Origin of the sequence: Flavobacterium sp. HBTb2-11-1 (genome assembly GCF_009826975.1) — a bacterium.
GTDB lineage: Bacteria > Bacteroidota > Bacteroidia > Flavobacteriales > Flavobacteriaceae > Flavobacterium.
Genome location: NZ_WUMO01000004.1, coordinates 115,343 through 173,013, shown reverse-complemented (window position 1 = coordinate 173,013; position 57,671 = coordinate 115,343). Strand labels below are relative to the sequence as shown.

Annotated in this window: 44 protein-coding genes and 2 tRNA genes (1 of these 46 cut by a window edge); 25 read left to right on the top strand and 21 right to left on the bottom strand. The window is 34.8% G+C overall.

The window, feature by feature from the left end:
* The first annotated feature begins 32 nt into the window (after positions 1-32).
* From GR162_RS10185 to GR162_RS10150, 8 genes are all read left to right on the top strand, one after another.
* The gene (locus GR162_RS10185; protein ID WP_160782058.1) at positions 33-491 is read left to right on the top strand and encodes a YciI family protein; all 459 of its coding nucleotides are present in this window, start codon (positions 33-35) and stop codon (positions 489-491) included.
* A gap of 3 nt (positions 492-494) precedes the next feature.
* Positions 495-1,070: a sugar O-acetyltransferase gene (locus GR162_RS10180; protein ID WP_160782057.1), complete on the top strand. Its 576-nt coding sequence runs from the start codon at positions 495-497 to the stop codon at positions 1,068-1,070.
* Positions 1,070-1,459, top strand: a complete 390-nt coding sequence (locus GR162_RS10175) for a VOC family protein (RefSeq protein WP_160782056.1) — start codon at positions 1,070-1,072, stop codon at positions 1,457-1,459. The genes GR162_RS10180 and GR162_RS10175 overlap by 1 nt, the downstream gene beginning before the upstream one ends.
* A 342-nt stretch (positions 1,460-1,801) precedes the next feature.
* A complete protein-coding gene (locus GR162_RS10170; RefSeq protein ID WP_160782055.1) occupies positions 1,802-3,082 on the top strand; it encodes a chloride channel protein in 1,281 nt (426 codons plus the stop codon).
* An 84-nt stretch (positions 3,083-3,166) separates the two neighbouring features.
* Positions 3,167-3,766, top strand: a complete 600-nt coding sequence (locus GR162_RS10165; protein ID WP_160782054.1) for an HPP family protein — start codon at positions 3,167-3,169, stop codon at positions 3,764-3,766.
* A gap of 192 nt (positions 3,767-3,958) precedes the next feature.
* On the top strand, positions 3,959-4,501 hold the full coding sequence (locus tag GR162_RS10160; RefSeq protein WP_008468204.1) for a hypothetical protein: 543 nt from the start codon (positions 3,959-3,961) through the stop codon (positions 4,499-4,501).
* Between the two features lie 95 nt (positions 4,502-4,596).
* Positions 4,597-4,956, top strand: a complete 360-nt coding sequence (locus GR162_RS10155) for a four helix bundle protein (RefSeq protein ID WP_160782053.1) — start codon at positions 4,597-4,599, stop codon at positions 4,954-4,956.
* Between the two features lie 47 nt (positions 4,957-5,003).
* Entirely contained in the window at positions 5,004-6,062 is a 1,059-nt protein-coding gene (locus GR162_RS10150; protein ID WP_035647713.1) for a nucleoid-associated protein, read from the top strand.
* A gap of 83 nt (positions 6,063-6,145) precedes the next feature.
* Here GR162_RS10150 and GR162_RS10145 read toward each other — a convergent pair whose 3' ends face one another.
* Positions 6,146-6,727, bottom strand: a complete 582-nt coding sequence (locus tag GR162_RS10145; protein WP_160782052.1) for a TetR/AcrR family transcriptional regulator — start codon at positions 6,725-6,727, stop codon at positions 6,146-6,148.
* A 70-nt stretch (positions 6,728-6,797) separates the two neighbouring features.
* Entirely contained in the window at positions 6,798-7,550 is a 753-nt protein-coding gene (locus GR162_RS10140; protein WP_160782051.1) for an SDR family oxidoreductase, read from the bottom strand.
* Positions 7,551-7,777: 227 nt separating this feature from the next.
* Here GR162_RS10140 and GR162_RS10135 point away from each other — a divergent pair, with 227 nt between their 5' ends.
* On the top strand, positions 7,778-10,147 hold the full coding sequence (locus tag GR162_RS10135; protein WP_160782050.1) for a GAF domain-containing protein: 2,370 nt from the start codon (positions 7,778-7,780) through the stop codon (positions 10,145-10,147).
* Positions 10,148-10,374: 227 nt separating this feature from the next.
* On the opposite strand, the gene GR162_RS10130 is transcribed toward GR162_RS10135, so the two are convergent.
* Positions 10,375-11,562, bottom strand: coding sequence for a Pycsar system effector family protein (locus GR162_RS10130; RefSeq protein ID WP_066033828.1), 1,188 nt, complete (start codon positions 11,560-11,562; stop codon positions 10,375-10,377).
* 26 nt (positions 11,563-11,588) lie between these two features.
* Between GR162_RS10130 and GR162_RS10125 the strand changes: the two genes are divergently transcribed.
* Positions 11,589-15,320 (top strand): metallophosphoesterase, encoded by a 3,732-nt coding sequence (locus GR162_RS10125; RefSeq protein ID WP_160782049.1) that lies wholly within the window; start codon positions 11,589-11,591, stop codon positions 15,318-15,320.
* A gap of 155 nt (positions 15,321-15,475) precedes the next feature.
* Here the strand turns inward: GR162_RS10125 and GR162_RS10120 are convergent, their stop codons facing one another.
* Positions 15,476-16,333 (bottom strand): SdiA-regulated domain-containing protein, encoded by an 858-nt coding sequence (locus GR162_RS10120; protein WP_160782048.1) that lies wholly within the window; start codon positions 16,331-16,333, stop codon positions 15,476-15,478.
* Between the two features lie 75 nt (positions 16,334-16,408).
* On the bottom strand, positions 16,409-17,461 hold the full coding sequence (locus GR162_RS10115) for a hypothetical protein (RefSeq protein WP_160782047.1): 1,053 nt from the start codon (positions 17,459-17,461) through the stop codon (positions 16,409-16,411).
* Positions 17,462-17,567: 106 nt separating this feature from the next.
* On the opposite strand from GR162_RS10115, the gene GR162_RS10110 reads away from it, so the two are divergent.
* Genes GR162_RS10110 through GR162_RS10100 form a run of 3 tightly spaced genes read left to right on the top strand, consistent with a single transcriptional unit; the run spans position 17,568 to position 21,684 of the window.
* A complete protein-coding gene (locus GR162_RS10110) occupies positions 17,568-18,479 on the top strand; it encodes an ABC transporter ATP-binding protein (protein ID WP_160782046.1) in 912 nt (303 codons plus the stop codon).
* A gap of 3 nt (positions 18,480-18,482) precedes the next feature.
* Complete coding sequence (locus tag GR162_RS10105) at positions 18,483-19,319, top strand: ABC transporter permease (RefSeq protein ID WP_160782045.1); 837 nt, start codon at positions 18,483-18,485, stop codon at positions 19,317-19,319.
* Positions 19,320-19,332: 13 nt separating this feature from the next.
* Positions 19,333-21,684, top strand: a complete 2,352-nt coding sequence (locus GR162_RS10100) for a T9SS type B sorting domain-containing protein (protein WP_237421346.1) — start codon at positions 19,333-19,335, stop codon at positions 21,682-21,684.
* Positions 21,685-21,794: 110 nt separating this feature from the next.
* On the opposite strand, the gene typA is transcribed toward GR162_RS10100, so the two are convergent.
* Positions 21,795-23,591, bottom strand: a complete 1,797-nt coding sequence (gene typA / locus GR162_RS10095) for a translational GTPase TypA (RefSeq protein ID WP_008468169.1) — start codon at positions 23,589-23,591, stop codon at positions 21,795-21,797.
* Between the two features lie 169 nt (positions 23,592-23,760).
* Between typA and GR162_RS10090 the strand changes: the two genes are divergently transcribed.
* Entirely contained in the window at positions 23,761-25,470 is a 1,710-nt protein-coding gene (locus tag GR162_RS10090) for a PAS domain-containing protein (RefSeq protein WP_008468168.1), read from the top strand.
* 5 nt (positions 25,471-25,475) lie between these two features.
* Entirely contained in the window at positions 25,476-25,883 is a 408-nt protein-coding gene (locus GR162_RS10085) for a response regulator (protein ID WP_008468167.1), read from the top strand.
* A 188-nt stretch (positions 25,884-26,071) separates the two neighbouring features.
* On the opposite strand, the gene rpsT is transcribed toward GR162_RS10085, so the two are convergent.
* The 4 genes from rpsT to proS form a co-directional block, all read right to left on the bottom strand.
* Positions 26,072-26,323, bottom strand: a complete 252-nt coding sequence (rpsT, locus tag GR162_RS10080; protein ID WP_012026903.1) for a 30S ribosomal protein S20 — start codon at positions 26,321-26,323, stop codon at positions 26,072-26,074.
* A 154-nt stretch (positions 26,324-26,477) separates the two neighbouring features.
* Positions 26,478-26,549: transfer RNA gene (locus GR162_RS10075), tRNA-Glu, on the bottom strand.
* Between the two features lie 45 nt (positions 26,550-26,594).
* Positions 26,595-26,666, bottom strand: a tRNA-Glu gene (locus tag GR162_RS10070).
* Between the two features lie 78 nt (positions 26,667-26,744).
* Positions 26,745-28,223 carry a proline--tRNA ligase gene (gene proS / locus GR162_RS10065; RefSeq protein ID WP_066033823.1) on the bottom strand — a complete coding sequence of 493 codons (1,479 nt, stop codon included), beginning with the start codon at positions 28,221-28,223 and terminating at the stop codon, positions 26,745-26,747.
* Positions 28,224-28,325: 102 nt separating this feature from the next.
* Here proS and GR162_RS22155 point away from each other — a divergent pair, with 102 nt between their 5' ends.
* The 5 genes from GR162_RS22155 (at position 28,326) to GR162_RS10040 (ending at position 33,934) form a co-directional block, all read left to right on the top strand.
* Positions 28,326-29,336, top strand: coding sequence for a hypothetical protein (locus GR162_RS22155; protein WP_202393926.1), 1,011 nt, complete (start codon positions 28,326-28,328; stop codon positions 29,334-29,336).
* A 43-nt stretch (positions 29,337-29,379) separates the two neighbouring features.
* The gene (locus tag GR162_RS10055) at positions 29,380-30,882 is read left to right on the top strand and encodes an OmpP1/FadL family transporter (protein ID WP_160782044.1); all 1,503 of its coding nucleotides are present in this window, start codon (positions 29,380-29,382) and stop codon (positions 30,880-30,882) included.
* Positions 30,883-31,090: 208 nt separating this feature from the next.
* Positions 31,091-32,404, top strand: a complete 1,314-nt coding sequence (gene rimO, locus GR162_RS10050) for a 30S ribosomal protein S12 methylthiotransferase RimO (RefSeq protein WP_066033820.1) — start codon at positions 31,091-31,093, stop codon at positions 32,402-32,404.
* Positions 32,405-32,445: 41 nt separating this feature from the next.
* The gene (locus tag GR162_RS10045) at positions 32,446-33,000 is read left to right on the top strand and encodes a hypothetical protein (RefSeq protein WP_160782043.1); all 555 of its coding nucleotides are present in this window, start codon (positions 32,446-32,448) and stop codon (positions 32,998-33,000) included.
* A 28-nt stretch (positions 33,001-33,028) separates the two neighbouring features.
* On the top strand, positions 33,029-33,934 hold the full coding sequence (locus GR162_RS10040) for an N-acetylmuramoyl-L-alanine amidase (RefSeq protein ID WP_160782042.1): 906 nt from the start codon (positions 33,029-33,031) through the stop codon (positions 33,932-33,934).
* Between the two features lie 313 nt (positions 33,935-34,247).
* Here the strand turns inward: GR162_RS10040 and GR162_RS10035 are convergent, their stop codons facing one another.
* The 7 genes from GR162_RS10035 to GR162_RS10005 form a co-directional block, all read right to left on the bottom strand.
* Positions 34,248-35,339, bottom strand: coding sequence for an outer membrane beta-barrel protein (locus GR162_RS10035; protein ID WP_160782041.1), 1,092 nt, complete (start codon positions 35,337-35,339; stop codon positions 34,248-34,250).
* A 595-nt stretch (positions 35,340-35,934) separates the two neighbouring features.
* Positions 35,935-36,900 carry a glycoside hydrolase family 5 protein gene (locus GR162_RS10030; protein ID WP_160782040.1) on the bottom strand — a complete coding sequence of 322 codons (966 nt, stop codon included), beginning with the start codon at positions 36,898-36,900 and terminating at the stop codon, positions 35,935-35,937.
* Positions 36,901-36,911: 11 nt separating this feature from the next.
* Complete coding sequence (locus GR162_RS10025; protein WP_160782039.1) at positions 36,912-38,144, bottom strand: glycoside hydrolase family 27 protein; 1,233 nt, start codon at positions 38,142-38,144, stop codon at positions 36,912-36,914.
* A gap of 92 nt (positions 38,145-38,236) precedes the next feature.
* The gene (locus GR162_RS10020; RefSeq protein WP_160782038.1) at positions 38,237-39,274 is read right to left on the bottom strand and encodes an IPT/TIG domain-containing protein; all 1,038 of its coding nucleotides are present in this window, start codon (positions 39,272-39,274) and stop codon (positions 38,237-38,239) included.
* Between the two features lie 20 nt (positions 39,275-39,294).
* Positions 39,295-40,893, bottom strand: coding sequence for a RagB/SusD family nutrient uptake outer membrane protein (locus GR162_RS10015; RefSeq protein ID WP_160782037.1), 1,599 nt, complete (start codon positions 40,891-40,893; stop codon positions 39,295-39,297).
* Positions 40,894-40,904: 11 nt separating this feature from the next.
* Positions 40,905-44,096, bottom strand: a complete 3,192-nt coding sequence (locus GR162_RS10010; RefSeq protein WP_160782036.1) for a TonB-dependent receptor — start codon at positions 44,094-44,096, stop codon at positions 40,905-40,907.
* A 315-nt stretch (positions 44,097-44,411) separates the two neighbouring features.
* Positions 44,412-45,290 (bottom strand): AraC family transcriptional regulator, encoded by an 879-nt coding sequence (locus GR162_RS10005; RefSeq protein WP_160782035.1) that lies wholly within the window; start codon positions 45,288-45,290, stop codon positions 44,412-44,414.
* A gap of 304 nt (positions 45,291-45,594) precedes the next feature.
* Between GR162_RS10005 and GR162_RS10000 the strand changes: the two genes are divergently transcribed.
* Genes GR162_RS10000 through GR162_RS09980 form a run of 5 tightly spaced genes read left to right on the top strand, consistent with a single transcriptional unit; the run spans position 45,595 to position 51,919 of the window.
* Positions 45,595-46,731, top strand: a complete 1,137-nt coding sequence (locus tag GR162_RS10000) for a glycoside hydrolase family 26 protein (protein WP_237421345.1) — start codon at positions 45,595-45,597, stop codon at positions 46,729-46,731.
* 36 nt (positions 46,732-46,767) lie between these two features.
* A complete protein-coding gene (locus GR162_RS09995; protein ID WP_160782034.1) occupies positions 46,768-48,159 on the top strand; it encodes an MFS transporter in 1,392 nt (463 codons plus the stop codon).
* 27 nt (positions 48,160-48,186) lie between these two features.
* Entirely contained in the window at positions 48,187-49,377 is a 1,191-nt protein-coding gene (locus GR162_RS09990) for a glycosidase (RefSeq protein ID WP_160782033.1), read from the top strand.
* 6 nt (positions 49,378-49,383) lie between these two features.
* Positions 49,384-50,574: an AGE family epimerase/isomerase gene (locus GR162_RS09985; RefSeq protein ID WP_160782032.1), complete on the top strand. Its 1,191-nt coding sequence runs from the start codon at positions 49,384-49,386 to the stop codon at positions 50,572-50,574.
* Between the two features lie 58 nt (positions 50,575-50,632).
* Positions 50,633-51,919: a cellulase family glycosylhydrolase gene (locus GR162_RS09980; RefSeq protein ID WP_160782031.1), complete on the top strand. Its 1,287-nt coding sequence runs from the start codon at positions 50,633-50,635 to the stop codon at positions 51,917-51,919.
* A gap of 50 nt (positions 51,920-51,969) precedes the next feature.
* On the opposite strand, the gene mgrA is transcribed toward GR162_RS09980, so the two are convergent.
* The 4 genes from mgrA to GR162_RS09960 form a co-directional block, all read right to left on the bottom strand.
* Complete coding sequence (gene mgrA / locus GR162_RS09975) at positions 51,970-52,926, bottom strand: L-glyceraldehyde 3-phosphate reductase (protein ID WP_160782030.1); 957 nt, start codon at positions 52,924-52,926, stop codon at positions 51,970-51,972.
* Between the two features lie 381 nt (positions 52,927-53,307).
* A complete protein-coding gene (gene bglX, locus GR162_RS09970) occupies positions 53,308-55,605 on the bottom strand; it encodes a beta-glucosidase BglX (RefSeq protein WP_160782029.1) in 2,298 nt (765 codons plus the stop codon).
* A 391-nt stretch (positions 55,606-55,996) separates the two neighbouring features.
* A complete protein-coding gene (locus tag GR162_RS09965; protein WP_160782028.1) occupies positions 55,997-57,376 on the bottom strand; it encodes a sialate O-acetylesterase in 1,380 nt (459 codons plus the stop codon).
* On the bottom strand, positions 57,366-57,671 hold the 3' portion of the coding sequence (locus GR162_RS09960; protein WP_160782027.1) for an SGNH/GDSL hydrolase family protein. Its footprint extends 795 nt past the window's final position; the window shows 306 of its 1,101 coding nt (coding positions 796-1,101); its start codon lies beyond the right edge, outside the window; the stop codon is at positions 57,366-57,368. The genes GR162_RS09965 and GR162_RS09960 overlap by 11 nt, the downstream gene beginning before the upstream one ends.

The following is a 57,671-nucleotide window of genomic DNA, read 5'->3' as shown; positions in this document are numbered from 1 at the left end:
AATTGAGACTAATTCTAAAATTAATTGATCAAATGAAGACCTCAATTTTTATTCTAGCATTTTTATTTTTTAATGCAATCGGTTTTTCACAAGAAAGTGAAGCAAAATATGATGAAGCCTTAGCCACATCACTTCATGCTGACGAATACGGAATGAAGAAATATGTTTTTTGTCTTCTAAAATCTGGAAGCAATACAACAGCGTCAAAAGAAGAAACGAAAAAATTGTTTGAAGGTCACATGGCCAACATTGGAAAATTAGCAAAAGAAGGAAAACTGGCTGTGGCTGGGCCTTTCATGAAAAACGACAGAAATTATCGTGGCATTTATATCTTTAATGTAGAAACTATAGAAGAAGCTAAAGCTCTTGTTGCCACCGATCCGGCTATAAAAGCCAATTTACTCGAAGCCGAATTAACGCCTTGGTATTGTACCGCATCATTACAGGAAATTCCGAAAATGCATGAAAAAATCGCCAAGACGAAAATGTAAAATATGAAAACCGAAAAAGAAAAAATGATCTCTGGCGAATACTATAACGCTTTTGATCCTGAATTAGTAAAAGGACGCCGTGCGGCAAAAAACCTTTTACACAGCTTAAATGTAAAAGAATACCGAGTTACCAAAAAAGCAAAAGAAATTTTAAAGGAACTTATTCCAAACGCTGGAGCTGGTTTTTATATCGAACCTCCTTTTCACTGTGATTACGGATACAATATTTTTGCTGGCGAAAATGTTTATTTTAATGTGAATTGTGTGGTTTTAGACTGCGCGCCTGTAACAATCGGGGCGAATGTATTTATTGCGCCAAATGTTCAGATTTATACTGCTTCTCATCCGCTTGACGCTGAATTGAGAAAAACATTAGAAAATGCATATCCAGTAACCATTGGAGACGATTGCTGGATTGGGGGAAACTCTGTTATCTGCCCTGGCGTAACAATCGGAAAAGGTTGTGTTATTGGTGCTGGATCTGTTGTCACAAAAGATATTCCTGACAATTCGCTCGCAGTTGGAAATCCAGCAAAAGTTATTCGAAAATTAAATCAAGAACCTGAATCCACAAAATAATGCTTACCCTTAATAAAGTTCACCACATTGCCATTTTATGCTCCGATTACGAAAAATCGAAATATTTCTACACTCAAATTTTAGGTTTAACTATAATTAGAGAAATCTATCGCGAAGAACGCCAATCGTATAAATTAGATTTGGCTCTAAATGGTTCTTACGTTATTGAATTATTTTCATTTCCAAATCCGCCGCAAAGACCTTCAAGACCAGAAGCGGTTGGTTTGCGCCATTTAGCTTTTGAAGTAATTAATCTAGAAGAAACGATTGCTTTTTTAACTTCAAAAAACATAGAATCAGAACCGATAAGAATTGATGAAACAACTGAAAAACGTTTCACTTTTATTGCAGATCCTGATTTATTGCCGATTGAGTTTTATGAAAGATAGTTTTTTGCCACAAAGGCGCTAAGACGCAAAGATATTTCGCATTTTTTACAATTTCGACGAAGGAGAAATCTCCGCGAGAAGCTCTACAAAGATTGGCGATTTTGATTGCGGAGTTACTTGTGAAGATTTCTTCTTCGTCGAAATGACAAACTACCTGTTTAGTCTTTGCCTTAAATAAAAAACTTTGCGTCTTAACGCCTTTGTGGCAAAACCCTAACACGAAAGCTTTTCTTACTAATACCCATTTTAACACACTAAATTCAAGATTTCCTATAAAAAACCGAATTTGATGCTTAATTTTGTAACCCGCACAAAAAAAGTGCGATTTCAAATTTACTTCTGATGAACAAAACGGCGCAAATCAAAAAAAATCATCAATTAATTAAACTCCGAAAATTAGTTATTGTTTCTATTTTAATTGGCTTTCTTTCGGCTTTTCTCGGAATATCTTTAAAACGAATAACAGAGTATTACGAAGAGATTTTCTTTCACGAAGTTTCAGTTCATCCCATATTTTATATCGTATTTCCAGTTTTCGGTCTGTCGGTAATTTATTTCTTAAGGCAATACCTTTTCAAGAAAAAAGAAAACAAAGGAATCAAGGAAGTTTTTGAAAGCACGGCATCAAAATCTAAAAATCTCCCATCTTATAAAATTCCATCACATTTCATAAACGGATTATTAACCGTTATTTTTGGAGGTTCAACAGGAATTGAAGTTTCTACAGTTGTAGCAACGGCAACTATTGGTTCTGTTGCTCACGAAAAAGAAAATGTTTTCCGTCAATACAAAACCGAATTAATCTGTGCGGGTGTTGCGGCGGGCGTTACGGCACTTTTCAGCAGTCCGATCGCTGGCGTTTTATTTGCTTTCGAAGTAATTTCCAGAAAAGTAACACGAGCATTTGTAATTTCGAATTTAATCGCTGTTTCAATTGCTTTTGGTTTGCTAACGATTTTAAAAGAAGAACCATTATTTGCCGTTTCAATTACAACATGGCATTTAAAAGCGATTCCGTACTTCATTCTTTTAGGAATTTTAGCGGGAATGAATTCAGTTTACTTAACAAAATGTGTTTTATTCTTCAAATCGCAATTTGCTAAAATCAATACGCATTATTACAAAATCATTTTAGGTTCTATTGTTTTAAGCGCATCGTTATTCTTTTTCCCTCAATTATATGGAGAAGGTTACCATGCTATAAAAGGAATTTTCAGTAACGCACCTCAAATGCAATTGACGATAACTTTAGCTTTAACATTTATTGGAATTTTAATTCTAAAACCAATTGTTACTTCAATCACATTGGCTTCTGGCGGTGACGGCGGTGTTTTTGCGCCAAGTTTATTTATTGGAGCATTTTTAGGATTATTACTGGCTTCCATCTTAAACAGCTTTTTCCATGTAAATGTAATTCCTATTAACTTTATGATTATCGGAATGGCTGCAGTTTTAAGTGCCAGTATTCATGCACCTTTCACAGCAATTTTCTTAGTTTGTGGTTTAACAAACGATTATACTTTGTTTTTCCCAATTCTTGCCGTTTGCCTGATTTCAAAATACACTGCAAAAACAATTTATCCGTACACCGTTTACAGTTATTCTCCAAGTTTAGTTAAATAATTTCAGAATATTATAATCTGAAGATTAAGAACATACAGCAAAGTATATTTAAAAACATAACGAGCAAAATATAATACCACAATAATGCCAACAGAAAAAATAAAAAGAAGCTATCGCAAAACACGTTACATTCTTTACAAGGAAACTTTAATTGATTATAAAGAGCACTTTTGGTCGTTTTTAGGTTCGTTTGTCGGAATCGGAATTTTAGCCTATCTTGAATCTTCACAATTTACAGGCAGTGATGTAGTTTATTTAATCGGCTCTTTTGGCGCATCTAGTGTTTTGATTTACGGAATTATACAAAGTCCGTTTTCACAACCACGAAATTTAATTGGAGGACATCTTATTTCAGCTTTTATTGGTGTCACTGTAAACAAACTAGTGCCAGATATTGTCTGGATAACTGCTCCTCTCGCGGTATCGCTTTCCATTATTTTCATGCAGATTACAAAAACATTGCATCCGCCTGGAGGTGCAACAGCTCTAATTGCAGTTACAGGTTCAGCACAAATAAAAAGTTTAGGCTATATGTATGTGATTTCGCCAGTTCTAGTTGGTGTTTTAATTTTATTTGTAATCGCTTTGATTTTTAATAATATTACTCCAAGCAGAAGTTATCCGAGTCATAGTACTTATCACAAACATTATCATAAAATTAGAAAAAGATTGGCGAGAAAGTAAAAGTTTTCGAGTCTCGTTTGTCTCCCTGAGCGGAGTCGAAGGGCACTCCTATTGGAAAAAGGCTTCGATTCCCCTCAGCCAGACAAACTAATTGAAAATCAACTTTCTAAAATCTTTTCAACAAATCGCAATTCGAGATTCGAATTTCGTTTTTTATATTTTACCTTTGACCTCTCAATAAAAACAAAGATTATGGTTTATAAATTTAGAGTTATTCTAGACGCCGAAGAAGATATTTTTAGAGACATTGCAATTCTTGAAGATGATACTCTTGAGGATTTACACAATGCAATCTTCAATGCTTTTGGCTTTGACGGATCAGAAGTGGCTTCATTTTATACTTGTGATGATACATGGAATCAAGAAGATGAAATTCCGCTTTTTGATACAGGAGATGTTCCTGGCGAAATAAGAACCATGAACGATTATCCGTTATCTAGTATTTTAGACAAAGAAAATACAAAGATTATCTACGTTTATGATTTTATCAGCATGTGGACTTTCTTAGTTGAATTGGCTGCTATTGAAGATGAAGCTGTTGGAGCAACTTACCCAGAAACTTTATTCTCTCACGGTGAAATGCCAGACGAAGCTCTTGAAAAAAACTTCGAAGCCGATGACATGCACAATGATATCTACGGAGAATTTGAAGACGATCTAGACGAAGACGATCTTGACATGTTCGAAGGCGATGACAGCTTCGAAGATTATGGATTTGAGGAGAATTGGAACTAACGTAAGTTGCTAAGATGCTGAGACTCTAAGATTCTGAGTTTTTTAAATTTTGACGGTTTTTTCTTATTTTTATATTTAATTTAAAAGATAAGTTAATGAGTCATTTTAGAAAGATCTTGGTCTGGCAGAAATCAATTTCCTTAGTTACAAAAGTTTATAAAGCAACAAGAACTTTCCCAAAAGAAGAAACTTTTGGATTAACTTCACAAATACGTCGAAGTTCAATATCAATTCCAAGTAACATTGCAGAAGGATCTGGAAGAGAAAGTAATAAAGATTTTTTACGATTTTTATATATTTCTCTAGGTTCTTTATTTGAAATGCAGACCCAACTTGAAATTGCAAAAAATATAATTTACATAAGCGAAGAAGAATTTAACCTTTTATATGAGGATAGTCGAGAGATCGAGAGAATGTTAGCGTCGTTAATTAAAAAAGTAAAGGACACTATCTAAAAAAACTTAGTATCTTAGAAACTTAGAATCTCAGCAACTCAAAAAAAATGATCAACTTATTCAACACCCACATCGACACGCTGTCAATACACCGCGTAGGAAACAAAAGCCGTAACGAAGCTATTTTTTTATCGGAACAGCCGTTTAATTTAAATGACGAAATTGTGCCGCTAATAAAAGAATTCTTTTTTAAGCCTTTTAGAGAAAAAGAAGAAAACTATTATCAGTTTGCGCACGAAGTGGACTTGGACTACAACGACATGTTTAAATATGCAACTGAGATTTTTGCTAACCCTTCAAATGTGCATGAGGTTTCTAAAAACATCACAAAGCATTTATTTGAGCAATCCAATCACCCGCATATTAAAAACGGAGAGGTTTATGTGACTTATTTGACCAACTTAAGCATTGATAATAATGTTGTGGATGCAATTGGTATTTTTAAAAGCGAACTGCAAGCCGACTTTTTACAGTTTGAAGAAAACGGAAGCAATCTTGAAATGATTTTACAGCAAGGAATTAACTTGAGTAAATTAGATAAAGGATGTTTGATTTTCAACTACAAAAAAGAAGAAGGATATAAAATCCTAACAGTTGACAGCAACCGTTATGACGCGCGTTACTGGTTGGAGCACTTTTTATCTGTTGATGCTTTTGAAGATGAAAATTTCATCACTAAAAAATATTTAAAGTTCTGTCAAAACTTCGCAAAAGACGTCGTTTTGCCGGCAGAAGACAAGAAAGAGGAAGTAATGTTTATGAATCGATCTGTGAATTATTTCGCTAAAAATGATCAGTTTGAAGAGCAGAATTTCTTGAATGAAGTACTAGACAATCCTGATTTGATTCCTGAATTTAAAAACTATAAAGTTGATAAAGGAGAAAAATACAGCATCGAAGATGTTACCTCATTCCCTATTGCCAACGCAGCAGTTTCTGACGCTAGAAAATCGATTAAAAATGTAATTAATCTGGACACTCATATTCAGATTAAAATGGATTTTATCAATCCTGAAAGTGCAGAAAAATTTGTTGAAAAAGGCTGGGATGAAGAAAAACAAATGTATTACTACTTAGTTTACTTCAACAAAGAAGAAAAAAGCTAAGAAGTTTTCATTTTCTATTACTTACTTAATACAAAAAAAGGCAGTTACATTTGTAATTGCCTTTTTTTATTGAAACTGATTTTCTAAAACAAAACGAAAATCGATTTTAAAATATCATCATAAACTTGCTTATCTCTTTCTCCTGCACGAGCCAAAACTCTAATTCCAGAATAATTATTGAAAATAAATCTTGCAAGTGATCTTGCATCTTGTTTCTCTGAAATCTGGCCTAACTCCTGTCCTTTTCTTACAGCATTGCAAAAAATGTCTTCTACCACTTTCTGATTATCGTGAACGATTTTTGCAATCTCAGGATCATGCATCGCCAATTCGACTGCAGAATTTACCATAAAACAGCCCTTTGTAATTCGATCTTGAAGACTTTCTATAACCGCTTGTTTGAAAATTTCAATCAAAGCGGTTTTTATGTTCTCAGCATTTTCAAAAAGCTCATTAAGACTATCCAAATTTTGCTTTTGATATCTTTTTAATGACTTTACAAAAAGTTTTTGCTTGTCTCCAAAAGTATCATACAAGCTAGAACGGCTTAACCCTAAGTGATTCACCAAATCCTGCGCAGAAGTTCCGTTGTAACCTTTGTGCCAAAAAATCTCAATTGCTTTATCTAAAGCCTGATCTTCATTAAATTCTTTCGTTCTAGCCATGACATCAAATTAAAATTCTACACAAAGATAATAATTATACGGAACAATCGTTCCTGAATTAGTCAAAAAATTATAGCACTGTGTTTACGATAAGTCCACCGTCAACTACAATTTCAGATCCTGTAATGAACGAAGCGTCGTCTGAGGCTAAGAAACTAACTGTTTTTGCAACTTCAGCAGACTGCCCAAAACGTTTCAATAAAATCTTTTCGCCTAGAGCAGATCCTAAACCTTCTACTTCTTCTTTTTCTAAACCAACTTTTCCGTACAAAGGCGTTTCAATTGGACCAGGAGAAACAGCATTTACTCTAATTTTTCTTGAAGCCAATTCTACAGCAAAAACTTTATTTAAGGATAATACTGCTGCTTTACTCGCTGCATAAACGCTAGAATTTGGCATTCCGACATGAGCATTTACAGAAGTATTAAAAATGATAGAACCCCCGTCATTTAAAATTGGCAATACTTTTTGAACTGTAAAATAAACTCCTTTTACGTTCACATTCATAATACTGTCGTAATGATCTTCTGAAGCTGAATCTACTGGCGCAAAAGCCGCTATTCCAGCATTTAAAAATAAAATATCTACTTTTCCGAAGTTTGCTTTTACTTCTTCAACTAAACCATCAATTGATTTCAAATCAGATTGGTCAGCTACAATCCCTGTAACGTTTAGTTCTTCCTCTGCTTTCGCTAAAGCTTCTTTGTTTCTTCCCGTTACAATTACTTTTGCACCTTTTGCCACTAAATCAGCAGCCGCTGCATATCCAATTCCACTGTTTCCGCCAGTTACTATCGCAACTTTATTTTCTAAATTTTTCATTGCTATTTGTTTTTAAGTTATTGATTATTCAATTATTATGGTACAAAGATATAATAACGGAACGATCGTTCCGTTATTTAATATGTTAAATTTTAGTTAAAATAAAATTCGGTTAGCGCTAAACCTTTAATTATAAGAAAAACAACTATTTAACTATAGAGGAAAGAAATTGAAAAATAGCGTTCATTCTTAATTTATCATTAAATTTGCATTAAAAATAAACTAAGATGGATATTCAATTTTTTAAAGAAAGTCCTTTTACCACTATAATTTCATTCCAAAAGCTAATTGAATCTTTTGAAGAAATTGCGCTGTCAGACATTGATTATAGATCTAACTATGCTAAAGCGATTTTACAACAAATTGATTTAATTCCAGAACTAAAAACTGGGGTGCGAGATTATTCTATTATCAAAGAAAATGAAGCTTTGATCAAAAATATTCTAGCCGATTTGTTTCCGACTGCATTGACCCACAACGAAATAAAAGCGGTTACAATTCCATTTCAAAACATCTCCTTTAATTATACCGAGCGTTTTAAGAAAATCTTGAAAAATGCGGGAGACGAATTTTACATGGAAATTCGTGATTTTAGCGACCATCAATTCTATATTAACAACTGCTGTCTGATTCTCAGCTATTATTACAATCAGCGCATTGATTTTAATCAGCCATTTTTCTACGATATTCCAGACGAAAATGGCGTAGAAAAACATTATAGGATTTTATATAATGCCGATTTCATGGAAGTTATTCCAACGGAAAATTCTGTTCCATTAACTCAAGAAGATATCGATCAATTAATTGATAATTACAACGATATTAATTTATGGAAATCTAAATTTCCTCCAGGAAGCTGGATTTTAAGAGGTTTTGGAATCGTTTCATTATTTGATGCTACAACAGAAAGTGCCATTTCTATATTGAAGAGCAATCTCTTGAAACCTGGTCCAAAAACAGTTACGACTGATGAGGAAGTTTCTAATATTTTTCAATCCATTTTTAATCTTCCGAATTTGAAAGTCGGATTTATTATCTATAATCCGGAGGAAGAGAAATTTATTAGACCCGCGAAATACGAAAATAATATGAAAAGCTTTCTTCTTTCTGACAATCAGGAAGTGGATTGCAAAAATGCTTTTTTTGGATGTTCTTTCGAAAATTTACTAGATAATAAAGAGCCTTTTGTAATTTCCAACGTCAGCAAGTTTACTCAAGAATCTACAAACAAGAGACTTGGCGAACATTTGCTATCGCAGAATATTCAAAGCTGTATTTTTGCTCCTGTTATTAAAAGCGGGCATTTATTGGGCGTTGTCGAACTGGTTTCTCAAAACCCAAGAGATTTGAACAGTGTAAATGCTACCAAACTGGATTTGGTTCTTCCGTATTTAACTGATACAATTGATCGCTATAATACTGATATGCAGCATCAGATCGAAGCTATTATTCAAAGAGAATATACCACCATTCACCCGAGCGTGTATTGGAAATTCAAAAGAGAATCACAGAACTATTTTCAAAATATGAATCATACAAAAGATTATATTTTTAAAGAAATCGTTTTTAAAAATGTATATCCGCTGTACGGCCAGATCGACATTAAAAGTTCGTCTGAACACCGAAACGAAACGGTTAAAATTGATTTAAAAAGTCAACTTACAGCTCTGTTAGAGATCTTTGATAATCAAGACTCTAATTCAAATCTTGTTCTGTTGGAACAAAGAAAATTTGAATTGGAATCGCTTAGAAGCGAATTGGATTTTCCTTTAAAAGCAGATACAGAACAGCATGTACAGCGTTATATTGAAGAAGAAATTCATCCGATATTAAAAAACACTAAAAGCAATCCAAAAAGTAAAAAGCTTGAAGAATTGTATTTTGAAAAACTGGATGAAAAAACCGGCATGTTTTATCAGGAAAGAAAGAAGTTTGACAATGCCATGTCGATTATCAATAAAAGATTGGCAACGGTTTTAGACAGAAAACAAGTTGAAGCCCAGCAGATTTATCCGCATTACTATGAACGTTTTAAAACGGATGGTGTTGAGCACAATTTATATATTGGAGCTTCTATTTCGCCAACAAAACCATTCGATATTATGTATCTGCATAATCTTCGTTTATGGCAATTGCAGACTTTATGCGAAATGGAACTAGAACACCATGATCTTAAAGAATCTTTACCATATGAATTGGATGTCACGTCACTGATTCTGGTTTTTAGTTCTGCGCTTTCTATACGTTTCAGAATGGATGAAAAACGTTTTGATGTAGATGGAACTTACAATGCAAGATATGAAGTGGTTAAAAAACGAATTGACAAATCTCATATCAAAGGCACAAACGAAAGAATTACTGAAAAAGAGAAAATTACAATTGTTTACTCTCAAAATAGTGAAGAAGCAGAATATTTAAAATATATTAAATACCTGCAACATAAAAAAATTCTGGAGCCTTCTATTGAACAATTTGAAGTTGAAGATCTTCAGGGAGTTTCTGGTTTGAGAGCGATTCGCGTGAAAGTAATCAACAATAATTCGAATCCAGGAATTAAAAAAATAACCTATCAGGATTTATTAGATGAGCTCAACTAAATAGTTGAGCTTTTTTTGTTTTTAAAAACATAGATTTTGAAAACCGATAAAAGGCATTTCATTTTTTTGAAAAAAACATAGTCGCACCTAATATTGAAAAAAGCTTTGTCAAAGTCTAAACTTTGACAAAGCTTTCTGAATTTTGAGCTATGTGTGAGAAACAAGTTTCTTTCTCTATTCTTTTTTACACAAAAAGATCTATGTTTCTATGTGTTTAAAATTTTAATTTAAATAGACTTAAAAGCAATCACAAATGCAATTACCGTTATGATAATTCCGAACATGAAAAAATTGTAGGCAATTCGGAGTAAATTATATTTTCGCTGTAAAACCAATCCCAAATAATACAAATCTTTAATCATGGTTGAGTATAAATAATCACGGTCTTTCATCATTTCGTTCATTGCCCAATCATAATCTTCGAGCGGCATTTTGTAGAAATTTCCAAAAAACATCAAATTCACTTTTTTAGCTTCTACATCATCTCGAGTAAAAAATCCAGATGTTACTTTCGGGCGTGTAGAAAGAATCGCAAAAATAATTGTAATTACACTCGACATCAGCATAATAAACGTTGGCACGACCAAATGCGCATTTTTCGGACTATCCAATTTTGGAATAATAGAAGACAAAGCTATCGAAATAATAATGGCATTTACAGACAATAAAATATTGGCTTTGCTATCTGCAATACCGCTTAAACGCGTATGATTTCCAAGAGTGACACGAAATAAAGTATCAATTCCACGATCTGGTTTATCGGCTTTTTCAGCTTTCTCTCTTTTTTTATTTTCTTCTTCGAGTGCTGCGGCGGCTTTCAATTCCTGTTTATTGATTTTTTTCTGAATTAATAAAAGATTTTTTTCTTTCAGAGGCTGCCATTTTCTCAAGGCGTAATCTGTGTAGAATCTGTGTTTATTCAATAAAAAATTCAGGTTTTCTCTAGTCCATTCCTCATTAGAAAAACTCACTATACCTGCATTTTTTAATTCCAAACGCAATAATTCGCAAGTTGTCGCATATTCAGCTCCCATTAAATGAGCATAATCTGCATCTCTAATAATCTTTTCTAAGTGTGTTCTAGGCTCATATTCTTTAACAGTAGCTAGAATCAAACTCGAAACAAGCGCGATAAATTCTTCCGATTTTCCTTTTTCTCGTAAAAACTCAGCAGCAATTTTTGTACTTGTTTTTTCATGATTTTCATACCCTTCAATATATCCCGTATCATGAAACCATGCAGCAACCAAAAGTGCTTCCTTATCCTCACCGCTTACATCTTCTTTTTTGCAAAGTTCTTTGACTGCAGTAACAACTGTAAAAGTATGATTAAAATTATGGTAAGAATATAAATTAGAAAGTTTATCTTTGAGTAAATTACTCACGAAATCTTCGGATTGTTCTATTAGATTCATAAAGAATATTTTTATACCACTAAATTATGAAATTGTTTTTGGATAATCATTTTATTGCTAAGATTAAAAACTATTCATTAGCAATTATTGCCCTATTCATTGTTTACGCCTGCGCCACTCGCAAACCGCAATACGGAAAAAATGTTAGTGCCAACGAAACAGAAAACGCAACAGACACCATAAAAATTGCACATACTTTTTTCCTTGTTGGAGATGCTGGAAATGCCGACGAAGAACAGGCACAGCAAACGCTTGAACTTCTGCATAAAAAACTTAAGAAAGCAAGTAAGAAGTCAACGCTTCTTTTCTTAGGCGACAACATTTATCCGAAGGGATTTCCGGGTGATAAGCATCCTGAGGATAAGGCTTTAGCAGAAACTAAATTAACCAATCAATTAAAATTAACTGAAGGTTTTAAAGGAAAAACAATCGTAATTCCTGGAAATCATGATTGGTACAGCGGTATCAAAGGGCTAGAACGTCAAGCTGATTTTGTTACGAAATATTTAAATGATAAAAAAGGTTTTCTTCCAAGGAAATCCTGCCCTATTGAAAACGTAAAAATAGATAGCACGACTACTTTGATAGCTGTTGATAGTGAATGGTTTCTTGAAGACTGGAACGATCATCCAACAATCAATGATAATTGCGAAATCAAAACCAGAGAAGCTTTTTTTGAAGAACTCGAAGGTCTTTTAAACAAAAATCAAGAAAAAACCGTTGTTTTGGCTATTCATCATCCCTTACTAAGCAACGGAACACACGGCGGGCAATTTTCATTAGAAAAACAATTATTTCCTTTAGAGCAAAAAATTCCGTTTCCGATAATTGGTTCATTCATTAATTTGTTGCGAAAAACTTCTGGTGTAAATCCGCAAGATATCCAGAACAAACAATATACGATTTATACTAAAAGGATTAAAACCCTTTTGCAAAAGCAGAAAAATGTGATTGTAGTTTCTGGTCACGATCATAATCTGCAATATATCAGCAAAGAAAATATCCAGCAGATTATCAGCGGAGCAGGCTCAAAATCGGAAGCCGCACGAGCGATCAATCCTTATGATTTTTCATATGGCGGAAATGGTTATGCAACATTAACTATGTTTAAAAGCGGAGATGCAAAAGTTTCTTTTTATGGAAATGAAAATGGCAAAGAAAAGTTGCTTTTTGAGCGAGAGATTATAAAAGCCAAAGAAATTAACTGGGCTTCTGATATTCCCAACAAGTTTCCTGAAACTGTGACCACTTCGATTTATTCTCCAAAAATGACTCAAAAAAGTGCATTTCACAGATTTTTATTCGGCCAGCATTATAGAAAATATTACAGTCTACCGATTGAAGCGAGAATTGCTACAATTGACACTTTAAAAGGAGGCTTAAAACCCATTCGCGAAGGCGGGGGACATCAATCCGTTTCATTAAGAATGTCTGATCCTCAAGGGCGTGAATATATCATGCGTGCTATGAAAAAAAGTGCGACTGTATTCTTGCAATCAGTGGCTTTTAAAGATCAATATGTGGTGAATGAATTTGAAAAAACCTACGCCGAAGATTTCTTGTTTGATTTTTACACAACATCTCACCCTTATTCTTCTTTCGCTATTGGAGGCATGTCAGATCAAATCGGATTGAGGCATACGAATCCAATCTTATATTATATTCCGAAACAAAATGGTTTGGGTGAATTTAATGCGAGTTTTGGAGACCAGTTATATATGGTTGAAGAAAGACCTGCTGACAACCATCTTGATGGTAAAAATTTTGGAAAACCAAGCAACATCATCGGAACTGATGATATGATGCTGAACCTTCATAAAGATGAAAAATATACTGTTGATGAAAAAGAATATATCAAAGCGCGTTTGTTTGATATTCTTTTAGGTGATTGGGATCGACATAGCGATCAATGGCGTTGGGCTGAATACAAAGAAGATGGAAAGGTGGTTTACAGACCAATTCCGCGTGACCGTGATCAGGCTTTTGTAAAATACGATGGCGCTTTGCTTTCGCTTATAATGAATATGCCTCCGCTTCGTCATATGCGAACTTTTAAAGGCGACAGAATCAATGTTAAATGGCTGAGCAGAGAACCTTACCCAATGGATCTGGCATTTCTAAAAACTGCTGGACAAAAAGAATGGGTTGAACAAGCCAAGTACATTCAGGAAAATTTGACAGATGCAGATATCGACGTGGCTTTCAAAAACATGCCAAAAGAAGTGCAGGACGAAACAGTTGATGAAATCAAAGCAAAACTAAAAAGCAGGAAAAAGGATCTTCAGAAATATGCTCGTGAGTATTCTGATGTTTTAGACAAGACCATTATGATTGCGGGAACAGACAAAAAAGACAAGTTTGTTTTAAATCATAACGTAAAGAAAGGTATTGAAATTCAGGTTTTCAGAATCAAAAAAGAAGGCGATGAATTGCTTTACACCAAAAATGTAACCGATGATAAAACCAAAAATCTTTGGATTTACGGACTTGACAATAATGATGTTTTTGAAGTAAAAGGAAAAGAAAAATCCAGCATTAAAATTCGTCTGATTGGAGGCCAGAACAACGATACTTATAATATTGAAAACGGAAGAAAGGTTATTGTCTACGATTTCAAATCTAAAGAAAACACATACAATCTTGATTCTAAAACCCAAACACAGCTTACTGACGATTACGAAGTTAATGCTTACAATTACGAAAGACCAAAATATAATGTAGTTTCTGGTCTTCCAAACATTGGCTATAATCCGGATGATGGTGTAAAAGTAGGAGTTAACGTCAATTATACGGTTAATAATTTTAAACAAAATCCGTACACGCAAAGACATATTTTTAATGCTTTCTACTATTTTGCAACTGGCGGTTTAGAGTTTAATTATGCCGCACATTTCCCTGGTTTATTAGGCAAATGGGTTATTGATGTGGAATCATTGTACACCACTCCAAATTTTGCCATGAACTATTTTGGTTACGGAAATGAATCGCAATACGATGACGATTTAGGAATGGATTACAATCGTGTGCGCATTAGAAAATTTAATGCTTCAGGCGCTATTCGTCATGTTGGAAGATATGGAAGCGAATTTAGCATTCAACCCATTTTCCAAAGAATGACAGTTGAAGACACAGAAAATAGATACATCAATATTCCAGGCATTGTAAATCCAAATGTATTTGACAGCCAGAATTACGGAAGTTTAAAAGTAAAATATCTATTTAAAAATTCAGATTTTGCCGCTAAACCTACATTAGGAATGTATTTTATGATCGCAGGAACATGGACGACAAATCTTGACGAAACCAAAAAGAATTTCCCTACGCTTGAAAGTGTTTTAGGATTTACGCATAAAATTGATCACAACGGAAAATTGATATTAGCCACTTATCTTAAAGGAAAGGCCATTTTCAACAATAATTACGAATTCTATCAAGGTGCTTCTCTGGGAGGCGATACTGATTTACGAGGTTTTAGAAATGAGCGTTTCTTAGGAAATTCTTACTTCTCCCAAAGCTCTGATTTACGTTTGAGCATAGGAAAAATCCGCAAAACGATTGTGCCTTTTACGTACGGAATTTTAGGAGGTTTCGACTATGGAAGAGTTTGGCTTGATGGCGAAAATTCTAAAAAGTGGCACCAAGATTACGGCGGCGGACTTTGGCTGAATGCGATAAATGTTATTACAGCAAGAATCTCTTATTTCAAATCTCCAGACGAAATTGGAAGATTGATTTTTGGGGCAGCATATAGTTTTTAAAAAAAGATGCTGAGATTCTGAGATGCTAAGGTTCTAAGTTTTTTTAGCTCTGAGCTTAAAAAAATAGCAAGAATTCACGAATTATTTAAAATAAAAAATCGTGAACTCGTGGCTAATGTTTTCTTGGCACCTTAGAAACTTAGAATCTTAGTAACCTAGAGTTTAAACTCATACACTTTTCCTCCTATTTTGTTTGTTTTTTCATCGGCTATAAGTACGGTGTTGTTGTCTTTAAAAACTATAGCTTCTTTTTGTGAGAAGTGATTTAAGCTTAATTCCGTTTGAGTTCCTTTATGATATAAATCTCCCTTGAAGTTTTTAAACAAAAGCACCTTATCGTGACTTAGCAAAGCTACTTTTTTACCATCAGGACTTATTGTAGCGCTGGTCAGCACACAATGATTGTAATTATTGCAAGTTTTAAATTCTCCAATTCGAACTGCTTTCTGAGTTCCTGCAGCATTTTTGATTTTGTAGATAAAAGCTGTTCCGTCAAAACCTTTGCTTCTATTTTTGGTAAAAAGATAAAAAAAGCCTCCTTGTTCGAAGAAACCTTCAACGTCGTAAAACATTTCTTTTTTCTTTGGCGGAAATTCCTTTTGCTCTGGGTATGAAAATGAAATTTTATATTCAGCTTTAGCTACATTATGATTCAATTCATTTTTGGGCAGCTTATAAATACACAAATCTCTTCTCTCATTATCATTATTTCCAAAATCGCCAATGTAGATATTTCCCGTTTTATCTCTTGTAATATCTTCCCAATCTACATTTGTAGCGTTTGAAATCGTAATGGTTTTGGCTAATTCCCCTTTAGAATCGATAGCATAAATAGCATTCTTATTTCCGCTGTCTTCCAACGTATAAAGGGTTTTAGTTTCAGGAAAATAAGCGATTCCCGAAACTTCTTTCAATTTTTTCGGAAGCGAATAAAGTTCTTTTAAATCAGAACCAGATTGTTTCTGGCAAGCTAATAAAACTATAGAAACAACTACTAAAAAAGATTTTTTCATAATATTTTTTTTTATTCTGCCGCAGATTAAAAGGGTTAGAATGATTCCTAAAACTTTTGATCTGTGGCTAAAACTTTAAACTAAGTTAGTGTTTTTAAAATTACGGGTAATAAATTCAAATGCGGCGTGCATGATGTGCCCCATTGATTTTGCATTTTTAAATTTCATATCGTTCGTGTAACGGTATAATTCCATTTTTAATTGCAGTAAATGTTCCTGCGTCGAAATGGTATCGTGGCACATAATATTCAGTAATTTTTTAATTCTAGTTTCGGCTGAATGAATACGTTTTGCCAAAATCGCTCTTTCTTCATCTTTATATTGAATGATCGAACGTTCCTCTAATTTCTCTTTGATTAATTGAATCATTGGAAAATTTTCCTTGAAAAACTGGGGACGATACACTTTAAAATTTCCTTCGTAACATTGCTGGTCAAAATCGATCGGACGAATTTTATAGACTACCTGATCAAAATCGTGAATTGGAACAATTACATAATTATACGCTCTCATGTCACCCAAAAGACGAATCATACAGCGTTCGTTAAATTTCACAAACTCTTTGGCAATCTGTGCTTTTTCCATTTCACTGCATTTATCAAGCAACGTATCCATAAAAACATCACCAGGAATTCCGATAATATGCTCTTCGATCAAAGTATCCTTATAAACCAAAAAGTTAATTTTATCTGGCGAAAGAATATCTTCCAATTCCAGTCCGTAAATACGAGACGCATCTGCTTTTTTGATGTAAAAATGAACATAGTTATCATTGAGAATATTTCGGACTTTAATTCTAAAAGGCTTCGAATTTCCGAAAGTACAATAGTCAATTGCATCGACATTGAGGTATTGAATAATTTCGTTATTTCCATCAGAATGCAAAAGCGAGTATATCTTCTTTAGATTTAAATCAATTTCATTGCGTTCAAATTCGCTATAATATACCCTAATCCAAAGCGTGTCGGTATCATTTTTATCATAAACATTTATCGAACCCGAAAAACGTAGCAAGTCATCATAAAACACAGAAACTTTAGAAATACGCTCGTATCGTTCTAAGTAACTTAAAAGTGGCTGCGTTAAAGGGTAAGACGGTTTTTTTAAAACCATTAAAGGCTCGCTCATTTTGAATATCTTTATTACAAATTTACGTCAATACGATTTAAAGTTAGAATTTAAAGTAACAAAAATCAACTTGGCTCGTCATACTAAAAACTAAAACCAGAAAAATTTGGAAACCATATTAACCATTGAGAATTTAAGCAAAAGCTACGGCCGAATCCAGGCTTTGAAAAATGTATCTTTTCAAATACAAAAAGGTCGTGTTTATGGCATTCTAGGGCCAAACGGCAGCGGAAAATCGACTACATTGGGAATTGTATTGAATGTTGTGAATAAATCGTCTGGCAGTTATCGCTGGTTTGATGGCAATGTTGAAACTCACGATGCCTTGAAAAAAGTCGGCGCCATTATTGAAAGACCCAATTTCTATCCGTACATGACTGCAGAGCAAAACTTAAAATTAGTTTGCAAAATCAAAAACATCAACTATTCTAAAGTCAATGAAAAACTGGAATTAGTTGGTTTGAGCGAGAGAAAAGACAGCAAATTCAGCACTTTTTCTTTAGGGATGAAACAGCGTCTGGCGATTGCATCGGCTCTTTTAAATGACCCTGAAATTTTAATTCTAGATGAACCCACAAATGGATTAGATCCGCAGGGAATTCATCAAATTCGAGATATCATTAAAAAAATTGCCTCGCAAGGGACTACTATTTTGTTGGCTTCCCATTTATTGGATGAAGTAGAAAAAGTATGTTCGCAGGTAATTGTTTTAAGAAAAGGTGAAGTTTTGTATTCTGGTTCTGTTGACGGAATGTCCTCAAACGAAGGTTTCTTTGAAGTTCAGTCAAATGATAATTTGGTTTTAAAATCTGCTTTAATTGAACATCCTGCAATTGATAGAATTTCTGAAGAAGACGGAAAAGTTCTGGTTTACTTAAAATCAGATTTATCGGCTTCAGAATTGAATCAGTTTTTGTTTTTTAAAAACATTATTTTAAGTCATTTAGTAAAACGTAAAAACAGTTTGGAGGCACAATTTTTAGAATTAACCAAAAACGCTATCGCTCAAAAAAACTAAACCATGAAAAGACTTCTTTCTATAGAATTGCAAAAAATCTGGATGAACAAAGCCAGTAAAATATTAACATTAACTTATTTCATTTTACTTTCTTTTATAGCCTTAATTGCAGCTATAAAATTCGACATAGGACCTTTCAAATTTCATTTGGCAGAAATGGGAATTTTTAATTTTCCTTTTATCTGGCATTTTAATACTTATGTTGCCGCTTGGATGAAATTCTTTTTAGCTATTGTTATTGTTTCGATGATGGCAAATGAATATAGCTATGGAACTTTAAAACAAAACTTAATTGACGGTCTTAGTAAAAAAGAATTTATTCTATCGAAATTCTTAACTGTCGTTTTATTTGCCTTTGTGTCTACTGTTTTTGTTTTTGTAATGAGCTTAATTCTAGGATTATGCTTTTCTTCTTACACAGAGTTCGGGATTATCTTTAGTGACTTAGATTACCTTTTGGCCTTTTTTGTAAAACTGACAGGCTTCTTTTCTTTCTGTTTATTTTTAGGAATATTAGTAAAACGTTCTGCTTTTGCATTGGGTTTCCTTTTGGTTTGGAACATTCTTGAAGGTATTATTAAAGCTATTTTGGCATTCAAAGTTTTTCCGGACAGCAACACTAATCAAAAAATAATGCAATTTTTTCCGTTGGAAGCCATGTCTAATTTAATTGTCAATCCAGGCCCAAGATTATCTGTTGTCAAAAATATTGGCACACAAATGGGAATTGAAACCGATGCTGATTTTAGCGTTGATTATTTTGCTGTTTTTATTGTTTTAATTTGGACTTTCGTATTTACACATTTTTCTTACAAATTATTAAAAAATAGAGATTTGTAGTATATTTGTTACTATGAGTCCTTCAAGAATTTTATTTCTAACATTCTTTTTGTGCTGTTTTTATAACAAAATCAGTGCACAGGCTATCTCTGTAAATTCTACTGCCACACCAGTCGATTTAATTCAGAATGTTTTAATAAATAGTTCTTGTATAGATACTGAAAGTGTAAGTGCTTCAGGGAATCCGACTCCAAACCAGCAGAGTTACGGTTCTTTTACGGGAGGTGCAAATTTTCCATTCTCTAGTGGAATCGTTTTAAGCACTTCCCCAAGCAAAAAAGCAGAAGGCCCTTATAAGCAACAAGAATCTAAAGGAGTCGAAGTTCCTGGATGGAACGGCGATGCAGATCTTAACCAAGCGTTGGGAATTAACAATAGTACACAAGCAACAGTTTTGGAATTTGATTTTATAGCATTGACCAACTCTATTAGCTTCAATTATATTTTTGCTTCGAATGAATATCAACTTAATTTCCCTTGTATTTATTCAGACGGATTTGCTTTTTTGATTAAAGAAGCTGGAAGCAGTGAAAACTATAAAAATCTTGCCGTTTTACCCAATACTACTACAGCGGTTTCTGCGACAACAGTCCATCCAAAAATTGACAACATGAATGGCGCGGGTGGAGAACCACTTATTGGCTGTCAGGCCGTTAACGAAAATTACTTTAATGGCTATAATACAGCTTCTAGTCCTATTAATTATGCCGGACAGACAGTGGTGATGAATGCTTATACAGATGTTATTCCAAACAAAAAATACCATTTAAAATTGGTTGTCGCCGATGATGCTACAAGACAGTACAACTCGGCAGTTTTTATTGAGGCAGGCAGTTTTGTAACGAAAATAAATTTTGGAGAAGATAGAACCGTAGCAAATAATAATCCGATCTGTTTTGGCGAAAATTATGTTTTAGACACCAATATAAGCTCAACAGCTTATACTTTTAAATGGTTCAAAAAAGATGCTTCCAACAATTATGCTGAGATTCCTGGAGCAACGTCTTCCTCTTATACTGTACAAACATCGGGAATGTATAAAGTTGAAGCAAATTTGAGTGGCACAACATGTATTTCTACTGGAGAAATCACAATTGAGTTTACTCCTCAAATTCAATCAACCAACACTTCTTTATTGCAATGTGATGATGATGCAGACGGCTTCACCATTTTTGATTTGAGCAAAGTTGCTAATATCGTAAAAAACAATAATCCGCAGATTATCAATCAAGGATATTACGAAACTTTGGCAGATGCACAAGCTAAAACAAATCCAATTTCAAATCCACAACGTTACACCAACAAAACTCCGAATCAAATTGTTTTTGCTAGGATTGAAAATACTTTTGGTTGCAGTGCAATACCTCAAATTACATTAAATATTTCTAGTACTGTAATTCCAAATCAGGCTCCAATTGCCAAGTGTGATGAAGATGAAACGCAAGATGGTTTATATCAATTTGATTTAGCGACAGAAGTAACTCCTCAAATTTTAACGGGTTTGCCTCCTGGATTGGTAGTCAATTATTTTTTGACAGCTTCAGATGCAGTTACAGAGACTAATCAGCTACCCAATATTTTTAAAAATACTACGCCAAATAGCCAAACTATCTACGCTCGGGCCGCTAATGGCTCAAACTGTTATGACATAACTCCTATCGAATTGATTGTTCATACTTTTGACCCGCCTAATTTTGAAGATGTAACACAATATCTTTGTAAAGGTGATGAGATAACATTAGACGTTGCTACTGGCTTTAGCAGTTATATTTGGTCTAACGGAAGTACAACAAATTCAACCCAAGTTAATACCGCTGGTGATTACTCTGTGACGGTAACAGATGTAAATGGATGTAAAAAAACCAAAGCCTTCAAAGTAATTTTATCTGAACCAGCTACAATTACGGGAGCAGATGTAAAAGATTTTTCTGGAACAGACAATTCTGTAAAAATCCTATATACTGGAGTCGGAAATTATGAATTTTCTCTTGATGGAACCATTTTTCAAGATGATCCTACTTTCACACAAATAAGTCCGGGAGTTTATAATGCGATTGCTAGAGACAAAAATGGCTGTGGCCTGTCTAATGTATTTCAAATATATGTCTTAGATTATCCGCGCTTCTTTACTCCAAACGGAGACGGATACAATGATTTGTGGGCAATTAAAAACATTGACCAAATGCCAGACTATACCATCTCGATTTTTGATCGCTACGGAAAATTATTAAAACAAATGAATCAGAATGGATCTGGTTGGAACGGAATTTTTAACGGAAGAGAAATGCCTTCAGATGATTATTGGTTCACACTTCTTTTTGTTAATGGAAAAAATGTAAAAGGACATTTTAGTTTGAAAAGATAACCTACTTAAAATTCAAATACTTAAATTCCAAATTCCAAACTATACATAAAAAACAATCCCAAACTCCTTAATTGGAATTTGGGATTTTTTATATTGAATTTTAAATCTAATTAGATTTTAAATCTTTTTCTATCATTTTCGTTCAAGTAAATCTTTCTTAAACGTAAAGATTTTGGAGTAACTTCAACATACTCATCTTTTTGGATGTACTCTAAAGCCTCTTCTAATGAGAATTTGATAGCTGGAATAATTCTAGCTTTATCATCAGCTCCAGAAGAACGAACGTTAGAAAGCTTTTTCGTTTTAGTAACGTTAACCGTCATATCGTCGCTACGAGTATTTTCTCCAATTACCTGACCTTCATAGATATCCTCGTTTGGATCAACGAAGAATTTACCACGATCTTGTAATTTATCAATAGAATAAGGAATTGCTTTTCCGTTTTCCATAGAGATTAATGAACCGTTGTTACGTCCAGGAATTTCTCCTTTGTATGGTTCGTACCCGATGAAACGGTGTGCCATAATAGCCTCACCAGCAGTAGCAGTAAGCAATTGGTTTCTTAAACCGATAATTCCACGAGATGGAATGTTGAATTTAATGATCATACGCTCACCTTTACCTTCCATAGAAAGCATTTCTCCTTTACGGATAGTTACGAACTCAACCGCTCTACCTGAAAGGTTTTCTGGCAAATCGATAGTTAATTCTTCAATTGGCTCACATTTAACACCATCAATTTCTTTGATGATAACTTGTGGCTGACCAATTTGAAGCTCGTACCCTTCTCTTCTCATTGTTTCGATAAGAACAGACAAGTGAAGTACACCACGACCAAAAACCATGAATTTATCAGCTGAATCAGTTTCTCCAACTTTCATCGCTAAGTTTTTCTCAAGCTCTTTTGTCAATCTTTCACGGATATGTCTAGAAGTAACAAATTTACCTTCTTTACCAAAGAAAGGAGAATCGTTAATTGTAAACAACATACTCATTGTTGGCTCATCGATAGCGATAGTTTGTAAAGCCTCTGGATTTTCAAAATCAGCGATAGTATCACCAATTTCAAAACCTTCAACACCTACAACAGCACAAATATCACCAGCAACAACTTCTTCAACTTTTCTACGGCCTAAACCTTCAAAAGTGTGTAATTCTTTAATTCTAGATTTGATGATTTTACCATCTCTCTTTACCAAAGAAATTGGCATTCCTTCTTTTAAAGTCCCTCTTTCAAGACGACCAATAGCGATACGACCTGTAAAAGAAGAGAAATCTAAAGAAGTAATCAACATTTGAGGAGTACCTTCAGTTACTTTTGGCGCAGGCACATTTTTAATAACCATATCTAACAATGGCTCAATGTTTTGCGTTTGAACTTTCCAATCATCAGACATCCAGTTGTTTTTTGCAGAACCGTAAACTGCTGGGAAATCTAACTGCTCTTCAGTAGCTCCTAATTCGAACATTAGGTCAAAAACTTTTTCATGAACTTCCTCAGGAGTACAGTTTTCTTTATCTACTTTATTGATAACCACGCAAGGTTTCAATCCTAAATCAATCGCTTTTTGCAAAACGAAACGAGTTTGAGGCATTGGTCCTTCAAAAGCATCAACTAGCAAACATACACCATCGGCCATGTTCAATACACGTTCTACTTCACCTCCAAAATCGGCGTGGCCAGGAGTGTCAATAATATTGATTTTTGTTCCTTTATATTGAACCGATACGTTTTTAGAAGTAATTGTAATACCTCTCTCACGCTCTAAATCGTTATTATCTAAGATTAAATCACCTGTGTTTTCGTTCTCACGAAATAACTGACAGTGATACATAATTTTATCAACCAAAGTTGTTTTACCGTGATCGACGTGGGCAATAATTGCAATGTTTCTAATAGATTCCATCTGTGATTTTTAATGGGCGCAAAGGTACACTTTATTTTCTAAAAAAAAATGTTTCTGACATAGTTTGCGTATATACAATCAATTAGTTAATACAAAAACACGAAAATATCGTTTTCAAAATGACATTAAGATACGTTCTGTTATAGTTAAATTAACTATATTTGAGGTGATGAAAAGTAAAACTCTCCAAATTACTCTTATTTATACCATCATCTCGATAATTATGGCGGTCTTATGTCATAAATTACTCATAACTTACTTTTCTTCTTCAGAATATCTATACTTATCTTTAATAAAAGATGTTGTTTTTATTCTAATTACAGGGTTGGTTTTCAGATTTATACTTTCAAAAAACGAAAAAAGAAACATAACCATCTTTGAAAAGTTAAACAAAACCAATGAAGAAATAGAAGAATCGAATGAGAAATATGACATTGTAGCAAAGGCGACTAGCGATACAATCTGGGATTGGAAAATTCAAGAGGACAGTATTAATTGGAACAAAGGAATCGAAAGTGTCTTTGGTTATGACCCAAAAGAAGTGGGTAAAACTTCTAAATGGTGGTTTGACAAAATTCACCCGGAAGACAGCATCCGAATGTCAATAAAATTATATTCCTTCATAGAACAGAAAACTGAAAAATGGCAGGATCAATACCGCTTTAGATGTGCAGACGGATCGTATAAATATGTTTTAGACCGAGGTTTTTTATTGAAAGATGAAAATGGAAGAGCCATCAGAATGATTGGAGCTATTCAGGATATTACAAAACAAAAAGAAGAAGAACAGCGACTAAAACTTTTAGAAACCGTAATTACACAATCTAAAGACTCTATTTTAATTACTGAAGCTAATACTTCTGAAAGAAAAATACCTAAAATAGTCTATGTGAATCCCGCTTTTTCTCAAATGTCAGGCTATCAGTCGAATGAAATTATTGGAAAATCGCCAAACATTTTTAAAGGACCGAAATCAGATTCTGAAGAACTGAAAAAACTCTTAACGGCTATAAAAAATGAAGAAGAATGCCTAATTGAAACCATTACTTATACCAAAAGTAAAAAAGAATACTGGGTACGCTTTTCCATGATTCCTATTTTTAATAATGAAGGAGTGATTTCGCATTGGATTTCAATACAAAGAGATATTACTGACGAGAAAAAATTGGAGACAGAAAAAGAACATCTTATTCGAGAATTAACCCAAAACAATAAGGATTTAAAGCAATTCTCATACATAACATCCCACAACCTTAGAGCACCACTTTCTAATTTAATTGGTCTTTTAAATTTAATAGAAGACATTCCTATAGAAAATGAGGAGCTAGAAGAAATATTAGCTGGATTTACAAAATCAACGCATTTACTAAATGAAACCATCAATGATTTGGTAAAAGTCATCATTATTAAAGACAATCCTTCGATGCAAAAAGAAGAAGTATCTTTAAAAGAGGTTTTTGAAAATGTTTTCAGTCAACTTTCGTTTCAAATTGAGCTACACAAACCCATAATTAAGCTTAAATTTGATAAAGTTCCAGAACTTATTACAAACAAGGCTTATATTGAAAGTATTTTATTAAATCTGCTCACCAATTCTATAAAGTACAAATCGGAGAACAGAAAACTGAAAATATCCATAATAGCCGAACAAATAGAACAAAGAACCATCTTAACCTTTAAAGATAACGGAATCGGAATTGACCTTGAACGAAATCGCGACAAAGTATTTGGCCTTTATCAAAGATTCCATAATTATCCTGACAGCAAAGGCTTAGGGCTATATCTTGTAAAATCGCAGGTAGAAACAATGGGCGGTACAATCTCCATTGATAGTGAAGTTAATAAAGGAACTACATTTACGATAACATTTAAAAATTAATTATTATGCTTGAGCAGATTTTATGCATTGACGATGACCCTATCACGTTAATGCTATGCAAAAAAGTCGTTTCAAAATCTTCATTTTCACATGAAGTTGTTACAGCTCAAAACGGCGAAGAAGCCCTTCATCATTTCAATGTATTAAAATACACAAATGACAAAGCAAGAAAAAGGCCTGAATTAATTTTTTTAGATTTGAATATGCCAATTATGGGCGGATGGGAGTTTTTAGATCATTTCACTTCCCCAGATTATAGAGAATTCAACATGGTTCCCGTAATTGTATTATCTTCTACTATAGACCCTGAAGATCTTGCGAAGGCAAAAAAATACCCTATTATAGTAGATTTTCTTTCAAAACCCATTACACAGCCAATGTTGGAATATCTTAAAAGGAAAATTGATTTATAAAATTCCAAAATTCTTCAACACAAAAATTAAAACTCAATAATTCAATTTTTTAAAACAACAAAATCCAAATTCCCAACATTACAAATATTGGAATTTGGATTTTTTTTTAAATTGAAATTTCCTTTTCGAGTTAAAACAAAAAAGTCCTCTAAAAGAGGACTTTTTATATCTTTAGTAAATTGTGTTAATTACAATTTAGCAACATGTTTAGTTAATTTAGACTTCAAGTTAGAAGCTTTATTATCATGAATGATGTTCTTTTTAGCTAATTTATCAATCATAGAGATTACAGTAGATAATTTAGCAGCAGCATCAGATTTATCAGTAGCTAATCTTAATGCTTTAATAGCATTACGAGTAGTTTTATGTTGATATCTGTTAAGAACTCTTCTCTTTTCGTTACTTCTGATTCTTTTTAATGCTGACTTATGATTTGCCATTTTCTTTTAATTTTAGATGTAATAATTATTATAAATACTAGTTAAAAAAGAAAAACCTCCCACAATTGCTATGCAATCACTTTGGTTTTAACTAATAAAACAAAAACCGAGACACCAATTTTTGTTTTACAAAACTTATTTACAACTAATTTTGTAGTCCGTAGGGGAATCGAACCCCTGTTACCAGGATGAAAACCTGGCGTCCTAACCCCTAGACGAACGGACCTTAATTCTCCTAAGTTGGAAACTTTTCAATATGTAATATAACTTGTAGTCCGTGGGGGAATCGAACCCCCCTTACCAGGATGAAAACCTGGCGTCCTAACCGATAGACGAACGGACCGTGCTTCTGTATTGCGGATGCAAAGATACATCTATTTTTTATTTGCGCAACACCTAATGCAAAAAAATATATCTTTTTTTAATATGCCTTAGCAAAAAGCACTCTTTTAGAAGAAGGTTTCCCAGTAAACACACAGGTTCCCGCCTCTTCAACAGCGTCCAAAGGAATGCAGCGAATCGTCGCTTTTGTCAATTCTTTTATCTTTTCTTCTGTTTCAGCGGTTCCATCCCAATGAGCAGATAAAAAGCCTCCTTTTCCTTCTAAAACTTCTTTAAATTCCTCAAAACTATTCACTTCCGTAATATGAGTGTTACGATAATCTAATGCTTTTGTAAATAAGTCCCTCTGAATCTGTTCTAGAAGATCATTAACATGTTCAACGATTTTTTCGCTAGCAACAACTTCTTTTGTCAAATTATCGCGTCTTGCCACTTCAAAAGTTCCGTTTTCTAAATCTTTTGGACCAACTGCAATTCGAACAGGAACTCCTTTCAATTCCCACTCTGCAAATTTAAATCCTGGTTTTTGAGTTGTTCTGTCATCGAATTTAACCGTGATTCTTAATTTTCTCAATTTAGCCGTCAAGTCCTTAACTGCTTCCGTAATTTGAGCCAGTTGTTCATCTGTCTTATATATAGGTACAATAACCACTTGAATCGGAGCCAAATTCGGAGGCAATACCAATCCTTGGTCATCAGAATGCGTCATAATTAGCGCCCCCATCAAACGAGTAGATACTCCCCAAGAAGTCCCCCAAACATGCTCTTGCTTTCCTTCAGCATTAGCAAACTTAACATCAAATGCTTTTGCAAAATTTTGCCCTAAGAAATGAGACGTACCAGCCTGCAATGCTTTTCCGTCTTGCATTAATGCTTCGATACAATATGTTTCATCCGCTCCAGCAAAACGCTCTGTTTCAGTTTTAAAACCTTTTACAACTGGAATTGCCATAAAGTTTTCAGCAAATTCAGCATAAACATTCATCATTTTTTCAGACTCTTCCAATGCTTCTTCTTTTGTAGCATGAGCGGTATGCCCTTCTTGCCACAAAAACTCAGCAGTTCTCAAGAACAAACGCGTACGCATTTCCCAACGAACCACATTTGCCCATTGATTAATTAACAAAGGCAAATCTCTATACGACTGTACCCATCCTTTATATGTAGACCAAATAATAGCTTCACTTGTTGGACGAACGATAAGCTCCTCCTCTAATCTTGCATTGGGATCAACCATTAATTTACCTGGTCTTTCCTCATCATTTTTTAATCTATAGTGCGTTACAACAGCACATTCTTTTGCAAATCCCTCAGCATTTTTCTCCTCCGCTTCAAACATGCTTTTCGGCACAAACAAAGGGAAATACGCATTTTGATGTCCAGTTTCTTTGAACATGCGATCTAACTCGGCTTGCATTTTTTCCCAAATAGCATATCCGTATGGCTTGATTACCATACATCCTCTAACTCCTGAATTTTCAGCCAGATCTGCCTTTACAACCAGTTCGTTATACCATTTCGAATAATCTTCTGATCTTGTAGTAAGGTTCTTACTCATATTATATTTTTTGGCACAAATTTTGTTTTAAATAATTTTAACTAAATAGTTTGACAAAACTAACTAATTTTGTAATGTGCAACAATAAAAAACACCACAGATATGAAAACTTACCTTTCACTCCGCCAAAACTCTAATCATTTTTACTTAATTGGATTACTGAGTTTACTGCTAGCATCATGTGGTTCTTACCAAAACTCCTCTTATTACGATAACGATGGCGTTTACGGTGGTACATCTGTTAAATATGTAGCAAATGGAACAAACAACCAATACAAGGAATATTTCAGATCATTACAAGACGACAATCAGCCAACTGAAATATTCACTGATGTTGACAATTATACTAATTATTCTGACAGCACTCAAACTGCTTCTGTAGCTTATCCTGCATGGGGAAGCAGCAGTTCTGACGTTTCTGTAAACTTCTACACTACCCCTACATGGTCATTTGGATTTGGATGGGGATATCCTTATTACGGATGGGGATATGGTGGTTATTGGGGATGGGGTTACCCTTATTATGGATGGGGATATCCAGGATGGGGCTACTACCCTGGCTGGGGTTATCCAGGATGGGGATATCCTTATTACGGCTACAACTATTCATACAGCTACGGAAGAAGAGGATCTGCTGGATATTATGGAGACAGAAACTATGCTTACAATAGAAATTACAGCACCAACAGAAGCTATACAACCAATAGAAACTACACCACTAATAGAGGATACTCTACTAATAGAGGAGATTATACAACAAACAGAAATTACACCACAAATAGATCAAACAGCTATACTGACTTCAGAAGAACCTCTACTTTAAACAGAGGAACCACAAGTCCTACATTTACTAATAGAGGAACATATAACAACAGTTCTAATTATAACTACACCAACAGAAGATCTTACAACAATAGCGGAAATACCACAACAAACAGAAGCTATACGCCTAACTACAACAACAGCTCTTCTAGAAGTTATACACCAAGCAACAGTGGCTCATCAAGAAGTTACTCTCCTAGCATGGGAGGCGGTGGCGGTTCTAGATCATACAGCGGCGGTGGCGGCGGTGGCGGAATGAGATCTGGCGGTGGCGGTGGAGGAAGAAGATAATTTTTCTCTCACTTCACTTAAATTCGAACTAAAACTTATCAAAATGAAAAAAATATTTTTCCTATTTATAACGGGACTAACTGCCTGCGCGTCATATTCTCAAGAAGTTTCAGATGCTCTACGTTATTCACAAGAAAATCTTACCGGAACTGCACGCTACAGAGCCATGAGCGGTGCTTTTGGAGCTGTTGGAGGAGACATTTCTTCCTTAAGTGTCAACCCTGCCGGATCAGCGATCTTTAATAGCAATCAAGTTGGAGTATCATTTAGCAATCAGAATATTAAAAACAACTCTAACTACTTTGGCACTCAGACTTCAGACAAGGAAAACTCTTTTATCCTGAATCAAGCTGGCGGTGTTTTTGTTTTTAAAAACCACGATCCAAGAGTTGGCTGGAGTAAAATTGCAATTGGGGCAACTTACGAAAATACAAATAATTTCAACAATGAAGTTTTTTCTGCAGGAACGAATCCTACGAATTCTGTTGGCGCTTATTTCTTAGATTTCGCAAATGGCATTCCTTTAAAATATATAGATGGCTTAGACTATAGAGATTTAAACTATACAGAACAGCAAGCATATATGGGATATTGGGGACATGTCATTGACCCAGCTGCTATTGACCCCGAAAATACCCAATACTTCAGCAATATTCCTCCTGGCGGGAATTATTATCAAGAAAATGAAGTTTATACCAGAGGCTACAATAGCAAACTAGGCTTCAATATAGCAACTTCTTACAAAGACCGCCTTTATTTTGGAGCGAATTTAAATGTTCACATAACCGATTATAGAAGATCTACAAGTTTCTATGAAGACAATGACAATCCATTGCAACCATACGAAACAATTTCAAATTTACGTTTCAACAACGAGCTATATACATACGGAAATGGATTCTCTTTTCAACTTGGAGCAATAGGAAAAGTTACCGAAGCTTTTAGGCTTGGTATAGCTTATGAATCAAACACTTGGTACGAACTATACGATGAAACCTCTCAAAGCATCTACACAACTAGACAAGCAGACGGCGGACCTGCATTAAATGCTAATGTAAATCCAAATGTTGTAAACGTATATGATTCCTACACCTTACAAACACCAGACAAATGGACTTTTAGCGCCGCTTACGTTTTTGGAAAATCTGGTTTATTAAGTGTTGATTACGGCATTAGAAATTATGGTAACAGCAAATTTAAGCCTACAAGCGACCCAGGCTTCAGAGGGATAAATAACGATATCAGCAATACTTTAACCAGCACAGGCGAGCTTCGCATTGGTGCTGAATACAAAATCAAACAATTAAGCTTAAGAGGTGGATACCGTTATGAAGGAAGTCCTTATAAAAACGGAATTACAGTTGGCGAATTAAACAGTTATTCTGCTGGTTTGGGCTATAATTTCGGATCTACAAAACTAGACTTGGCTTATTCTTATTTAGAAAGAGATTCAAATCAAGGTTTCTTTACAAGAGGATTCACTGATGGAGCTAACATCACTTCGAAATTAAACAATGTCACTATGACCTTATTATTTGAATTGTAATTAAAAATCAAAATAGATGATTGAAATTTCCGTCAGGTTTTCCTTGGCGGATTTTTTTTATCCGTTAAAAGAAGCCTTTAATTTTAATTCAAATCAAAAAACACAAGCAACCAAACTAGTTAACTTCATAAAAAACAGCTAAAACAAACTGCAAACTAGCGTAGTTTGAATAAAAAAAGTGTAATTTTGCACTCCAATTTATAAAAGTATGAGAACCAAGTCTTTAAAAAAGAACAAAATTAACGTAATCACTCTTGGGTGTTCAAAAAATGTTTATGATAGTGAAGTCCTAATGGGACAGCTTCGCGCGAATGGAAAAGAAGTTGAACATGAAGCTCCTGCAGAAAAAGAAGGAAACATTATTGTAATCAATACTTGCGGATTTATTGATAATGCTAAAGCAGAATCGGTAAATATGATTTTGGAATATGCAGATAAAAAAGATAAAGGACTTGTTGACAAAGTTTTTGTAACAGGATGTTTGTCTGAACGTTACAGACCAGATTTAGAAAAAGAAATTCCGAACGTTGACCAATATTTTGGAACTACAGAATTACCTCAACTATTAAAAGCGCTTGGAGCCGACTATAAACACGAATTACTTGGAGAGCGTTTAACTACAACTCCGAAAAATTACGCTTATTTGAAAATCGCTGAAGGTTGTGATAGACCATGCAGTTTTTGCGCAATACCATTGATGAGAGGTTCTCATGTTTCTCAGCCAATTGAAAAATTGGTTAAAGAAGCTGAAGGTTTAGCCAAAAATGGAGTTAAAGAATTAATCTTAATTGCTCAAGACTTGACTTATTACGGACTTGATCTTTATAAAAAAAGAAATCTTGCTGAATTACTTGAGGCATTGGTAAAAGTAGAAGGAATTGAATGGATTCGTTTACACTATGCTTTCCCTACTGGTTTCCCTATGGATGTTTTAGAAGTAATGAAACGCGAACCAAAAATCTGTAATTATATTGATATTCCGTTGCAACACATTTCTGATTCTATTTTGAAATCAATGCGCCGTGGTACAACTCAAGCCAAAACAACTCAGTTATTAAAAGATTTTCGCGCTGCGGTTCCAGGAATGGCAATTAGAACTACTCTAATTGTTGGTTACCCAGGTGAAACTCAAGAGGATTTTGAAATTCTGAAAGATTTTGTTCAAGAGATGAAATTTGATAGAATGGGATGTTTTGCTTATTCTCATGAAGAAAATACTCATGCTTACTCATTAGAAGATGATGTTCCAGATGATGTAAAACAAGCTAGAGCAAATGAAATTATGGAATTGCAATCTCAAATTTCTTGGGATTTGAATCAAGAGAAAGTTGGCAAAGTATTTAGATGCATCATTGACAGAAAAGAAGGCGCTCATTTTGTTGGGCGTACAGAATTTGACAGTCCTGATGTTGACAACGAAGTTCTTATCGATGCTTCTAAGCACTATGTTAAAACTGGGGAATTTGTTAATATAAAAATAATTGAAGCAACAGAATTTGATTTATACGGAGAACCTGCTTAAATTTACACTGCGCTATTGCAAATTTTTAGACAAAATACTTTATGAAACCTACTCTCAACCTAATCGTTTTCGTTTTTACTTTATTCTGTGTTAACACAATTTCTGCTCAATATGGTGGATACAATAACGGCTATGGTAATGGTTATGGTGGCGGTTACGGAAGAGGTGGCGGAATGGGTATGGATAGAAGCATGATGGCTGGACAACAGCAGGGTTCCCAAAGCAAACCCAAAGAAACTCCGCCTGAAGAAACTGCAGGAATGATTGTAGAACAAATGAAACCGCAAGTAAATCTAGATGAATTACAAGCAATTGCAATAGCAAATGTTTTAGCAGATAGTGTAAGAGAACAAGGAATTTTATTAAAAAACGAAAGCAGCAGTCAAGATCAAAAAATTGAACAAATAAAAGCTTTACGCGAAAGTACTGATAAAAAAATTACTGCTTTTTTAAATCCTGATCAAGTTGAAAAGTACAAAACTTTTATGGATACTTTAAAAGAAGTAAAAAAGCCCAAATCAAAAAAGAAAAAAGATAAAGATTCTAAAGACTCAAAAGAAGTAAAGGAAACTCCAGATACGAAAATATCAGAATAATCGTTATTAACCAATAAAACAACGTATTATGACAAAAAAACATTTTTGTTATCTGATTTTAGCTGTTATTGTCAGTGCTTGTTCTACAAATCCGTACAAGAATACTGAAAAAGCTTACGATCAGCAGCTAAAAAATTTGGAAAACCAGATTACCAGCAAAGAAGCCAAACCTATTCCAGCAGTTTCACCTGTTGTGATTGACACTTCATATGCACAGCAGCTGAGAATTATAAAAGATACATTATCAAAAACAAATTCAACTTATTTGCAAAATGGAATTAATACCGAATGGATTGGTACGGTAAATTTCAATTTGAGAAAGCCAAGTTTCATTATTATTCATCACACAGCTCAAGATTCTCTTCAGCAAACCATTAATACGTTTACAAAAACCAAGACTCAAGTAAGCGCGCACTATATCATTTCTGAAAACGGAAAAGTAGTGCAAATGCTGAACGATTATTTAAGAGCTTGGCATGCTGGGAATTCTACTTGGGGAAAAACAACAGATTTAAACTCTTGCTCTATCGGTATCGAGTTGGATAATAACGGCTTTAAACCGTTTACCGAAGCTCAAATCAGTAGTTTGGTGGCTTTATTAACCAAGTTAAAAAAGGACTACAATATTCCGACACAAAACTTTTTAGGCCATGCTGATATTGCGCCAGGAAGAAAACAAGATCCAAGTGCTTTATTTCCTTGGAAGACCTTAGCTGAAAAAGGATTTGGAATCTGGCCAGACGAAGTCTTAGAACCTGCCCCTTTTGATTTTAAAATTGAACCAGCATTAAGAATTATCGGTTACAACACTAAAAATCTAACCGCAGCGATTCAGGCATTTAAACTGCATTATATTCAAACTGATGCAACTTCAGTTTTAGACAGAAAAACAATCGATACGATTTATTCGATTTATAAAAAACAGGTTCAATAAAACCTCAACAATTAAATAAAAAAACGTTTCTGTAAAAAAAATACAGAAACGTTTTTTTTATGGTTTATTATGAAAGATTTCCTGTTTTCGAACCTACAAATCAAACGTTCCTACGGAACGTATAACCGCGCCGCAATCAATTCAATTCTACCAACAAAACATCCCTACGGAATGATTATCGCCTATTTAACTTCGACCCTGAAACTTCAAACTTCAAACTTGAAACTTGAAACCTGAAACAAATAAAAAAGCTGCCAAAACATTAATATGTTTCGACAGCTCCAAAAAAAAAAAAAAATATCAATCTTTATCTCTAGAAAGAGTATGTTGTTGCAATTAGAGCAAAGAAGCTTCCGCCAGTTGGCAATGCATCTTTATCTAAGAATATATCTTCAGATGCTGCATCGTATCTTAGCTCAGGAATTATAGTTAGTTTTCCAACTTTGTAGTTTAAAGAAACTGTGTTAGCAAATACATTTGATCCTGCCAAAGTTCCTAAACTTGGAGCTGCATCTTTAGCATCAAAATATTCCATTCTGTACGCTAAGAGCAAAGCTGGATTGAATGAATAAGTAGCATATCCAACTAATGAAAACCAATCTCCATCTAAATTACTGTCAAAATCATTTGTCGTTTTAGCATAAGTTGCGTTTAAGCCAAGTGCAAAACTATCTGAAATTGTTTTAGAAGCTGTTAAATCAAACTGCGTTTTATTTTCGTCAGAAACCGGAATTGTACTTCCTGGTATTGGGTTAGTGCTTCCTGTTGTAAAATTCAAATACGCACTTCCTGTATCTCCTATATATCCTACTTGTCCAATGAACGTTTTTTGGTAAGAGCCTGCATCCATAGCCGATTTAAAGTCTGTTGGGTTGGTTAATCCTAACATGGCTGTAAATTTGCCAGAAGTATATTGTGCTTTTACCCCCGTATTGAAAAACGGTCCATAAGAAAACGCATAAGACATACTGTAGTTTTTATTATCTACCGCATCTAATACTTCATAACCGATATGGGTTCCGAAACTACCCGCTACTACTTTAAATTCATCGGTCAAATTGTACGTAAAGTATAATTGTTTAATTAAAAATTTTGCACTTGCATCTTTATCTGGTGTTTCGTTATATGAAAATTCTGCTGCTCTTTTTCCGAAACCTAAGTCTACAAACACAGAAGCTTTTCCAAAAGTATGGCCCGCTTCGATCGATGCCATTCCTAATTCAAATGAATTCTGTGAGTTGGTAAAGCTCGTTAATCCATTCATTTGTTTTGAAAAATCATATTTATAGTACGCATCTGCAGAACCTCCCCATGTGGTTGCTGGCGGAGCTGCTGCTTCCTCTTCTTGGGCAAAGGCAAAAGAACTAGTTAACATCGCGGCTAAAATGTGAAATGCTTTTTTCATGTTTTAAATTGGTTTTTAGTTATTAATTGATTCTGGTTAGTTAATCTTTTATATATCTATTTAATAGTATAAGTCATTTCTAAAACCTTTCATGCGCCTTCAAATCATCATCATTTTCATTAGCGAATTTATTAACTTTTGCATGAGTAGAATAATTCAAAAGTGCTTTTTTGGCGTTTTAGACGAAGAATTATGGATTACAAAAATTAAGTCGCCAATAATCGTGATTTGATATTTATAGATAATTGTTTTTGAAAATTCAATAACACATTTTAGACCAATTTCACTATTTTCACATGGGTAAAAGTAAAAATTACTACAAAAATTAGACTAAAACATCATTTAAAACATTTAAAAACAAAAACACCCCATAAAAAACATGGGGTAAATTTAAAATCATAAAAAACAAAGAAATACAGAACCTATAGAAAAATCAAAACAAAGATATTTTTTATCAAGAATAAATTCCTACAAATTTAATCCTTCCAAAATGCTTCTCTACATAAGATTAGGGGGCGATTTTACTCTATAGAAAAACCAAAAAAAAGCCCGTTCGTTTAAATGAACAGGCTTTTATATAAATGGCTTAAATGATCTATTCTTCTTTATTATATTTTCTTAAATATTCACGGACTTTAATTCCTGAATCTTTCAAATCTTCATCTCTCCATTTTCCATCAGATTTAGCGGATTTTTTTAGAATAGAACAAGTTTCATCCTTATCTGATACTGACCAAGTAATCCAGCTTAGTTTTTTAGACTCCATCCAATCTATATATTCTTGCCAAGCTTTATAATTGAGAGGCCCATCTCCAGACGCTTCCATCCCAGCAGATTCAGAAATAAACACTGGTAAACCTCTCTTAATAGCCAAATCTGTTCTATCTCTCAATTCTTTGCCATGCGTTGCCGCATAAAAATGCATAGTATACATTATATTAGTATAACCTCTTATTGGATCTTCGGCTGGAAGATCGATATCCTGATCCCAATGTGGACAGCCGACAAGAATAATATTATTAGGATCGTTTTCACGAATTACTTGAATTATTTCTTCTGCATAATTTTTTACTTCCCACCAAGTTTCATAATCTGGCTCGTTAAATATCTCATATATAATATTAGGATACTTGGCATACTTTTTTGACATTTCTTCAAAAAACTGTTTAGCTTCTCTCAGATTTATATTATGGCTGTGCCAATCTATAATGACATAGATGTCAGATTTTATAGCTCCATTTACAACCGCTTCTATTTTCTCTTTAGAAAACTGTGGATCCTTTATATATGAGTAATCACCCAGTTCGATTCCCATGGCGGCACGAACTACATTACAATTAAAATCTTTTTTTAACCAGCTTACTGCTTTTTCATTATAAAATCTTGGCCACATGCTATGCCACCCAAAACTTAGTCCGCGAAGGACAATCGGATTGTTATCTTTATCTACAAGCTGAGTTCCTAAGACGCTTAACTGGCCGTGCTTTTCTACAAATTGCGCTTTTGAAACATTTACAAACAGCAAAAGCAAAAAGGTGGCATACCAAAACTTTGATTTCATAATGTATTGATTTAAGGAATTAGTTTTAAGGTAACTACATCATGCGAAGCAATTTCAGCAGTAAAAACTTTTTTGGTATTTCCGACTTCTCTGTTTTTCCAAAGATCTTTTATTTTGAAGATTGCTTTATTAAAATCAGCCTCATAACCAAAATCAGCATCTTTGATGCTATTTTTCTTCCAATCGAAACTGATTTTTTTCGATGTTTCCGTTCTGTTTACAAAACTCACTGCCCAAGCTCCATCAGAAAGAGGTTTTACCCATACTTCTACTCCATCTAAAATAACATATTTAAATCCTTGTATTCCAAGTTTATCCTGATTTACAGCAAGAAGTTCTTTATTAGTCAAAATTGCCAAAGTCTCTTTTGACATTTTTCTATAATCGTTACCTGTAAATAAAGGCGACGAAAGCATGCACCACATAGCAAAATGCGTTTTATCTTCGGTATCATTCATTTCGTTTCCAACTTCCATCATATCAAAATCGTTCCAATGATCTGGACCAGAATATCTACGAATATCTTTTCTCATATCGGCAATTTTCATAAATCCCCAAGAAGACCAATTTTCTGGATGTTTGAATTCGCAATCAAAACACGGATAAATATCTCCTGAGATTCTCCAAAGATTTCCAACAGGTTTTCCCCATTCCCACGGCTGATTGTCTCCCCATTCGCAAAGACTAAAAACAATTGGTCTTCCAGCTGTTTTTAATGCATTGCTCATTGTGGTATAAGCTTCTTTTGCTGTAATGCCTTCAGTATTGCACCAATCGTATTTTAAAAAATCGATTCCGAGTTTTGCATAAAATCTAGCATCCTGATATTCATAGCCTCTTGTTCCTGGATAACCTGCACAGGTCTTTGTTCCTGCACAATTATACAAACCGAATTTCAGACCTTTATTATGAACATAATCTATAAGCGCTTTCATTCCGCTTGGAAATTTTTCTGGATCTGGCACTAAATCACCATTTGCATCACGCTCGTGTGTCATCCAGCCATCATCTAATACGATATAATTGTATCCTGCAGCGGCTAAACCAGAAGAAACCATAATATCGGCTGTTTCTTTTACTAATTTCTCGTCAATATTGGTTGCAAAGGTATTCCATGAATTCCATCCCATTGGAGGCGTAATCGCCAATCCTTCGTATTTTCCTCCCGATTGTGTATGCGTATTTCCCTGACCGAAGCTTAAAACTGAAAAGCACAGAGAAAACAATAAAATTATTCTTTTCATAAAATTAAATTTAAATGTATTACAAAAAAAGCATTCCCTAATTGAGTAGATTAGGGAATACTTGAAACAAAACTAAAACCAATCCTAAGATTTTATTTTAAAACAAATCCCATGTCATCCATAAGAATGGTATTCCCTCCAAAACTTCCAGACTCCTGAAGTGTCAGCTGATCAAAAGTTGTTGGATTTCCAATGTCAGAAAACGGAATTTCAATTGTAGTCCATTTGTTCGTTAATGGCTTTTTAATTTGATAAGCCCATCCGCCAAAAACAAATATCACACTGGCATTTGCATTTGTAGAGACGCTTTTTACTTTTACTCTAAAGGCTTTGTATTTAGAAACATCTCGCGAGTTAAATTTCATATCAGCGCCATTCCATCCGCCAAAAACAAATTTAATTGCTGCTTGTCCCTGTACTACATCATCTTTAAAATTAGTATCAAAAGTATCGCTTCCGCTCCACATCCAATGTCCAGCATCACCTTGAATAACATCATCATACAATGCTGATCCAACTGCTTCTTCAGATGAAGTAGTTCCTGAGATATTGGTAACACTTACATATTTATCTGCAGAATTTGCTGGCATTTTAAATTTAATCTCTGTTAATGATGAAGAAACTATCTCTGCCTCTGTGGCTCCAACCTTAACTATAGGATCAAGGAAATAATCTCCATAAATGGTAACCACATCACCATCTGCCGCATTTATCGGGTTATAACTTCCAAACTTAGGCGTTGGAGGCGCTATAACAAAATCGTATAAAACTGTTCCTTGTTTTGTAACCAATTTCAATTTATTGCTTGCATCTGCATAAGGTGTTTTTTCATCAATTAAAACAAAAATTGCAGTATCGGTAACTAGTGTAGGGTTAAAATAGGTATCAAAATCATTAAAGAAGATTTTTGTTACACCTGAAAGTCCTTTTCCTTGAATAATATAATAATTTTTAGGATCTCCAACTGTAACAGGAACCAAATCACCTTCAACAGATTTTGCAACACTTGTAATGACTGGCACTCCGGAACTTCCAGAAGAGTCATCATTGTCGCAAGATGAAAACACGCCCAGCACTATAAATGCCATTGTAATGAAAGGCAAAACGTATTTTATTTTTATATTTTTCATATCAGTCTAATTTTTAGGGATTATTTAAAAGTATACGGAACTGGAGCCTGTAACAATTTAGGATTTTTAGCCACTTCGTTATCTGGATAGTCCATATAGAAATCATTTGTTGCGTGATCTTCACTATAAACTGGCGTATAGTGGCGCTCTCCATATCTGTCTCCTCTATTTTGCGCCGACATAATAGCGATTGCTTTCGCTTTGTCTATACGTCCTAGATCAAACCAATAATCTCCTTCAAAACATAATTCTTTTCTTCTTTCTAAAAATATATCATCAAAAGTAATGGAAGTTAAAGCGGCTAAACCGGCTCTCTTTCTTACCGCATTGATTGAACTTAAAGCTGACGCATCTGAAGTGCTTGCCCCACCCGCTAAAACTGCTTCAGCATGAATTAACAGCAATTCCGCATAACGCATTACATATGTATTATTATCCATCATCGCCCATGCATCTGCCTGACCTGTCACATTTCCGTTAACCACGCCAATGCAATATTTTTTAATTGCTCCTCCAGACGCTTGAGCAAGATCTTTACCTGATGGAACTGTAAATCCTATTCCTTGTGTAGTTTTAATATTCGGATAAGTGTCACCGCCAACCATTACGGTTTCATGCTTTCTTAAATCTCCAGCATCATATAAAGAAAGCATAACTTCTTGGCTTGGACCAAAAACTCCCGCATAAGATGCATTTGAAGTTGACAATGTGCCATCTTGGAATCCGAATTGTGTGTTACAGTTGTTTGCAGATCCGTAAGCCCCGTCTCCTTTCCATTGAAGAGCAAAAATCGATTCTTCGTTATTATTGTTTGCATATGTAAACAAATCTCCAAAACTTTTTCCTGGAAGCTGGTCTCCTCCTAAAAGCTTGAACTCCCCGCTATTGATAACATCTTCTGCCATTGCCCTTGCTTTTGCATAGTCTTTTTGATATAAATACACTTTTGCCAGCATTGCTTTTGCAGAACCTTTAGAAACATGTCCGTTATTTGCATAGTTTGCACCTCTGTTTTTCGCCACCAATAAGTCAATTGCCTTTAAATAATCAGATGTAATTAATTTATAGATATCTTCAACTGGATTTGTATTTACATAAGGATTACTGGTATAGTCTAATGGATTTTCAATAATGGGCACTGGCCCCCAAAGTCTCACTAAATCAAAATAAGCAGTAGCTCTCATAAAATACGCTTCTCCAATAGTATTATTCAAAACATCTTGAGAAACACCTGGTCCTACTCTTGCCGCAAGAAAGTTAATAATCATATTGGACTGCTGTACGTTTGCCCATAAAGATGACCAACCATTTACTAATTCTGGATCGCTTCCGTTTAAAGAGAAAGTTCTTAATCCGCTCACGTCAGGAGAACCAGAATACATGTTTCCAGATCCTACTTCCAGCGCCCACCAGAATTTATTATACATTTGAAACCAAGTTCTGCTATACATCCCATTTGTTGCCGATGACACTTGCTCGTCTGTGCTGTAATACGAATCCAAACTTATTCCATCTTCAGAAGGTCTATCAGTAAAATCGTCCTGACAAGATCCAAAAGTCAAAAATGCCACTGCCATAAAAAGCAGGCTATATCTATTTAAAAAAGATTTCTTTTTCATTTTCTTTAATTTTAAAATTCTAGGTTAAGTCCAACTAAAAATGTTCTCGCTACGGGATATCTTCCGTTGTCAATTCCTGATAAAAGCACATTCTGATTAAATGAACCAATCTCCGGATCATAACCTGAATAATTTGTAAACGTATACAAGTTCTGTGCAGACCCGTACAATCTTAATCTTGAAATTTTATATTTTGAAATTACATCTTGCGGCAAAGAATACCCTAGGGTTATATTCTGAATTCTTAAGTACGATCCATCTTCAACATAACGATCTGAAATAAGAAGGTTATTATTTGAAGAATCTGCAATTGGCCTTGGGTTATTACTTGCTGTATTTGTTGGAGAATAATAATCCATTGCCTCCACTAATTGGTTATCATATAAAGAAGCATTCGTTGTGCCAGCTCTTCTTGTCAAATTCATAACATCATTTCCGTACGAACCTTGAAGAAAAATAGAAAGATCTACGTTTTTATATTTGAAATTGTTTGTAAATCCGTAAGTGAATTTTGGATGCGGATTCCCAATGAATGTTTTATCATTTGCATCAATTTTTCCGTCTCCATTTACATCCACATATTTAACATCTCCCAAAGCTGTTTCTCCTGCTCCCGTTCCTACCGCTTGACCAAATTGAAGCGGTGCATTATCCAAAACTGTTTGATCCTTGAAAATTCCGTCTGTTTTATACCCGTAGAACAATCCAATTGGATTTCCAATTGTAGTATTGGTAACTACTACTGGCTGATATCCGTTGGTATTAACTTCTTGAGTTAACACAATTCCGTTAGCAATTTCGTCTAGATTATTTTTGTAATGAGAAACAACCAAAGATGCATCCCAATTAAAGTTTCCTGAAGATCTTAAATCGTATCCAACTGTAATATCATACCCCTTATTACTCATAGTCCCTAAGTTAGAGTATGGAGCAGAAACTCCTCCGTACTGACCTCCGCCACCTGTTAGATATAAAGGCAACGGCACTTGAAATAAGAAACCTTTAGATTTTTTGTCATAAACATCAAAACTTGCTGAAAGCTTATTATTCAGCAATGTAAAATCAATACCTAAGTTAGTCTGATTCAAAGATTCCCAAACTAAATCTGGATTCGGATAATTTGATGGCAAGAATCCGCTTCCTAAACCTGAATTTTGAGTTCCTAACATTGCAGAGTAACTGTTATTTGGAATCTGCTGGTTTCCGGTTTCTCCATACCCAACTCTAAATTTAATATTGTCTACATATTTGCGAGTTCCTTCCATAAAAGACTCGTTAGACAATTTCCATGAACCGGAAATTGCGTTAAAAACACCCTTTTGGTTATCTGTAGTCGGATCAAATTTAGACGAAACGTCCTGTCTGATAGATGCTGTAATGCTATATTTATCATTAAAGTCATAAATAACACGCGCAAATAAAGATGAAAGTGAAGCGCTTCCTTTATATTGTGTAATAGTGTTATTATCAACATCAGCTAAATTAATGGTGTGAATTGAATTTGTTTTAAACCCTTGCGCAGATGCAATCAAACCTTCCCAATGAGAATCGTTTGCCTCCTGACCTGCCAAAAGAGTAATTTTGTGCTTGCCAAAAGTTCTATCGTAAGTCAGTAAATTTTTAATATTTGTAGAATACCAGTTTTGTCTCCTTACGTCTAAATCAGCTAATAAATTTACCTGGCTTCCCCATGCGTACGATGGTCTGAAGTCATCATTTTCAGAAAACTCCGTATTTGCGGCAATTTCAATGCGATATTTCAATCCTTTAACAATATCTGCCTCAGCATAAACATTTCCTAAGAAATTTTTTCTAACCAATTTATTTTCTCTGGTTAATGCTTCTGCTACTGGATTATAATAGGTAACACTCTGTTCAGAAGATGGCGGACCTGCAAATGAGCCGTCAACATTTCTAACTGGAATATCAGGAGATTGCAATAATGTATTTGAAATTAATCCTGAATAACTTTGGTTTACTGTAATTCTTTCATTTGTAATACCTCCTGTTAGATTTCCACCAATTCTTAACCAAGATTTAATTTTTGAATCCAAATTCAATCTAACAGTATATCTCTTTAATCCCGAATTGATAATCGTTCCTTCATTATCTAAATAACTTCCAGACAGATAATAGCTTGTTCCATCTTTAGCGCCAGAAAATGAAAGCTGATGGCTGTTGGAAATAGCCGTTCTATATACTTCATCCTGCCAGTTTGTTCCAGGCCCTAACAGCTCTGGATGAGAAAACTCCTGACGAGTCTGAAAACCCCATAGTTTAGCCAGATTGGTTTTTAAAGTTGCATATTCGGACAAATTTAAAACATCCAATTTATTACTTATTGTTGCAAAAGAAGTGTAGTTCTCATACGATACTTTTCCTCCGCCTTTTTTACCTGATTTAGTCGTAATAATAATAACTCCATTTGCACCGCGAGATCCGTAAATTGCTGTTGCCGAAGCATCTTTCAAAATATCCATCGATTCAATATCGTTTGGATTAATCATTGACAATGGACTCATGGCTGTATTACCGCTTCCTCCAGAGGCAGAAAACCCATCCTTTCCTGCCAAGGTCTGCCCGCTGGTAGATTTACCCGTTGCATCTCCAGAAATTGGCACCCCATCAATTACATACAAAGGCTCATTTGTTCCAGTAATAGAAGTCGTACCACGCACTCTAACAGAAGCTGCACCACCTGGCTGGCCTGAGTTATTTGTTACCGAAACCCCAGCAGCCTTACCTTGAAGCATCTGATCGATAGATACCTGTTTCAAATTTTCGATATCCTTAGATCGTACAGAAGATATCGCACCATTTACATCTTTCTTTTTCTGAGTTCCGTATCCAATTACAACAACTTCTTTTAAGTCTTCTGAAGACGGTTTTAAAGAAATATTGATTTTAGTTTTGCCAGCAATAGCAATTTTTTGAGAATCAAAACCGATAAATGACACTACCAAAGTCCCATTTGAAGGGGCATCAATACTATATTTACCATCAAAGTCTGAAGATGCAGTATTTTTTGATCCAACAACTGAAATGTTGGCTCCAGGAATTGTCATTCCTTTATCATCAGACACTACTCCTGTTATTTTAACCTGAGCAGCAATAAAATTACTAGTCAGCAGCAAGAATACAATCAAAGGAATTGCTCTGTGGTTAGCACTCCAATGAAGAAAGTGAGTCATTAGTTTTTTCATAATAATGTTTGGTTAGTTAAATTTGTTTATTGCATAATCTTAAAAGCAAATGCCAGGGTAATTTTTACTTTTAAATTATTTCAACAAATCTATAACAGCGAGAATTATCAAATCGATAATATTATATCATTTAATGATAATATTTTTACTATAGGCGATTAAAAAAACACATATAGAAATAAAATCATATAAAAATTAAATTATTCGCAATAACAATCCTCAAAAGGAACCTAAACAATGAATAAAAACCAATGAAATGTCGAAAAGCAAACGTTTTCGTTAAAAATAATACTTACTTGTGACAAAAAAGTATCATTATAAAATACGCTTCAGACCCGAAAATTCTTCGCGATACTGACTTGGCGTACAATTTTTTATCGCTTTGAAACTGCGATTAAAGTTCGCAATATTATTAAAGCCAGATTTAAAAGCAACTTCAGAAACACTCATATCTTTTTCTACGAGCCAACGTGCCGCATAACCAATACGAATGTCATTTATATAATTGACAAAAGTTTTTCCAGTACGTTTTTTAATAAATCGGTTAAAAGAAATAATAGACATGCTCGCCACATTTGCCGCATCTTCTAAAGTAATTTTTTCTGCGAAATTTTTCTGCACGTACTCATAAACCAATTTCATTTTATCATAATCATCAAACGTATCATAATCTACTGTGTAGGTAGAAAGCAGGCGCTGATTTCTTGAATTGGCCAGATCATATAATAAGGAAGTAATCTCTAAGAAATAATCCATACCGTCCAGTTTAGAAAGCTTCACGAGCCTTGGCGTTAATTCTTCGGCTGTTTTTTTTGAAAACAAAATTCCATGAATAGATCGGTTAAACATGTCTCGAATCGGATTCATAATACGTCTTGCAAGCAAAGATTCATGAAATAAATCATTATGAAATTGTATCGTTATCTCGTGTATTTTTTTATTGGTGCATTTATTCAATTCCCAACCGTGATATAAATTAGGGCCAATCAAAACCAATTCCACATTATCAATTTCCTCAATATTATCTCCCACAACTCTCTTTACTCCTTTTCCATTTAGAATAAAATTGATCTCAAATTCCGGATGATAATGCACCGGAAAATCAAAACTATCTTTTACGCGATCAAAAACCAAAAAGCTGTCGCTAGCAGCAAGCGGAGCAATTTCTCTATAAAAATTTTTCATAGTACTCATATTAAAAAGTATTTTCAGGAAAAGTTATATTCTTTTTTAATGCAATAATATGATATATAATTGATAAAATAATATTAATCACAGTTTAATCATCCGTTTATCTTTGAAAAAATTAATTATCATTTCTTTAAAAAGAATATTAATACTAAACATTAATCGTTTTTAATCGAATATCTTTTTATAGTTTTAATAATTTTAAAGACAAATTGCTAAAGAATTTCAGAGTTAAAAAACTAATAGATTTCAAGATCATAAATCACTATATCTTTAGTATTTAGCGCCAATAAACATCAATAAATCGACAATGAAAAAACATTTTATCATGCTTCTAACTGCTGCTTTTATAAGCACTTCGTGCGAATCGCAAAAAAGTAATAGTAATACAATTTTGTCACTTGCAGATCAAAAAGCAACAGCTGAAACTAAATCACTTTATAAAAATTTAAATGCACTATCTCAAAAAGGCTTTTTATTTGGACATCAGGACGATCTAGCTTATGGTGTAAAATGGAAGTATGAAAACGGACGAAGTGATGTAAAAGATGTTGCAGGCGATTATCCAGCAGTTTATGGCTGGGACATTGCAGGTTTAGAAAATGATAAACCCAATAATATTGACGGTGTTCCTTTCAATAAAATGAAACAATATATCATAGAGGCAAATGCACGTGGCGGAATTTCAACCATCAGCTGGCATTTTGATAATCCAGCAACTGGAAAAGACGCTTGGAATAATGTGCCTAATTCTTTAAAAACAATTTTGCCCGGAGCAGAAAACCATAAAAAATATACTTCTTGGTTAGATAAAGCAGCGGTTTTCTTTTTGTCTTTAAAAGATAAAAATGGCAAAAATATTCCGATTCTTTTTAGACCTTTTCACGAATTGACGGGCGGATGGTTCTGGTGGGGAAAAGGAAATTGTACTCCAGAAGAATTCAAAACGGCTTGGAAATTCACTTTTGACTACCTTCAAAAAAAAGGGGTTCACAATTTAATTTATGTATACAATACCAGTAGTTTCGATAGTGAAAATGATTTCCTAGCCAATTATCCAGGCGATAATTATGCTGATATTTTAAGTTTTGACACTTATCAAAATAATGATGATCTGAATGGTGAGAAGTTTATCAGCGAAGTTCAAAAGCAATTTAAAATCTTAAACGAAATATGTCGTCAAAAAGGCAAACCAATGGCATTGGCTGAAGCTGGTTATGAAGCAATTCCTGATCCAAAATGGTGGACAGGAACCTTATTAAAAGCCATCGGAGATTATAAAATTTCTTATGTCTTGTTATGGAGAAACCATGGCTGGCAGGAAAAAGAACAAAAAATGCATTATTACGCACCGTTTTCCGGACAAGTAAGCGAGAAAGATTTTATCGATTTTTATAAGCTCGATCAGACTATATTTGAGAAAGACATTCCAAAAAAATTAAAATAACTGCCCAAACCAAATTACAACCTTAAAAAATAACCAATGCACGACAAAATTAGTTTAAAAGAAAAAATCGGTTACGGACTAGGAGATGCTGCTTCCTCGATGTTCTGGAAAATTTTCAGCATGTATTTACTGTTTTTCTACACCGACGTTTTCGGATTAGCGCCTGCCGTAGTGGGGACCATGTTTTTAATTACCCGAATCTGGGATTCTTGCTTTGACCCGATTGTTGGAATTTTAGCAGACAGAACCAAAAGCAAATGGGGAAAATTCAGACCTTATCTTCTTTGGGTCGCCATACCTTTTGCCGTGATTGGTGTTTTAACTTTCTACACTCCAGACTTTGACGAGAAAGGAAAAATCATCTATGCTTATGTGACGTATTCGCTAATGATGATGATTTATTCTTTAATAAATGTTCCTTACGCTTCGCTTTTGGGCGTAATGTCATCTGACAGGAAAGAAAGAAATACGCTTTCATCTTATAGAATGGTTTTTGCATTCGGAGGAAGTCTTTTGGCGCTTTGGCTCATTGAACCTTTGGTAAACTATTTTGGAGGAAATTTAAATTCTAAAAGTGGCTGGCTGGCAACAATCGCAGTTTTCGGATTAATCACAACCATATTTTTCTGGGCTTGTTTTTTATTCACCAAAGAACGAATCAAACCAATCGCAGACGAACAAAATAATCTAAAAGAAGATTTAAAAGATCTCCTGAAAAATAAACCGTGGTGGATTCTGCTTGGAGCTGGGATTGGAGCTTTAGTTTTCAATTCAATTCGCGATGGCGCAGCGGTTTATTATTTCAAATATTATGTAAGCAGTTCTGTGAATTTCGATTTCTCACTTTTCGGAACCGATTTTCATATGACGCCAACCTCTATCTACTTGGTTTTAGGGCAAGCCGCAAACATCATCGGAGTTATTATTGCTACGCCAATTGCGAATAAAATCGGAAAAAAGAAAACCTTTTTTGGAGCCATGGCTTTAGCCGCAGCTTTAAGTCTTATTTTCTATTTATTCGGAAAAGAAGATATTTTCTTAATCATGAGTTTCCAAGTTTTAATCAGTATTTGTGCGGGCTGTATTTTCCCATTAATCTGGTCAATGTATGCTGATAGCGCCGATTATTCAGAATGGAAACAAGGACGCAGAGCCACAGGATTGGTGTTTTCTGCTTCATCCATGTCACAAAAATTTGGCTGGACCATTGGCGGCGCTGGAGCGGGCTGGCTTTTAGGCTACTTTGGTTTTCAGGCCAATGTAGAGCAGACTTCGACAGCTCAAAACGGAATTCAATTAATGTTAAGCATACTTCCAGCAATTGCGGCCGCAATCTCTGTAGCTTTTATAGCATTTTACCCTTTATCAGAAGAAAAATTACAGATTATAGAACAGGATTTAAACGAAAAGAGAGATCAAAATCAATAAAAAAACCAAAGACAAAGAAATCAATTTATGACAACAATAACATCTTCAGTCCATTTTCAAGAAAGAAAATCGGCATTAGAAAAAGAACATAAAACACTTATTGAACAAAAAAACGAGCCGCAGGCAATTGTTGGAAATGGCATTTATGACCGTTACAAAAATCCTGTCGTTACCGCTGCTCACATTCCGTTAAACTGGCGTTTTGATTTTAACGAAAAAACAAATCCGTTTTTGCAGGAAAGAATCGGCATCAATGCAGCTTTCAACGCTGGAGCAATGAAATGGAATGGAAAATATCTTTTGGCCGTTCGTGTTGAAGGAATCGACAGAAAATCATTTTTTGCCATTGCCGAAAGTCCAAACGGGATCGACAATTTCAAATTTTGGGACAAACCTTGTGTGATTCCACAGACAGAAGATCCAGATACAAATGTATACGATATGCGTCTAATCAATCACGAAGATGGTTACGTATATGGAATTTTCTGCACTGAAAGAAAAGACCCAAATGCTCCAAAAGGAGATACAAGTTCGGCTGTTGCCAATGCAGGAATTGTTCGATCTAAAGATTTAATAAACTGGGAAAGATTGCCTGATTTGATTTCAAATACTGGACAGCAGCGTAATGTTGTCTTGCACCCAGAATTTGTAAACGGAAAATATGCTTTATATACACGTCCGCAAGATGGTTTTATTGATGTGGGTTCAGGCGGCGGAATCGGTTTAGGGTATGTTGAAGACATGAAAAATCCAGTTGTTAAAGACGAAAAAATCATTTTCGGAAAACAATATCATACCATTTACGAGCTGAAAAATGGTTTGGGACCAGCGCCAATCAAAACTTCAAAAGGATGGCTGCATTTAGCGCACGGAGTTCGTAATACTGCTGCAGGATTGCGTTATACTTTGTATATGTTTATGACTGATTTGAATGATATTTCGAAAGTAATACACGTTCCGGCTGGACATTTTATGGGACCTGAAGGAATTGAAAGAGTGGGCGACGTTTCGAATGTTTTATTCTCTAACGGATGGATTGAAGATGAAGATGGAACGGTTTACGTTTATTACGCTTCATCGGATACGAGAATGCACGTGGCGGTTTCAACAGTAGACAAATTAGTAGATTATGCTGTAAATACACCTGCTGATACTTTTGTTTCTGCTGGTTCAGTACAAACTATCATTAATCAAATCGAAAAAAATAACGCAATCTAAGATACCGTGTCATTACAACTCAAGCTTTTAAAATCAGAACTAACGGCAGAACTGGATTCCATCCTAAACTATTGGTCTCAACGAACTGTAGATGAAGAAAATGGAGGTTTTGTTGGTCAAATTGATTTTAATGATCAACTCCTTGCCCATTCAGAAAAAGGTTCGGTTTTAAATGCCAGAATCCTTTGGACGTTTTCTGCCAGTTACAAAACCACAAAAAAACAAAACCACAAAAAACTGGCTGCCAGAGCATTTGAGTTTCTTTCGGCTTATTTTTATGACACACAATTTGGAGGTCTTTTTTGGAGTATAAATGAGGATAAAACTCCAAAAGACACCAAAAACCAGATTTATGCTTTAGCTTTTGCGATTTACGGATTATCTGAATATTACAGCATTTCGAAAGAAGAAGAAGCCTTAGAAATAGCTAAAAATTTATATCTAAAAATCGAGAAACATAGTTACGATCCTGTAAACAAAGGTTATTTTGAAGCTTTTACTAGAGATTGGCAACCCATCGAAGATTTGCGTTTAAGCGCAAAAGATGCCAACGAAAAGAAAACCATGAATACGCATCTTCATATTATTGAAGCGTATGCGAATTTATACAAAGTTTGGAAAGACGAGAAATTGCTGGCGACGATTATCGAACTATTAGAAACCATCGAAAAGCATTTCATCAATACCGAAACAGGACATTTGCATTTGTTTTTTGATGAAAACTGGAAAGAAAAACCAGATGTCATTTCGTATGGACATGATATTGAAGCAGCTTGGCTTTTGCAACAATGCGCCGAAATTTCAGGAAACGAAACTTTGATTGAAAACTATAAAAAAAATGCCATTCAAATTGCAGAAGTAACCAAAGAAGGTTTAGATGCTGATGGCGGTTTATGGTACGAATTTGATCCTGAAAAAGGCGAATTAATTGCTGAAAAGCATTGGTGGCCGCAAGCCGAAGCTTTAATAGGTTTTTACAATGCGTATCAATTGACCCGAAAAGAGGACTATTTGGACATTGTTTACAGAAATTGGAAATTCATAAAAAAACACATCATAGACCCACAAAACGGAGAATGGTTTTGGGGAGTTTACAAAGATTATACTGTAATGCAAAAAGACAAAGCTGGATTCTGGAAATGTCCATATCATAATAGTCGAGCTTGTCTAGAGCTTATTCATCGAATTGAAAATTAAAATTTCAGATACAAATCGAAACGTCTTATAGCGGGATTAGCTCCTTAAAATATAAATCATGAAAAATAGATTTTTTAAAACACTTTCATTAGCCTTAATTTTTACTGTAATGGCTTGTCAGGCACAGGAAAAAATTACTGTGAAAGGAAATCAGTTCTATAAAGGCGATAAACCGTACGCTTACATTGGAACCAATTATTGGTATGGAAGCATGTTAGCATCAAAGAAAATAGGAGACCGTAAAAGACTGTTGCGCGAATTGGATGTAATGAAGAAAAACGGAATCGATAATTTGCGCATTTTGGTTGGAGCAGATGGTGGAAAATACGATTTCACGGTTCGCCCAGCGTTGCAATACGAACAGGGAAAATACGACGAAGATTTATTGGACGGACTGGATTTCCTGATTAGCGAAATGAGCAAACGTGGCATGTACGCCGTTTTATATTTGACCAACAACTGGGAATGGTCGGGCGGAATGTCACAATATTTAGAATGGAATGGCAAAGGTCCGGTTCCAGTTCCTAATATTCCGCCGAATACTTGGCCACAATTTATGTCTTATACGGAACAATTTCACAGCTGCGAACCTTGCATCGAAGCCTTAAATAATCATGTGAAATTTATTATTGGCAGAACAAATGCGTATTCTAAAAAGAAATACAACGAAGACAACACCATTATGTCATGGCAAGTTGGAAACGAACCAAGACTTTTTACGGTAGAAAATGAGGCAAAATTCACGAAATGGCTTAATTCTATTGTGGATTTGATTGATAGTTTAGACAAAAACCATTTGGTTTCTACAGGTTCTGAAGGAAAAAACAGTTCAAACGACAGCATGGAAATCTTCGAAAGAACACATCAAAATCCGAATATTGATTATTTGACGATGCATATTTGGCCTAAAAACTGGAATTGGTTTAAAGCTGATAATGCTGAAGCAACATTCCCGAAAACAGTTGAAAATGCTGGAAAATATATTGACGATCACATCAAAGTGGCCAACAACTTAAACCGTCCAATAATAATTGAAGAATTTGGTCTTCCGAGAGAAAATGAAAATCTGAATGCTGGAGCTCCTTCTGTTTACAGAGATAAATTCTACGGTTATATTTTCGGAAGAGTTGCCGAAAGCGTTAAAAATAACGGTCCGTTAAGAGCTGCCAATTTCTGGGGTTACGGTGGTGAAGGAAAAGCAATTCATCCAGATGGAAAATGGAATCCGGGAGAACCTTTCACCACAGATCCTCCACAAGAACCTCAAGGTTTAAATTCGGTTTTTAATGGAGATAAATCAACATTAGAAATTGTGAAAGATTATAATTTGAAATTAAAAAAATAAATGATGATTTAGGAAACCTAACAGGTTTTAAAACCTGTTAGGTTTGACTATTACGCTAAAATCTTCTCAATCGCATTCAATTCATCATGCGAAAATTCAGTATTCTGCAAACAATCAATATTATTGCACAATTGTTTTACAGAACTAGCACCAATTAAAACCGATGTAATTCTTTTGTCTTTCTGAAGCCAAGCCAAAGCCATTTGCGCCAAAGACTGATTTCTGTTCTGAGCAATTTCGTTCAACTGAATTAATTTCTGAATTCTTTCCTGCGTCACCTCATCTTCTCTTAAATGCCCGTTTGGATTATGCGCTCTTGAATTTTCTGGAATTCCTTTTAAATATTTATCCGTTAAAAGTCCTTGTGCCAAAGGCGAAAACGCAATACAGCCTACTCCTTTTTCTTCCAAAACATCCAATAAACCATTTTCTACCCAGCGTTCCAACATGGAATATTTAGCTTGGTGAATCAAACAAGGCGTTCCCAATTGTTTTAAAACATCAACCGCAACACGAGTCTGTTCGGCAGAATAATTGCTGATTCCAACATACAACGCTTTTCCGCTTCTAACTGCGTGGTCTAAAGCCATCATGGTTTCTTCAATTGGCGTTTCAGGATCTGGGCGGTGTGAATAAAAAATATCGACATAATCAATACTCATTCGTTTCAAACTTTGGTCTAAACTGGACAACAAATATTTTCTCGAGCCCCAATCTCCATAAGGCCCTTTCCACATGGTATAACCCGCTTTTGTCGAAATCACGATTTCATCACGCAAATTTCCTTGAAAATTATGCCATAATATTTTTCCGAAATTCTCTTCAGCCGATCCAGGAACTGGTCCATAATTATTCGCTAAATCAAAGTGGGTAATTCCTTTATCAAAAGCTTCAATGGCAATACTTTCAGCATTTTCAAAATTATCCACCGAACCGAAATTGTGCCATAATCCTAAAGAAATTTCAGGCAATAATAAACCGCTTCTACCGCATCTGTTATATTTCATTGTTTTAATTTAAAAGTTGGAGTTTTAATAGATTTTAAAAATACAAAAAACTCCCGCAGATTTGGCTGATTTAGGAGATAAAAAATCCGCTAAATCTGCGAGAGAAAATTATTCCGGTTGTCAATTAATCTCGCAAAGTCGCAGAGTCGCAAAGTTTATTTTTAAAATATAAGTTTGAATTGCGTCGAGCTTTAGCTGGATGTCAAAAATAATAATTAAGAAAAGGCTTTAGCCAAACCAGCAACAGTTTGGCTAAAGCCCTTTTCTTATGCAAATCTTTCCCCTAGCTAAAGCTAGGGGCTATTCAAAAATCTTTGCGTCTTTGCGAGATTAAAAAACTTTGTCCCTTTGTTACTTTGTCCCTTTGAACCTTAAAAGAAACTATTCTTTTATTTCAAAACCACTTTGCAATCCTTTATCAGAACTTTCTCCAACCATGATTTTGAAAGTTCCTGGTTCTACTAAATAAATTCCTTCATTATTGTAAAAACCGAGTTCTTTTTCTGTTAATGTAAAAGTTACCGTTTTAGTTTCTCCTTTTTTCAGATTAACCAATTCAAAACCTTTTAGTTCTTTAATTGGGCGAACGATACTGGCGTATTCATCATGAATGTACAATTGCACCACTTCTTTTCCATCATAATTTCCAGAGTTCGTAACCTCAACGCTCACTTGAATATTTTCTCCTTTGGCAAAAGAAGCTTTATTCACTTTTAGATTTTTATAATCAAATTTTGTGTAACTCAATCCGAAACCAAACGGAAATTGAGGCGTTTTCTCCACGTCCATATAATGCGACCAGAAAACGTTTTTATCACTGTCAATTGGTCTTCCTGTACTGTATTTGTTGTAATAAATTGGCGCCTGACCTACATTTCTAGGAAACGACATCGGCAGTTTTCCACTCGGATTATAATCTCCGTATAATACCTGAGCAATTGCATTTCCAGCCTGAGTTCCCAAATGCCAAGCCTCAACAATTGCTGGAACATTTTCTGCTGCCCACGGAATACTCAACGGACGACCATTATTTAAAACCAAAACTACATTCGGGTTTACTTTGTATATTTCTTCTAATAATTCTTGTTGCAAACCAGGCAAGTCCAAATCTGTTCTACTTCTTCCTTCACCGCTTTGGAAACCATATTCACCTAAAACCATTACTACAACATCTGCATTTTTTGCTGCTTTTTTCGCCGCTTCAAATCCGCTTTTGTCTGTTGTGTTGAAAACTGTTTCAGTTAAGAAAGTTGCTTTTTGTTTTAATAAATCAGCTCCTTTTTCAAAAGTCAGCTGATTGTCTTTATATTGTTGCATCCCTTCTAAAACCGAAACTGCCGTATCATCAGAAGCCGCAATTCTCCAGCTTCCCAAAGGACTGTTTTTATCATTTGCCAAAGCGCCAATTAAAGCGATTTTCTGCCCTGATTTCTTTAGCGGAAGCAAATTCTTTTCATTTTTCAAAAGAACAATAGATTTCTTCGCCATGTCCAGAACGCCTTCATTGTTGGCTTTACTTCCAACAACTTCTTTTTCGCGTTTTTCATCACAATACCTGTACGGATCGTCAAATAATCCTAATTCAAATTTTACGCGAAGAATTCTGCGAACAGCATCATCAACCAAAGACTCTTTTACTTTTCCCGATTTTACCAAATCAACCAATTTGGCAACATATAAATACGATTCCATATCCATATCAGAACCCGCAATTACTGCTTTTGCAGTCGCATCAGCTTCGTCTTTTGCATATCCGTGCGCAATCATTTCGCGGATTGAAGCATAATCAGAAATCACAAATCCGTCAAACTTCCATTTTCCTTTCAAAATATCTCTTTGCAAAAAGGCATTTCCAGTTGCTGGAACGCCGTTCAAAGTATTAAAGGAATTCATAAACGTACGAACTCCGGCATCAACAGTCGCTTTAAAAGGAGGCAAAACCGAGTTGTACAGTTTTGAATTGCTAATATCTACAATATTATATTCCAATCCTGCTTCAACATACCCATAAGCTGCAAAATGTTTCGCACAAGCCACAATCGTATTTACTTTTGCCAAATCGGCAACAGTTTCGCCCTGAAAACCTTTTACACGCGCATAAGCGACTTTACTTCCCAAATACGGATCTTCACCCGCACCTTCCATCACACGTCCCCAACGCGCATCATTTGCAACGTCAACATTGGGGCCAAAAGTCCAGTTGATTCCAGATGCCGAAGCTTCATCTGCCGCAATTGCCGCCGACTTTTTAATCGCTTCCAAATCCCAACTCGCTGCTTCTGCCAACGGAATCGGGCTTAACGTTTTATAGCCATGTATTACATCAAAACCAATAATTAACGGAATGCCTAATCGCGTTTCTTCAACCGCAATTTTCTGAACCGCACGAACTTCTTTCACTCCACGAACGGTAAGCATCGATCCTACCAATCCTTTTCTTAAGTGTTCATATTTTAGTTCTGCCGTTCCACCTTTCGGAGCAGGCCCCGTAACATCCCAAAAACCATTATATTGATTCATTTGCCCTACTTTTTCCTCAAGCGTCATTAACGGCAAAAGCAGATCTATTCGCTGCTCAACAGTTTTATTTTTATCCAGATACGGCTTTTTCTGTGCATTCATATTTCCAACAGTAAACAGGGAAAATACCCCAATAAATATTATTTTTTTGTTTTTCATAGTGTGGTTTAGTTAGTTTTTTCTTTAAGATTCTGAGGTTCTGAGATGCTAAGATTCTAAGTTTCTTTTTTTGGCGTGTCCCTCCGGGTCGGGCTATCAGTTTCAAGTCCTCGCACTTCCTTCGTCAGGCTCCGGGCTTTCCACTTCTATCCCTCACGCAAATCGTTTTCAAAAGAGCTTTTTTGATTATCTTGTCATCCTGAGGAACGAAGGATCACACTAGAAGCTCCATACAGAACTTCGCTAATCTTTGTCGACTCCCGAGTGTGATCCTTCGTTCCTCAGGATGACAAAACGTTGCGTCTCACTTTGCGAGGCTTCGACTTCGCTCAGCCTGACAAAAAATTTAAAATCTTGCTTCTATATTCTTTCTTCTTTCCTCTTAATACACTCACTCAGAAGCAAAACAAGACGCCGGCAAATTCGCTTTATTAAACAAATCTGACTGAATTGTATTTCCCCATGCAAATCTCACTTTTGCTGGAGAAGCTACTTTTTTACTTGTCAAAATCACTTCATTGTTTTTAATCGAAGCTTCTGCAGGATAGAAAACCCCATCTGCTGCCGCAACTTCAAACTGATTCGATTTTTTGTCTTTGAAGTACAATCCGTCTCCGTAGTCAAAAGAAACAAGCACTTTGTTTTTATCGATTTTAATGGATTTAAAGAGTGGTCCATTAACTAAATTATTGTTGGTTTTATAAGTTTCAGCTAAAGCCAAATTCGCTAGACGAATGCCAACCGATTTTTTGTTTTTGGGATGAATATCAATTGTATCCGAAATATCGCTGATAACGACCATTCCGGTTTTGGAGACTTCTTTCAGTAATTTTCTTTGCGAATCTCTAACTGTTACATTTGAAAAATTGTTCTTTCCAGTTTTAAACGGTGCGATCTGAACATAATAAAACGGAAAATCGTCTTTCCATTCTTTTCTCCAAGATGCAATTAGCGCTCCGAGAGTTTTGTCATAAACCAACGAACCCACGTTAGATTCTCCCTGATACCAAAGCGCTCCTGCAATTTTAAATCCAACAATTGGATAAATCATAGCATTGTAGGCGCGTCCAGGCTGTCTTGGACCGTATTCTTGTTCGTTGAGTTTTTTAGCATTTTCTAATAATAACAGATCGTTGTTTACCACTCCCTCTGGCATCCAAATTTCAGCAGGAGTTCCTCCCCAATTTGAAGAAATCAATCCGATTGGAACATTTTTCAAATCTTCGCGAAGGCGTTTGGCAAAAAAATAACCCACCGCACTAAAATATTTCATCGTTTCTGGAGTCGATTCTGTCCAATTCCCAAGCAAATTATTCTGCGGATTTTCAGCGGTCAATTTTGGAACGGTAAAAAAGCGAATATTCGGATTGGTAGCGTTTTTCATTTCTTCTTCTCCGTCGTCAATTCCCCAACTTACAGACATTTCCATATTGGATTGTCCAGAGCAAAGCCAAACTTCTCCAATCAAAACGTTTTTTAGAATCACTTCATTATATCCTTTTATTGAAATAGTAAAAGGTCCGCCCGCCTCTGATGTTTTAATAGTCAATTCCCATTTTGCCTGATTATTGGCAACGGTTTTATATTCTTGATTATTCCAGCTTGAAATTAATTTAATTTCTTCTTTTGGATTGGCCCAACCCCAAATTTTCACCTCGGAGTTACGCTGTAAAACCATATTATCCCCGAAAATATTCGGAAGCGAAACATTTGCCATCATAGTACTGGAAATCAATAGAGAGAAAACAAACTTAACTATATTATTTTTCATTTAGTAATTTCTTTAAAAATGAACCATATTCTTCTGCCAACACCTTATGATCTGCCACATTAGGATGTCCGCTACAGCCATTTGGAGTCATGGGTTTAAATTTGAAAATCTGAATTGGTTTGTGTGATTTATCATTCGCGAAGGCGTTTTTAACTTTATTCAGACAATCTTCAAAAACTACTGCTCTCTCTGCGCCAACCATCGGACTGTTTGTAATGACAATCTGAACGTTGGGATTATGTTGGTACAACATCTTTATAAAATTGATGTAATTCGAAACATAATTTTCAGGATT

Excerpts from the sequence above, each read along its gene's own strand:
- GR162_RS10140 (WP_160782051.1), bottom strand. The coding sequence starts at position 7,550 with ATGAAAAATTTAGAAAATAAAGTTGCGATAGTAACTGGCGGAAACAGT.
- bglX (WP_160782029.1), bottom strand. The coding sequence starts at position 55,605 with ATGAAAAACAAAAAAATAATATTTATTGGGGTATTTTCCCTGTTTACT.
- GR162_RS10115 (WP_160782047.1), bottom strand. The coding sequence starts at position 17,461 with ATGAGCGAGCCTTTAATGGTTTTAAAAAAACCGTCTTACCCTTTAACG.
- typA (WP_008468169.1), bottom strand. The coding sequence starts at position 23,591 with ATGGAATCTATTAGAAACATTGCAATTATTGCCCACGTCGATCACGGT.
- GR162_RS10005 (WP_160782035.1), bottom strand. The coding sequence starts at position 45,290 with ATGAGTACTATGAAAAATTTTTATAGAGAAATTGCTCCGCTTGCTGCT.
- GR162_RS09995 (WP_160782034.1), top strand. The coding sequence starts at position 46,768 with ATGCACGACAAAATTAGTTTAAAAGAAAAAATCGGTTACGGACTAGGA.
- GR162_RS10150 (WP_035647713.1), top strand. The coding sequence starts at position 5,004 with ATGATCAACTTATTCAACACCCACATCGACACGCTGTCAATACACCGC.
- GR162_RS09965 (WP_160782028.1), bottom strand. The coding sequence starts at position 57,376 with ATGAAAAATAATATAGTTAAGTTTGTTTTCTCTCTATTGATTTCCAGT.
- GR162_RS10090 (WP_008468168.1), top strand. The coding sequence starts at position 23,761 with ATGAAAAGTAAAACTCTCCAAATTACTCTTATTTATACCATCATCTCG.
- GR162_RS10025 (WP_160782039.1), bottom strand. The coding sequence starts at position 38,144 with ATGAAAAGAATAATTTTATTGTTTTCTCTGTGCTTTTCAGTTTTAAGC.
- GR162_RS10160 (WP_008468204.1), top strand. The coding sequence starts at position 3,959 with ATGGTTTATAAATTTAGAGTTATTCTAGACGCCGAAGAAGATATTTTT.
- GR162_RS10105 (WP_160782045.1), top strand. The coding sequence starts at position 18,483 with ATGAAAAGACTTCTTTCTATAGAATTGCAAAAAATCTGGATGAACAAA.
- GR162_RS10055 (WP_160782044.1), top strand. The coding sequence starts at position 29,380 with ATGAAAAAAATATTTTTCCTATTTATAACGGGACTAACTGCCTGCGCG.
- GR162_RS10120 (WP_160782048.1), bottom strand. The coding sequence starts at position 16,333 with ATGAAAAAATCTTTTTTAGTAGTTGTTTCTATAGTTTTATTAGCTTGC.
- GR162_RS22155 (WP_202393926.1), top strand. The coding sequence starts at position 28,326 with ATGAAAACTTACCTTTCACTCCGCCAAAACTCTAATCATTTTTACTTA.
- proS (WP_066033823.1), bottom strand. The coding sequence starts at position 28,223 with ATGAGTAAGAACCTTACTACAAGATCAGAAGATTATTCGAAATGGTAT.
- GR162_RS10015 (WP_160782037.1), bottom strand. The coding sequence starts at position 40,893 with ATGAAAAAGAAATCTTTTTTAAATAGATATAGCCTGCTTTTTATGGCA.
- GR162_RS09980 (WP_160782031.1), top strand. The coding sequence starts at position 50,633 with ATGAAAAATAGATTTTTTAAAACACTTTCATTAGCCTTAATTTTTACT.
- GR162_RS10130 (WP_066033828.1), bottom strand. The coding sequence starts at position 11,562 with ATGAATCTAATAGAACAATCCGAAGATTTCGTGAGTAATTTACTCAAA.
- GR162_RS10175 (WP_160782056.1), top strand. The coding sequence starts at position 1,070 with ATGCTTACCCTTAATAAAGTTCACCACATTGCCATTTTATGCTCCGAT.
- GR162_RS10155 (WP_160782053.1), top strand. The coding sequence starts at position 4,597 with ATGAGTCATTTTAGAAAGATCTTGGTCTGGCAGAAATCAATTTCCTTA.
- GR162_RS10035 (WP_160782041.1), bottom strand. The coding sequence starts at position 35,339 with ATGAAAAAAGCATTTCACATTTTAGCCGCGATGTTAACTAGTTCTTTT.
- GR162_RS10180 (WP_160782057.1), top strand. The coding sequence starts at position 495 with ATGAAAACCGAAAAAGAAAAAATGATCTCTGGCGAATACTATAACGCT.
- GR162_RS10030 (WP_160782040.1), bottom strand. The coding sequence starts at position 36,900 with ATGAAATCAAAGTTTTGGTATGCCACCTTTTTGCTTTTGCTGTTTGTA.
- GR162_RS10020 (WP_160782038.1), bottom strand. The coding sequence starts at position 39,274 with ATGAAAAATATAAAAATAAAATACGTTTTGCCTTTCATTACAATGGCA.
- GR162_RS10100 (WP_237421346.1), top strand. The coding sequence starts at position 19,333 with ATGAGTCCTTCAAGAATTTTATTTCTAACATTCTTTTTGTGCTGTTTT.
- GR162_RS10185 (WP_160782058.1), top strand. The coding sequence starts at position 33 with ATGAAGACCTCAATTTTTATTCTAGCATTTTTATTTTTTAATGCAATC.
- GR162_RS10145 (WP_160782052.1), bottom strand. The coding sequence starts at position 6,727 with ATGGCTAGAACGAAAGAATTTAATGAAGATCAGGCTTTAGATAAAGCA.
- GR162_RS10010 (WP_160782036.1), bottom strand. The coding sequence starts at position 44,096 with ATGAAAAAACTAATGACTCACTTTCTTCATTGGAGTGCTAACCACAGA.
- GR162_RS10040 (WP_160782042.1), top strand. The coding sequence starts at position 33,029 with ATGACAAAAAAACATTTTTGTTATCTGATTTTAGCTGTTATTGTCAGT.
- rpsT (WP_012026903.1), bottom strand. The coding sequence starts at position 26,323 with ATGGCAAATCATAAGTCAGCATTAAAAAGAATCAGAAGTAACGAAAAG.
- GR162_RS10000 (WP_237421345.1), top strand. The coding sequence starts at position 45,595 with ATGAAAAAACATTTTATCATGCTTCTAACTGCTGCTTTTATAAGCACT.
- GR162_RS10135 (WP_160782050.1), top strand. The coding sequence starts at position 7,778 with ATGGATATTCAATTTTTTAAAGAAAGTCCTTTTACCACTATAATTTCA.
- GR162_RS10165 (WP_160782054.1), top strand. The coding sequence starts at position 3,167 with ATGCCAACAGAAAAAATAAAAAGAAGCTATCGCAAAACACGTTACATT.
- GR162_RS10125 (WP_160782049.1), top strand. The coding sequence starts at position 11,589 with ATGAAATTGTTTTTGGATAATCATTTTATTGCTAAGATTAAAAACTAT.
- mgrA (WP_160782030.1), bottom strand. The coding sequence starts at position 52,926 with ATGAAATATAACAGATGCGGTAGAAGCGGTTTATTATTGCCTGAAATT.
- GR162_RS10045 (WP_160782043.1), top strand. The coding sequence starts at position 32,446 with ATGAAACCTACTCTCAACCTAATCGTTTTCGTTTTTACTTTATTCTGT.
- GR162_RS10170 (WP_160782055.1), top strand. The coding sequence starts at position 1,802 with ATGAACAAAACGGCGCAAATCAAAAAAAATCATCAATTAATTAAACTC.
- rimO (WP_066033820.1), top strand. The coding sequence starts at position 31,091 with ATGAGAACCAAGTCTTTAAAAAAGAACAAAATTAACGTAATCACTCTT.
- GR162_RS10085 (WP_008468167.1), top strand. The coding sequence starts at position 25,476 with ATGCTTGAGCAGATTTTATGCATTGACGATGACCCTATCACGTTAATG.
- GR162_RS09990 (WP_160782033.1), top strand. The coding sequence starts at position 48,187 with ATGACAACAATAACATCTTCAGTCCATTTTCAAGAAAGAAAATCGGCA.